This is a genomic window from Hylemonella gracilis str. Niagara R (assembly GCF_000600295.1).
In the GTDB taxonomy this organism is placed as follows: Bacteria; Pseudomonadota; Gammaproteobacteria; order Burkholderiales; family Burkholderiaceae_C; genus Hylemonella; species Hylemonella gracilis_A.
This window is the reverse complement of record NZ_JEMG01000001.1, coordinates 3,750,331-3,806,547: the sequence shown is the minus strand read 5'-3', so window position 1 is coordinate 3,806,547 and position 56,217 is coordinate 3,750,331. Positions and strand designations below refer to the sequence as shown.

General features: G+C 66.4%; 50 protein-coding genes and 1 pseudogene (2 of these 51 cut by a window edge). 28 read left to right on the top strand and 23 right to left on the bottom strand.

Going from position 1 to position 56,217, the window contains the following annotated elements; all coding sequences use genetic code 11:
* Window positions 1-1,894: the 3' portion of a methyl-accepting chemotaxis protein gene (locus AZ34_RS18970; protein WP_081767275.1), read on the top strand. It extends 191 nt beyond the left edge of the window; the window shows 1,894 of its 2,085 coding nt (coding positions 192-2,085); the start codon falls outside the window, past its left edge; the stop codon is at window positions 1,892-1,894.
* Window positions 1,895-1,991: 97 nt separating this feature from the next.
* Here AZ34_RS18970 and AZ34_RS17370 read toward each other — a convergent pair whose 3' ends face one another.
* The 4 genes from AZ34_RS17370 to AZ34_RS17355 form a co-directional block, all read right to left on the bottom strand.
* Window positions 1,992-2,717 carry an LrgB family protein gene (locus AZ34_RS17370; RefSeq protein WP_035610449.1) on the bottom strand — a complete coding sequence of 242 codons (726 nt, stop codon included), beginning with the start codon at window positions 2,715-2,717 and terminating at the stop codon, window positions 1,992-1,994.
* Window positions 2,710-3,114, bottom strand: coding sequence for a CidA/LrgA family protein (locus AZ34_RS17365; protein WP_051510003.1), 405 nt, complete (start codon window positions 3,112-3,114; stop codon window positions 2,710-2,712). Before AZ34_RS17365 ends, AZ34_RS17370 begins: the two co-directional genes overlap by 8 nt.
* 27 nt (window positions 3,115-3,141) lie before the next feature.
* Window positions 3,142-4,641: an FAD-linked oxidase C-terminal domain-containing protein gene (locus AZ34_RS17360; protein ID WP_035610447.1), complete on the bottom strand. Its 1,500-nt coding sequence runs from the start codon at window positions 4,639-4,641 to the stop codon at window positions 3,142-3,144.
* 64 nt (window positions 4,642-4,705) lie between these two features.
* Window positions 4,706-6,016: an NAD(P)/FAD-dependent oxidoreductase gene (locus tag AZ34_RS17355; RefSeq protein WP_035610443.1), complete on the bottom strand. Its 1,311-nt coding sequence runs from the start codon at window positions 6,014-6,016 to the stop codon at window positions 4,706-4,708.
* 108 nt (window positions 6,017-6,124) lie between these two features.
* Here AZ34_RS17355 and asd point away from each other — a divergent pair, with 108 nt between their 5' ends.
* The 3 genes from asd to AZ34_RS17340 all read left to right on the top strand — a co-directional run bounded on the left by asd (window position 6,125) and on the right by AZ34_RS17340 (window position 9,518).
* Entirely contained in the window at window positions 6,125-7,009 is an 885-nt protein-coding gene (asd, locus tag AZ34_RS17350) for an archaetidylserine decarboxylase (RefSeq protein WP_035610440.1), read from the top strand.
* A gap of 40 nt (window positions 7,010-7,049) precedes the next feature.
* A complete protein-coding gene (locus tag AZ34_RS17345; protein ID WP_035610437.1) occupies window positions 7,050-8,204 on the top strand; it encodes an aminotransferase class V-fold PLP-dependent enzyme in 1,155 nt (384 codons plus the stop codon).
* A 132-nt stretch (window positions 8,205-8,336) separates the two neighbouring features.
* A complete protein-coding gene (locus AZ34_RS17340; RefSeq protein WP_035610432.1) occupies window positions 8,337-9,518 on the top strand; it encodes an AAA family ATPase in 1,182 nt (393 codons plus the stop codon).
* A gap of 70 nt (window positions 9,519-9,588) precedes the next feature.
* On the opposite strand, the gene purU is transcribed toward AZ34_RS17340, so the two are convergent.
* From purU to AZ34_RS17325, 3 genes are all read right to left on the bottom strand, one after another.
* Window positions 9,589-10,437: a formyltetrahydrofolate deformylase gene (gene purU / locus AZ34_RS17335; RefSeq protein WP_035610430.1), complete on the bottom strand. Its 849-nt coding sequence runs from the start codon at window positions 10,435-10,437 to the stop codon at window positions 9,589-9,591.
* Between the two features lie 151 nt (window positions 10,438-10,588).
* A complete protein-coding gene (locus AZ34_RS17330) occupies window positions 10,589-10,906 on the bottom strand; it encodes a DUF3567 domain-containing protein (protein ID WP_035610428.1) in 318 nt (105 codons plus the stop codon).
* A 99-nt stretch (window positions 10,907-11,005) separates the two neighbouring features.
* The gene (locus AZ34_RS17325; RefSeq protein ID WP_035610427.1) at window positions 11,006-11,797 is read right to left on the bottom strand and encodes a DUF3108 domain-containing protein; all 792 of its coding nucleotides are present in this window, start codon (window positions 11,795-11,797) and stop codon (window positions 11,006-11,008) included.
* A 70-nt stretch (window positions 11,798-11,867) separates the two neighbouring features.
* Here AZ34_RS17325 and AZ34_RS17320 point away from each other — a divergent pair, with 70 nt between their 5' ends.
* The 6 genes and pseudogenes from AZ34_RS17320 to AZ34_RS17295 form a co-directional block, all read left to right on the top strand.
* On the top strand, window positions 11,868-12,890 hold the full coding sequence (locus AZ34_RS17320) for a fumarylacetoacetate hydrolase family protein (RefSeq protein WP_035610426.1): 1,023 nt from the start codon (window positions 11,868-11,870) through the stop codon (window positions 12,888-12,890).
* Window positions 12,891-12,923: 33 nt separating this feature from the next.
* Window positions 12,924-13,280: a DUF2946 family protein gene (locus AZ34_RS17315; protein WP_035610425.1), complete on the top strand. Its 357-nt coding sequence runs from the start codon at window positions 12,924-12,926 to the stop codon at window positions 13,278-13,280.
* A gap of 195 nt (window positions 13,281-13,475) precedes the next feature.
* Window positions 13,476-13,958 (top strand): copper chaperone PCu(A)C, encoded by a 483-nt coding sequence (locus AZ34_RS17310; RefSeq protein WP_035612107.1) that lies wholly within the window; start codon window positions 13,476-13,478, stop codon window positions 13,956-13,958.
* 114 nt (window positions 13,959-14,072) lie between these two features.
* A complete protein-coding gene (locus AZ34_RS17305; RefSeq protein WP_051510002.1) occupies window positions 14,073-14,768 on the top strand; it encodes a PhaM family polyhydroxyalkanoate granule multifunctional regulatory protein in 696 nt (231 codons plus the stop codon).
* Between the two features lie 7 nt (window positions 14,769-14,775).
* Window positions 14,776-16,188: an FIST signal transduction protein gene (locus AZ34_RS17300; RefSeq protein WP_035610424.1), complete on the top strand. Its 1,413-nt coding sequence runs from the start codon at window positions 14,776-14,778 to the stop codon at window positions 16,186-16,188.
* A gap of 8 nt (window positions 16,189-16,196) precedes the next feature.
* Window positions 16,197-17,576 (top strand): annotated as a pseudogene (locus AZ34_RS17295) (MFS transporter); the annotation flags it as partial.
* Between the two features lie 51 nt (window positions 17,577-17,627).
* Here the strand turns inward: AZ34_RS17295 and AZ34_RS17290 are convergent.
* The 12 genes from AZ34_RS17290 to AZ34_RS17235 form a co-directional block, all read right to left on the bottom strand.
* Window positions 17,628-19,328: a methyl-accepting chemotaxis protein gene (locus AZ34_RS17290; RefSeq protein ID WP_035610423.1), complete on the bottom strand. Its 1,701-nt coding sequence runs from the start codon at window positions 19,326-19,328 to the stop codon at window positions 17,628-17,630.
* A gap of 258 nt (window positions 19,329-19,586) precedes the next feature.
* Complete coding sequence (locus AZ34_RS17285; protein ID WP_081767273.1) at window positions 19,587-21,353, bottom strand: methyl-accepting chemotaxis protein; 1,767 nt, start codon at window positions 21,351-21,353, stop codon at window positions 19,587-19,589.
* Window positions 21,354-21,382: 29 nt separating this feature from the next.
* Window positions 21,383-21,886 (bottom strand): chemotaxis protein CheW, encoded by a 504-nt coding sequence (locus AZ34_RS17280; protein ID WP_035610421.1) that lies wholly within the window; start codon window positions 21,884-21,886, stop codon window positions 21,383-21,385.
* Between the two features lie 92 nt (window positions 21,887-21,978).
* Entirely contained in the window at window positions 21,979-23,724 is a 1,746-nt protein-coding gene (locus AZ34_RS17275) for a methyl-accepting chemotaxis protein (protein ID WP_051509998.1), read from the bottom strand.
* Window positions 23,725-23,761: 37 nt separating this feature from the next.
* Entirely contained in the window at window positions 23,762-24,247 is a 486-nt protein-coding gene (locus AZ34_RS17270) for a chemotaxis protein CheW (protein WP_051509997.1), read from the bottom strand.
* Window positions 24,244-24,627, bottom strand: a complete 384-nt coding sequence (locus AZ34_RS17265) for a response regulator (protein WP_051509995.1) — start codon at window positions 24,625-24,627, stop codon at window positions 24,244-24,246. The genes AZ34_RS17270 and AZ34_RS17265 overlap by 4 nt, the downstream gene beginning before the upstream one ends.
* Window positions 24,628-24,931: 304 nt before the next feature.
* Window positions 24,932-26,539 carry a methyl-accepting chemotaxis protein gene (locus AZ34_RS18965; protein WP_035610415.1) on the bottom strand — a complete coding sequence of 536 codons (1,608 nt, stop codon included), beginning with the start codon at window positions 26,537-26,539 and terminating at the stop codon, window positions 24,932-24,934.
* Between the two features lie 47 nt (window positions 26,540-26,586).
* Window positions 26,587-26,970 (bottom strand): response regulator, encoded by a 384-nt coding sequence (locus AZ34_RS17255; protein ID WP_035610412.1) that lies wholly within the window; start codon window positions 26,968-26,970, stop codon window positions 26,587-26,589.
* Between the two features lie 117 nt (window positions 26,971-27,087).
* Complete coding sequence (locus AZ34_RS17250) at window positions 27,088-27,717, bottom strand: response regulator transcription factor (RefSeq protein WP_035610409.1); 630 nt, start codon at window positions 27,715-27,717, stop codon at window positions 27,088-27,090.
* Entirely contained in the window at window positions 27,714-29,231 is a 1,518-nt protein-coding gene (locus AZ34_RS17770) for a response regulator (RefSeq protein WP_051509993.1), read from the bottom strand. Before AZ34_RS17770 ends, AZ34_RS17250 begins: the two co-directional genes overlap by 4 nt.
* Window positions 29,232-29,241: 10 nt before the next feature.
* Window positions 29,242-31,683: an ATP-binding protein gene (locus AZ34_RS17765; RefSeq protein ID WP_051509992.1), complete on the bottom strand. Its 2,442-nt coding sequence runs from the start codon at window positions 31,681-31,683 to the stop codon at window positions 29,242-29,244.
* An 8-nt stretch (window positions 31,684-31,691) separates the two neighbouring features.
* On the bottom strand, window positions 31,692-32,552 hold the full coding sequence (locus AZ34_RS17235; protein WP_081767272.1) for a phosphate/phosphite/phosphonate ABC transporter substrate-binding protein: 861 nt from the start codon (window positions 32,550-32,552) through the stop codon (window positions 31,692-31,694).
* A 125-nt stretch (window positions 32,553-32,677) separates the two neighbouring features.
* Between AZ34_RS17235 and AZ34_RS17230 the strand changes: the two genes are divergently transcribed.
* From AZ34_RS17230 to AZ34_RS17175, 12 genes are all read left to right on the top strand, one after another.
* Window positions 32,678-35,665, top strand: coding sequence for a monovalent cation/H+ antiporter subunit A (locus AZ34_RS17230; protein ID WP_035610406.1), 2,988 nt, complete (start codon window positions 32,678-32,680; stop codon window positions 35,663-35,665).
* A gap of 1 nt (window position 35,666) precedes the next feature.
* A complete protein-coding gene (locus AZ34_RS17225; protein ID WP_035610402.1) occupies window positions 35,667-36,011 on the top strand; it encodes a Na+/H+ antiporter subunit C in 345 nt (114 codons plus the stop codon).
* A 20-nt stretch (window positions 36,012-36,031) separates the two neighbouring features.
* Window positions 36,032-37,687 (top strand): monovalent cation/H+ antiporter subunit D, encoded by a 1,656-nt coding sequence (locus tag AZ34_RS17220; RefSeq protein ID WP_035610393.1) that lies wholly within the window; start codon window positions 36,032-36,034, stop codon window positions 37,685-37,687.
* Window positions 37,684-38,175, top strand: coding sequence for a Na+/H+ antiporter subunit E (locus AZ34_RS17215; protein WP_035610388.1), 492 nt, complete (start codon window positions 37,684-37,686; stop codon window positions 38,173-38,175). Before AZ34_RS17220 ends, AZ34_RS17215 begins: the two co-directional genes overlap by 4 nt.
* Window positions 38,176-38,180: 5 nt before the next feature.
* Window positions 38,181-38,459, top strand: a complete 279-nt coding sequence (locus tag AZ34_RS17210) for a K+/H+ antiporter subunit F (protein ID WP_035612087.1) — start codon at window positions 38,181-38,183, stop codon at window positions 38,457-38,459.
* The gene (mnhG, locus tag AZ34_RS17205) at window positions 38,456-38,812 is read left to right on the top strand and encodes a monovalent cation/H(+) antiporter subunit G (protein WP_035610386.1); all 357 of its coding nucleotides are present in this window, start codon (window positions 38,456-38,458) and stop codon (window positions 38,810-38,812) included. Before AZ34_RS17210 ends, mnhG begins: the two co-directional genes overlap by 4 nt.
* 156 nt (window positions 38,813-38,968) lie before the next feature.
* The gene (gene ybaL / locus AZ34_RS17200) at window positions 38,969-40,705 is read left to right on the top strand and encodes a YbaL family putative K(+) efflux transporter (protein WP_035610383.1); all 1,737 of its coding nucleotides are present in this window, start codon (window positions 38,969-38,971) and stop codon (window positions 40,703-40,705) included.
* Window positions 40,706-40,791: 86 nt separating this feature from the next.
* Complete coding sequence (locus AZ34_RS17195; protein ID WP_035610380.1) at window positions 40,792-42,363, top strand: ABC transporter substrate-binding protein; 1,572 nt, start codon at window positions 40,792-40,794, stop codon at window positions 42,361-42,363.
* Window positions 42,364-42,381: 18 nt separating this feature from the next.
* Window positions 42,382-43,362, top strand: coding sequence for an ABC transporter permease (locus tag AZ34_RS17190; RefSeq protein ID WP_035610378.1), 981 nt, complete (start codon window positions 42,382-42,384; stop codon window positions 43,360-43,362).
* 14 nt (window positions 43,363-43,376) lie between these two features.
* Window positions 43,377-44,288 carry an ABC transporter permease gene (locus tag AZ34_RS17185; protein ID WP_035610374.1) on the top strand — a complete coding sequence of 304 codons (912 nt, stop codon included), beginning with the start codon at window positions 43,377-43,379 and terminating at the stop codon, window positions 44,286-44,288.
* Between the two features lie 7 nt (window positions 44,289-44,295).
* Complete coding sequence (locus AZ34_RS17180) at window positions 44,296-45,285, top strand: ABC transporter ATP-binding protein (RefSeq protein WP_035610371.1); 990 nt, start codon at window positions 44,296-44,298, stop codon at window positions 45,283-45,285.
* Window positions 45,282-46,289, top strand: a complete 1,008-nt coding sequence (locus AZ34_RS17175; RefSeq protein ID WP_035610369.1) for an ABC transporter ATP-binding protein — start codon at window positions 45,282-45,284, stop codon at window positions 46,287-46,289. Before AZ34_RS17180 ends, AZ34_RS17175 begins: the two co-directional genes overlap by 4 nt.
* A 78-nt stretch (window positions 46,290-46,367) precedes the next feature.
* Here the strand turns inward: AZ34_RS17175 and AZ34_RS17170 are convergent, their stop codons facing one another.
* Window positions 46,368-47,732: an FAD-dependent oxidoreductase gene (locus AZ34_RS17170; RefSeq protein WP_051509990.1), complete on the bottom strand. Its 1,365-nt coding sequence runs from the start codon at window positions 47,730-47,732 to the stop codon at window positions 46,368-46,370.
* Between the two features lie 127 nt (window positions 47,733-47,859).
* Between AZ34_RS17170 and AZ34_RS17165 the strand changes: the two genes are divergently transcribed.
* The 4 genes from AZ34_RS17165 (at window position 47,860) to AZ34_RS17150 (ending at window position 52,353) form a co-directional block, all read left to right on the top strand.
* The gene (locus tag AZ34_RS17165) at window positions 47,860-49,419 is read left to right on the top strand and encodes a winged helix-turn-helix domain-containing tetratricopeptide repeat protein (RefSeq protein WP_035610364.1); all 1,560 of its coding nucleotides are present in this window, start codon (window positions 47,860-47,862) and stop codon (window positions 49,417-49,419) included.
* 98 nt (window positions 49,420-49,517) lie between these two features.
* A complete protein-coding gene (locus AZ34_RS17160) occupies window positions 49,518-50,522 on the top strand; it encodes a TRAP transporter substrate-binding protein (protein ID WP_035610362.1) in 1,005 nt (334 codons plus the stop codon).
* On the top strand, window positions 50,519-51,085 hold the full coding sequence (locus AZ34_RS17155; RefSeq protein WP_035610359.1) for a TRAP transporter small permease: 567 nt from the start codon (window positions 50,519-50,521) through the stop codon (window positions 51,083-51,085). The genes AZ34_RS17160 and AZ34_RS17155 overlap by 4 nt, the downstream gene beginning before the upstream one ends.
* Complete coding sequence (locus AZ34_RS17150) at window positions 51,082-52,353, top strand: TRAP transporter large permease (RefSeq protein WP_051509988.1); 1,272 nt, start codon at window positions 51,082-51,084, stop codon at window positions 52,351-52,353. The genes AZ34_RS17155 and AZ34_RS17150 overlap by 4 nt, the downstream gene beginning before the upstream one ends.
* Window positions 52,354-52,384: 31 nt before the next feature.
* Here the strand turns inward: AZ34_RS17150 and tgt are convergent, their stop codons facing one another.
* The 3 genes from tgt to AZ34_RS17135 all read right to left on the bottom strand — a co-directional run bounded on the left by tgt (window position 52,385) and on the right by AZ34_RS17135 (window position 54,668).
* Window positions 52,385-53,575, bottom strand: a complete 1,191-nt coding sequence (gene tgt, locus AZ34_RS17145) for a tRNA guanosine(34) transglycosylase Tgt (RefSeq protein ID WP_035610357.1) — start codon at window positions 53,573-53,575, stop codon at window positions 52,385-52,387.
* A 35-nt stretch (window positions 53,576-53,610) separates the two neighbouring features.
* Window positions 53,611-53,964, bottom strand: a complete 354-nt coding sequence (locus AZ34_RS17140) for a hypothetical protein (RefSeq protein WP_155831853.1) — start codon at window positions 53,962-53,964, stop codon at window positions 53,611-53,613.
* A gap of 92 nt (window positions 53,965-54,056) precedes the next feature.
* Window positions 54,057-54,668 carry a hypothetical protein gene (locus AZ34_RS17135; protein WP_035610352.1) on the bottom strand — a complete coding sequence of 204 codons (612 nt, stop codon included), beginning with the start codon at window positions 54,666-54,668 and terminating at the stop codon, window positions 54,057-54,059.
* Window positions 54,669-54,960: 292 nt separating this feature from the next.
* Between AZ34_RS17135 and fghA the strand changes: the two genes are divergently transcribed.
* Together fghA and AZ34_RS17125 are read left to right on the top strand one after the other, a co-directional pair.
* The gene (fghA, locus tag AZ34_RS17130; protein ID WP_035610349.1) at window positions 54,961-55,791 is read left to right on the top strand and encodes an S-formylglutathione hydrolase; all 831 of its coding nucleotides are present in this window, start codon (window positions 54,961-54,963) and stop codon (window positions 55,789-55,791) included.
* Window positions 55,792-55,956: 165 nt separating this feature from the next.
* Window positions 55,957-56,217: the 5' end (the start) of a putative bifunctional diguanylate cyclase/phosphodiesterase gene (locus AZ34_RS17125; protein WP_035610346.1), read on the top strand. The gene runs 1,770 nt beyond the window's last position; the window shows 261 of its 2,031 coding nt (coding positions 1-261); the start codon lies at window positions 55,957-55,959; its stop codon lies off the right edge, out of view.

Sequence of the window (56,217 nt, the reverse complement as noted above, 5' to 3'; positions counted from 1 at the left end):
TTTGATCGACGCCTCGGACAAGGACCTGCGTCAGCGGGCTGCGGCCCTGGCCAAGGCCTTCCAGAACCGATTGGCCGGACAGTTCACCCTGGATGCTGCCACGATCACCGAGGTGGCCGGCAAACCCGCCCCCACGCTGCGCCTGGATGGTCGGGTGCTCAACATGAATTTCGAGGTGGCGGACGGCTTCACCGCCGGCACGGGCGCCGTGGCCACGGTGTTCGCCAAGACTGGCGAGGATTTCATCCGCGTTACCACCTCGCTCAAGAATGCCGAGGGTGCGCGTGCCATCGGCACCTTGCTGGACCGCAACCACCCGGGTTACAAGGCCACGCTGGCGGGGCAGACCTATTCTGGACCGGCGGTCTTGTTCGGCAAGCCCTACATCACCCAATACGACCCGATCCGCGATGCGCAAGGTCAGATCATCGGCCTGAGTTTCATCGGGCTGGACTACAGCAATTACCTTGAACAGCTGAGGACCACCATCCGCAGCCTCAAGATCGGCGAGACGGGGTACTTCTACGTGCTGGATTCACGTCCCGGAGCGAACTACGGCAAGCTGGTCATCCATCCGGCGGCTGAAGGCCGCGTCGTGCTCGACAGCAAGGACGCCGAGGGGCGCGAATTCATCAAGGAGATGCTGGAGCGCAAGAACGGCACCACCCATTACCCCTGGATCAACGAAGAGCGTGGTGAAACCAGCGCGCGCGACAAGCTCGCCGCTTTCGCCTACTTTCCTGGTTGGGAATGGGTTGTGGCTGGCAGCACCTATGTGGACGAAGTTACCGCCGACGTGCGCGGTCAGCGCCTGCTCTACGGCGTGATCGGCGTCGTCATGGTGCTGCTGGTGTCCAGCGTCCTGTACCTGCTGATTCGCCGCACCGTCATCATGCCCTTGACCCAGGCCCGTACCCTGGCCGATGCGCTGGCCCGAGGTGACTTGAGCGTGCGCATGCACAGCCCGCGCCAGGACGAACTGGGGCAGTTGATGGGCGCCATGAACCGCATCGGCAGCGGCTTGGCTGAAGTCGTGCACACCGTGCGCGAAGGCAGCGAATCGGTCTCCACCGCGAGCGCGGAAATCGCCGACGGCAACCAGGACCTGAGTGCCCGCACCGAGAACCAGGCCAGCGCGCTGGCGCAGACCGCCGCATCGATGGAAGAGCTGGGCAGCACCGTCAAGCAGAACGCGGCCAACGCCCAGCAGGCCAACCAACTCGCGCAAAGTGCCTCGACCGTGGCCGTCCAGGGCGGCGAGGTCGTGGCCCAGGTGGTGGACACCATGAAGGGCATCAGCGACAGCAGCCGCCGCATCGCCGACATCATCAACGTGATCGACGGCATTGCATTCCAGACCAATATCCTGGCCCTGAACGCGGCGGTGGAAGCCGCGCGCGCGGGCGAGCAGGGCCGGGGTTTCGCGGTGGTCGCCGGCGAGGTGCGCGCGCTGGCCCAACGCAGCGCCGATGCCGCCAAGGAGATCAAGGGCCTGATCACCGACAGCGTGCAACGCGTGGAACAGGGTACCTCCCTGGCAGACAAGGCCGGCGGCACCATGACCGAGGTGGTCGCCAGCATCCAGCGGGTGAGCGCCATCATGGCCGAGATCAGCGCAGCCAGCAGCGAGCAGACTGCGGGTGTGACCCAGGTCGGTGAGGCCGTGACCAATATGGACCAGACCACGCAGCAGAACGCCGCGCTGGTAGAAGAGATGGCCGCCGCAGCCACCAACCTGCGCCAGCAGGCGCAGGAACTGGTGCGGGTGGTCAGCGTGTTCAAGTTGACGGGGCAGCCCGGGGGGGCGGATGGCACCATGGGCATGGACCATCAAGGGGCCGCAGCGCCCGGATTGTCCGGCCATGAACCCCCAAGGCTGACCACCGATCGCTGAGCCGCTGGCTGTGAGATGGTGGGCACCGTATCCGTGGTGACCGGGCGTTGCTGCGCCTGCATGGTGCGGGCCGTTAGCCTGATCGTCGTGTCGAAGCTCAGAACAGCTTGAACGCCAGAGGCATCAACAGCGCGGCCAGCACCACCTGCAGGCCGAGCGCCACGGCGGCGTAGGCCCCGGCTTCCTCGTCGACCTGCAGCGCGCGTGCCGCGCCGACCCCATGCGAAATCGTGCCCAGTGCAAAACCGCGCGCCGCCCAGCCCTCGGGCGTCGTGGGCACGCGCATCAGGGCGAACAGATAACGGCCCGACAGCGCGCCCACCAGCCCGGTGAGCACGGCGAACACGGCCGCCAGCGCGGGCACGCCGCCCAGCGCCTCGGCCACACCCATGGCCACCGGCGCGGTGACGGATTTGGGCGCCAGTGACAGCACGATGTCTTGCGGCAGGTCAAGCAGCGTCGCCAGGCCCACGGCACTCGCACAGGCCGCCGCGCCACCGGCCAGGGCGGCCGCCAGCAGGCGCCAGCCCTGGGCGCGCAGCGCGGCGCGGCGTTGCCACATGGGCCAGGCCAGGGCGACCACGGCGGGCCCGAGCAGGAAGTGGATGAACTGCGCGCCCGCGAAGTAGCTGGGGTAGGGCACTTGCGCGGCATGCAGCGCGAGCGCCAGCGTCACCACGCTCCAGAGAACCGGGTTGGCCCAGGGCGCTTGGTGCAGGCGCACGTAGAGCGCCGAGGCCAGCAGGTAGACGACCAGCGTCGCGCTCAGGCCGAACAGCGGCGAGGCCGACAGGTAGACCCAGAGCTGGACGAAATCAGGCATCGCGAGGCGGGGCCCGGGGAGCGGGTGGGGGCGGCGAGGAAGCCGAAGCCATGGTCCTGCTGCGCAGCGCGTACAACACGCCTGCCGTCACGGCCAGTCCAATCCAGGTGGACAGCACGATGACGACGGCCAGCCGTGCACCGTATTCGGCCAGGGCGCCGAAATAGGCCATCACGCCCACGCCCACGGGCACGAAGAGCAGTGACAGGTGGGCCAGCAGAAAGTTGGCGCTTTGCGCCACGGGCTCGCGCACACGGGGCAGGAACAGGGCGACGAACAGCAGCACCATGCCGATGACCGGCCCGGGGATGGGCAGGTGGAAGAAGCGCGACAAGACCTCGCCGATGGACTGGAAAACCAGCAGCCAGGCCAGACCCGTCAAGGCGCCGGTGTTCATGAAGCCGCCTTGCGCATGGGCTCGGGTTCAGAAGCGCGGCAGATCCGGGTGGCTGATCTTGCCGCCTCGCACCAGCATCTTGCCGTACTCGGCGCAGCGGTTCAGCGTCGGTATCACCTTGCCGGGGTTGAGCAGGCCGGCTGGGTCAAAGGCCTGCTTGACGCCCAGCATCTGCGCATGCTCCTCGGCGGTGAACTGCACGCACATGCTGTTGAGCTTTTCCACGCCCACGCCGTGTTCGCCCGTCACCGTGCCGCCCATGGCGACGCTGGTCTCCAGGATGTCCGCACCGAACAGTTCGCAGCGGTGCAGCTGGTCCGGGTCGTTGGCGTCGAACAGGATAAGCGGGTGCAGGTTGCCGTCGCCGGCGTGAAAAACATTGAGGCAGCGCAGCCCGTACTTGACTTCCATCTCCTGGATGGCCAGCAGGATGTCGGCCAGGCGGGCTCTGGGGATGGTCGAGTCCATGCACATGTAGTCCGGCGCCAGCCGGCCGCTGGCGGGGAAAGCGTTCTTGCGCCCGCTCCAGTAGCGCAGACGTTCTGCCTCGTCGCGACTGACCGCGATGGCCGTGGCCCCGGCGGCGCGCAGCACCTCGCTCATGCGGCCGATTTCCTCTTCCACTTCCTCCGGCGTGCCGTCGCTTTCGCACAGCAGGATGGCGGTGGCGGAGAGGTCATAACCGGCATGGACGAAATCCTCGACCGCGGCCGTCATGGGCTGGTCCATCATCTCCAGGCCTGCCGGGATGATGCCGGCGGCGATCACCGCAGCCACGGCATCACCCGCGCGCTTGACGTCAGCGAAGCTGGCCATGATGCAGCGTGCGAGCTGGGGCTTGGGCGTCAGTCGCACCGTGGCCTCCACGACCACGGCCAGCATGCCTTCGCTGCCCACCAGCACGGCCATCAGGTCGTAACCCGGTGCGTCCAAGGCCTCGCCGCCGAACTCCACGGCCTCGCCCTCGACCGTATAGCCACGGACCTTGAGCACGTTGTGCACGGTCAGACCGTATTTCAGGCAGTGCACGCCGCCCGAGTTTTCGGCCACGTTGCCGCCGATGGTGCAAGCGATCTGGCTGCTCGGGTCCGGCGCGTAATAAAGGCCGTGGGGCGCGGCCGCTTCGCTGATGGCGAGGTTGCGCACGCCGGCTTGCACGACGGCCGTGCGGCTGGCCGGGTCGATCTTTACGATCTTGTTGAACTTGGCGAGTGACAGCGTCACGCCCATCGCGTGCGGCATGGCTCCGCCGGACAGGCCGGTGCCTGCGCCGCGCGCCACCACGGGCACTTTCAGCGCATGGCAGGCGCGCAGCACGTCCGCGACCTGGTCCTCAGTTTCGGGCAGGGCCACGGCCAGCGGCCGCTGGCGGTAGGCCGTGAGGCCATCGCACTCATACGGTGTAGTGTCTTCCTCCTGCCAGAGCAGGGCATAGGCTGGCAAGACGGCTCGCAGCGCGTTCACGACTTGCGCTTGACGCGCCTTGCGCTCGGCGGTGCTGAAGGGGGGCTCTGCGGGGGCATTCATGGCGGGGTCATCATAAATAAACGCTGTGGCCGGGTCGAGATCGGGATTGACGTCACGACCGCGATCACGACCCAGACCGCGCGAGCCAGTCCACCACGCCTTGCGCCGCCACGCGTGCGCTCGCGAAGCTGGCCGTCAGCAGGTAGCCGCCCGTGGGCGCTTCCCAGTCCAGCATTTCACCGGCGCAAAACACGCCGGGCAGCGCGGTCAGCATCAGTTGGGCGGTCAGCCCGTCGAGGCGCACGCCGCCCGCCGTGGAGATGGCCTCGGCGACGGGACGCGGCGCGGTGAGCGTCAACGGCAGGCGCTTCAGCGCGGCGGCGAGCGTGGGCCCGTGCAGCATCTGCTCGCGCGTCAGCAACTCGTGCAGCAGGCCCAGCTTGAGCGGGCTGAGGTGCAGCCGGCTTTTCAGGTGCGAGGACAGCGAGCGGCTGCCGCGCGGGTGTTGAACCTCGGCGAGCACGCGCTCGGGCGTCAGTTGCGGCAACAGGTCGAGGTGCAGCGTGGCCGCGCCATCGCGCTCGATCTGGTCGCGCAGCGCGGCGCTGGCCGCGTAGACCAGCGAGCCTTCGATGCCGTGGGCCGTGATGACGAACTCGCCGGGCCGCGCCGGGAAGCCCTCGGCCGCCAGCGCGACGGGCTTGACCGGCTGGCCGGCGAACTCGGCCGCGAAGCGCTCGCTCCAGCCGGGTGATTGGGGGTCCGGGTGCGGGCGTGCAGCCGTCGAGCCCACATCGAAGCCGCAGTTGGCGGGGCGCAGCGGCGCGACGTCCACGCCGCGCTTTTGCAGCAAGGCCGCCCACGCGCCATCCGACCCGAGCTGCGGCCACGACGCGCCGCCCAGCGCCAACAGCGTGGCGCGCGGGCGCACGAGGCGCTCACCGTCGGGCGTGGCGAAGCGCAGCGCGCCGCCATCCGTTTGTTTTCCCTCTCGATCCGTCCAGCCCATCCAGCGGTGCCGCATCGCGAACGTGACACCCGCCGAGCGCAGCCGGTGCAGCCATGCGCGCAGCAGCGGCGCGGCTTTCAGGTCGCGTGGAAAGACACGGCCCGAGCTACCGACGAAAGTCTCCACGCCCAGGCCAGCGGCCCAGGCGCGCAGCGCGTCGGCGTCGAAGTCACGCAGCAGCGGTTCGATCTGCGGGGCGCGCGCGCCGTAGCGGGCGAGGAAGGGCGCGAACGGCTCCGAATGCGTCAGGTTCAGCCCGCCTTTGCCGGCGAGCAGGAACTTGCGGCCGACGCTGGGCTTGGCATCGAAGACGGTGACTTTGTGGCCGGCGGCGGCCAGCACTTCTGCGGCCATCAAGCCGGCGGGGCCGCCGCCGATGACGGCGACAGAATCCGGACCAGCAGAACTCGAATCAGGGGAACTCATGGCCCGGATTGTCTCGTGCCCAGACGCGTGCGCACGGCGACGTCGCTGGGCCGTGGCGGGATAATTGCCGGTTTATCCTCGCCGGTCCTCCCGAAGAAAGCCCCGCCCATGTCCGATCGTCTGGCCGTGTTGCCGCAGTACCTGTTCCCGAAAAGGGCCATCAACGTGTTTTCCGGCTGGGTGGCCGGTTCGGCCATGGGGGGGGTGACCACGGCCATCATTCGCCGCTTCATCCGTCGCTACGACGTGAACATGAGCGAGGCTGCCGAGCCCAACCCGGCGGCTTACGCCACCTTCAACGACTTCTTCACGCGCGCGCTGAAGGACGGTGTCCGCCCGCTGGCCGATGCCGACTGGATCTGCCCGGTGGATGGCGCCATCAGCCAGTTCGGCGACATCCAGCGCGACCAGATTTTCCAGGCCAAGGGCCACCACTACAGCACCACGGCCTTGCTGGGCGGTGACGCCGCGCTGGCCTCCCAGTTCGAAAACGGCCACTACGCCACGCTCTACCTGAGCCCGCGTGATTACCACCGCATCCACATGCCCTGCGCGGGCACGCTGCGGCGCATGGTCTACGTGCCGGGGGATTTGTTTTCCGTCAACCCGACTACCGCGCGTGGCGTGCCAGGCCTGTTCGCGCGCAATGAGCGCGTGGTCTGCATCTTCGATACCGCACACGGCCCGCTGGCCCTGGTCCTTGTGGGCGCGACCATCGTGGGCAGCATGACCACGGTCTGGCATGGCCAGGTCAACCCGCCGCGCCGCCCCACGGTGATGGAGTGGCTGTACGACGGCGCGGCCGACGGCACTGGCGAAGGCCGCGAAATCACGCTCGCCCAGGGCGCGGAAATGGGGCGCTTCCTGCTGGGCAGCACCGTGGTGCTGCTCTGGCCCGGCAAGCCGGGGGCCTCCGGCCTGCAATTCAACCCGGCTTGGGCGCCTGGGCGCGCCATCCGCCTTGGTGAGAAAATGGCCGACTCGAAAGCCTGACCCCGGTTTCAGGGAAGTCAGGCACCTACAGGAGACTCCCATGCCCGCATTGCTGCCCAACGTCGATCCCGACGGCCTGCTTGAATTCTCGGTCGTCTACACCGACCGCGCCCTGAACCACATGTCCCAGCGTTTCCAGGGCGTGATGAAGGACATTTCCACCATCCTCAAGGACGTGTACAAGGCCAAGTCCGCGGCGCTGGTGCCCGGCAGCGGTACCTTCGGCATGGAAGCCGTGGCGCGGCAGTTCGCCACGGGCAAGAAGACCTTGGTGATCCGCAACGGCTGGTTCAGCTACCGCTGGACCCAGATCTTCGAGATGGGCAACATCCCCGCCAGTTCCACCGTGCTCAAGGCCCGGCGCATCGGCACCGGCCCGCAGGCCCCGTGGATGCCCTGCCCGGTGGACGAGGTGGTGGCGACCATCAAGGCCGAGAAGCCCGACGTGGTCTTCGCTCCGCACGTGGAAACCGCGGCCGGCATGATCCTGCCCGACGACTACCTGAAGAAAGTGACGGACGCCGTGCACGAAGTGGGCGGTCTCTTCGTTTTGGACTGCATCGCGTCGGGTTGCCTCTGGGTGGACATGCAGGCCACCGGCGTGGACGTGCTGGTCAGCGCGCCGCAGAAGGGCTGGAGCGGCTCGCCCGCATGCGCCATGGTGATGCTCAGCGAGCGCGCCCGCCAGGCCATCGACGGCACCACCAGCACCAGCTTCGCGGCCGACCTCAAGAAGTGGCTGCAGATCATGGAGGCCTACGAGAACGGCGGCCACATGTACCACACCACCATGCCCACCGACGCCCTGGCCCGTCTGGACCAGGTGATGCGCGAGACGCGTGACTACGGCTTCGACAAGGTGCGCCAGGAACAACTGGCCCTGGGTGCCAAGGTGCGCGCCCTGCTGGAAAGCCGCGGCTTTGTCAGCGTGGCGGCCGAGGGTTTCAAGGCCGCGGGAGTGGTGGTCAGCTACACCACCGACACCGACATCCAGAACAGCAAGAAGTTCCTGGCCCTGGGCCTGCAGACCGCCGCCGGCGTGCCCCTGCAGTGCGACGAGCCCAAGGATTTCAGCACCTTCCGCATCGGTCTCTTCGGCCTGGACAAGCTGCACAACCCCGACCGCAGCGTGGCGCAACTGGCTGCGGCGCTGGACAAGCTGGGGTATGGGGAGAAGGTGGCGAAGGCGGCTTGATTTTTCCCCCGATCATTCACAAACGCCCCGTGACTTGGTAGTCACGGGGCGTTTTTTGTTCCAAGGTCCTTTGAGTTTATTGAAGTTATCTAAAGTTATCGCATTCAGATAATTTGGGGTAAGCTTGCTTGCATGGACCCCAGAACCAATCCTTATGCACCCAGCGCCGGCGCACCTCCGCCCGAGCTGGCAGGACGAGATCGGGTGATCGAGACCGCCGCAATCGCTCTGGATCGCATGCGCCATGGGCTGGTCGCTCGCAGCGTCATGCTCGTGGGTTTGCGGGGTGTGGGCAAAACGGTGCTGCTGAACCGATTGCACCGGGAGGCTGAGCAGAAGGGGTTTGCCACCGTGCTGCTGGAGGCGCCTGAGAAACGGTCCTTGCCCGCCTTGCTGGTGCCGGCCATGCGGGCGGCCTTGCTCAAGCTGGACCGGCTGGCCGCCAGCGGCGATCTGGCCAAGCGTGCCTTGCGTGCGCTTGGCGGCTTTGTGCAGGCCATGAAGCTGAAGTACAACGACATCGAATTCGGCGTCGATCTGGGGTTGGAGCCGGGCGTGGCGGACACGGGTGATCTGGATGCCGACTTGATCTCCCTTTTTCAGGCCGTGGGCGAGGCGGCCCAGGAGCGGCAGACCGTGGTGGTGCTGTTCATCGACGAACTGCAGTACGTGCCGGAAGAACAGTTGGCGGCGTTGATCACCGCTTTACACCGCTGCGCTCAGATGCAACTGCCCGTCACCATGGTGGGCGCGGGTCTGCCGCAATTGGTCGGGCAGATGGGACGTGCCAAGTCTTATGCCGAGCGTCTGTTCGAATTTGTGCAACTCGGTCCTTTGTCGGAGGCCGATGCCCGGCAAGCCATCACGGCGCCGGCGCAGCGCTTTGGTGTGCGCTATGAAGAAGCGGCGCTGCAGGAGATCGTTCTCCAGACCCAAGGCTATCCCTATTTCCTGCAGGAATGGGGCAAGCACAGCTGGACCTGCGCCGAGCGCTCCCCCATCAGCGGTGCTGACGTGCAGGCCGCCACGCAGCAAGCGCTGGCGGAACTGGATGCCAGCTTTTTCCGCGTCCGTCTGGATCGCCTCACGCCCTCAGAAAAGCGGTACCTGCGCGCCATGGCGGAACTCGGGCCCGGCCCCCATCGCTCGGGCGACATCGCGCACATCCTGGGGCGAGAAGTGCGAACGGTAGCGCCCACGCGGGCCAAGCTGATCGACAAAGGCATGATCTACAGCCCAGCGCATGGTGATACTGGGTTCACCGTTCCCTTGTTCGACGCGTACATGCGGCGTGTGATGCCTGAATTTCCCTGAATTCCTTGCGCAAGAAAAAGCCCCGAGTCGCCAGACGTCGGGGCTTTGTGTTTTTGGTGACTGAGCGGGCTTACTTGAAGATCACCGTCTTGTGCCCGTTCAGGATCACACGGTGCTCGCTGTGCCACTTGACTGCGCGCGCCAGCACCTGACTTTCGGTGTCGCGGCCGATGGCCGTGAAGTCTTCCACGGTCTTGCTGTGGTCCACGCGGGCCACGTCCTGCTCGATGATGGGGCCTTCGTCCAGGTCGGCCGTCACGTAGTGGGCGGTCGCGCCGATCAGCTTCACGCCGCGCTCATGCGCCTGGTAGTAGGGTTTGGCGCCCTTGAAGCTGGGCAGGAAGCTGTGGTGGATGTTGATGGCCTTGCCCGAGAGCTTGCGGCAGAGGTCATCGCTCAGCACCTGCATGTAGCGCGCGAGCACGACAAGATCCGCGTTCTCGGCCTGCACGATCTCGAACTGCTTGGCCTCGGCTTCGGGTTTGGTCGCCGCCGTGACGGGGATGTGGTGGAAGGGGATGTTGTAGCTGGCCGCGAGCTGGTAGAAGTCGCGGTGGTTGGAGACGATGGCGCGGATGTCAATGGGCAGCAGGCCGATCTTCCAGCGGAACAGCAGGTCGTTCAGGCAGTGGCCTTCCTTGCTGACGAAGATGAGGGTGCGCACCTTGGTCTCGGCGGGGTTCAGCTGCCACTGCATCTGGAAGGGCTCGGCGAAGGTCTTCAACTGCGCCTTCAGGTCCGCGGGGCCGACCTGTTCGCAGGAGAAACGCACCCGCATGAAGAAGAGGCCTGTGTCCGGATCGTTGTACTGCGCGGCTTCCTCGATGTTGCCGCCGCGTTCCAGCAGGAAACCCGAGACGGCATGGACCAGGCCCAGGCGGTCCGGGCAGGAGAAGGTGAGGATGTAGGCGGCGCTCATGGCTGGGACGGTAGGGCGGTGAGGGTATGCGGATGAAGCCGCCATTGTCGCAAAAGCCGGCGCCAGGGCCAGGTGCCGGTTCCTCAGTCCTGAGGGCTGGCTTGAAAGCCGGCAGCGCCCCGCGCCGGGACGCATGGTTCCGGCGAAGGCTTCAGTGGACGTGCAGGGGCAGGGTCGCCAGTTCGGCGTACTGCGCCAGGGTGTTTTCCACTTCGTCCTGCGTCGGGCGGTTGCGTTGCCATTCACTCAGGCGTTGCTGGAAGAGTTCAGCCCAGGCGCCGTCCAGGAACAATTCCTTGCCCGAGCGCTTGTCCACGATCTCGAACCCGTGGCGCATCAGCGTGGGGCGATCGGCCATGTATTCGTCGTCCGGGTCGCTGACCGTGACACGCCCCTGCTCATCCTGGTGGATGGGGCTGGCCAACAGGTGGGTGACGATGAAAGACTCCGAGTCGTACAAGGTGTGCATGGTGTCAGTCTATAGGCAGTTGGTGGAAACCGGTGCGCGGCGATGTGACAGCCGCAAGTTTCATGCAGGAATTGCAGCTTGGGTTGCACATGGCGAATTTCAAGAGGCGGCAGTGGCTGGCGCGGCCGCGATGGATTGGCTCCAGAGCAGATCAACGTCGCTGCTACGGCCTTCGCGCAGCCGGATGCGCGCGGGCATCCAGTTCAAGGCGGGCGCCAGCCAAAGTTCCGCGCCCAGGTTGTCCGGCGGCTCGGGCAGGCGCAGCAGCTTGCGCGTGCGCAGTGTGCCGCCCGGCAGATTCAGGGTCTCCTCGCCCTGAACCAACAGCCGCCAGTGTTCCACGGCCTTGCCGTTGCCCAGCACGGGCAGCGGCAGCGAGCCGTCCTCGGTCTTGAGCGTCGGGGACATGGCTTGCGTGGCGAACAGGCAAGCCAGCTGGATGTACAGGCTGACCAGGTCTTGCGTGCCTGGGGCCAGGGCAGTGATGCCCCCCCGGCCCAGTCGCGCCTCGGCACGGGGCCAGTCGAATTCCGTGTCGCGTTCGTTGCGGGCCCGGTCGGTGTAGCGCAGAGGCTGCAAGCCGGTGGCGGTGATCACGCCCGCGCTGATGCGTTCGCGTGTGCCCAGCCAGCCTGCGTCCAGCCGCAGCCGGGCCAGATAGTTGCCCTCGCTGTGTTGCCAGAACAGATCACCGTCGGCATACAAAGGCAGGAAGGCGACGGTGCCGCGCACCCGGTAGCGCAACTGCAGGGGTGCGGGCACGGCGGCGGGGGTGATACGCGGCGGCATGTCCGCAGCCTGGGCTCCAGGGCTCATGGCCCAGCCCGGCAGCAGGGCCAGGCCAGCCCGTGCTAGCCAGGCGCGGCGCTGCATGCGCTCAAAATCGCTCATGGTGTAATCACAGTTTGCCTCCGGGCAAGATGGACGGCACACAGACGCCGATGGAAACGATTGCATCCCGATGAAACTTGCCACCTACAAGGACGGTTCGCGCGACGGCCAGTTGTTGGTCGTCTCGCGTGATCTGAGTCAGGCCCATTATGCGACCGGCATCGCACAGCGCATGCAGCAGGTGCTGGACGACTGGAACTTCCTCGCGCCCCAATTGGAAGACCTCTACGCCACACTGAACCAAGGCAAGGCGCGGCATGCCTTCCCCTTCGATGCAGCACAGTGCATGGCGCCGCTGCCGCGCGCCTTTCAGTACGCCAGCGGCCTGGGTACCGCCAACCATGTCGATTTGCTGTACCCGGAACGGGCGGGCGCCAGTGACGCCGATGCCCTCGTGCTTTACCAGGGCTGTGGCCATCTGCAAGGGGCTTGCGACAAGGCCTTGTTCGCCGACGATGGGGCTTCGGGCAACTCGGAGATGGACCCCGGCATTGATTTCGAGGCGGGCCTGGCCGTGATCACCGGTGACGTTCCTGCGGGCGCGCCGCCCGAGCAGGCGCTGGACGGCGTGCGTCTGCTGATGCTGGCCAATGGCTGGACGCTGCGCCAAGCTTGGGCCGAGGAGCGTGCGAGGGGCTTTGGCTTTCTGCAGAGCAAACCTGCAGTGGCCTTCAGCCCCGTGGCCATCACGCCGGATGAACTCGGTGACGCCTGGTCCGAGGGGCGCGTCCACCTGACCTTGCAAACAGCTTGGAATGGGCGCACCGTGGGCTTGTGCGAAGCGGGTGAGGCCATGGAGCACAACTTCGGCCAGCTCGTCGCTGCCCTGGCGGCGACGCGGCGCGTGCGTGTCGGCAGCATCGTCGCCAGCGGCGCGCTCAGCAACCGCGCCGTGGAGGCCGATGGGCGTTGGGACTGGCCCAAGGGCTACGGCTGCATCGCCGAGAAGCGCGCGATGGAAACCCGCCTGGACGGGCAAGCCGCCACGGCCTACATGAAGTTCGGAGACCGTCTGCGCATCGAGATGAAAGGCCGCGACGGCCTGTCCGTCTTCGGCCCCATCGAGCAGCAGGTCGCCTCGCGGGCAGGCTGAGCGGTGGCACCCCGCGTCGCATAATTCAAGTCGATGCAGACCCTGCGCCGCGCCCGTTTCCTTGCCCGCCTCGTGCTGACGGGGTTCGCGCTCGCGCTGGGCGCGGCCATTGCTTCGCCCATCGTGCAGCCCAAGGCGATGGAGTTGGTTTGCGCCGCCGATGGTGTGATGAAGTGGGTTGCACAGGAAGACGGGGATGCTGTCGCCAGCCATGCGCACAGCCTGGACTGCCCCCTGTGTGTGCAGGTGCTTACACCGCCAGCAGGGTCGTTCACCGACCTCGCCCATGCCGCGCCGCAGTCTATTGCGCCGCGTCGGCAAGGCGTGGCGCGCATGGCCCAGCGCGCGGCCGCACCCCTGCCGCCGCGCGGCCCGCCTGCATCGCCCTGAGCCCCACCCACGCCGCGCAGACCCAAATGGAATGCGCTGGCTGTGGCGGCCATGCCTGCCCTGCGTGTCTGTGTGGGCACGCACATGCACGAACCCTTCAGAACGGGCACGAAGGAGCCCCTGGCGCGGGGCGTCGTGCCCATGCCATCAACCATCCGCCGGGCAACCGGCATCCCTTGCCAGAGAACTTACACCATGAACATCAAACACCTGATCACGCTGTTCGCCTTCACCGCCGCAGGCGCGCTGCAAGCCCAGACCGTCGACGTCAAGGATGCCTGGGCGCGTGCCACCGTGCAGGGCCAGAAGGCCAGCGGCGCCTTCATGAAGCTCACCGCCAAGCAGGCCACACGCCTGGTCAGCGTGAGCTCGCCCGTCGCGGGCATCGTCGAAGTGCATGAAATGAAGATGGAGGGCGATGTCATGAAAATGCGCGCCATCACCGGCCTGGACCTGCCCCCCGGCCAGACGGTGGAGCTCAAGCCGGGCGGCTACCACGTCATGCTCTTGGACTTGAAGACCGCCTTGCGCGCCGACCAGACCATCCCGGTGACCCTGCTGTTCAAGAACGCCCAGGGTCAGGAAAGCCGGCAGGAACTGCTGGTGCCGGTGCGCGCCATGGGCGCGGCGCAGGGTGGCCATCAAGGCGGCCACCAGGGGCACGGCAGCAAACACTGAGCCTTGTGACCGGCCCGCGACAGGCCGCTCGGGTCTGGGGTTTCTTTGCGCAGGCCGGTGTCTCGCGCGGCCGGTTCGGGGTAAGCTGCACGCTCCGAACGCAGCCGCGCACCCATGAATCCCAAGGCAAATCCACCAGGTTTCGGCGCCGATTTCGGTGCCTACGTGCCGGGTTTTGACTTTCTGCAGAAGCTGGCCCAGGGCGACCCGCAGGCTCTGTACGCCAACTGGATCGCGCCGACGCTGGACCCGAAGGTGCTGGACCAGCGCATCACCGAACTCAAGGCCGTGTTGTTCTGGCTGGAGCAGAACAGTGCCGCCCTCAAGGCCACCTTGCAGGCCCTGGAAGTCCAGAAAATGACCTTGGCTGCCTTGCGCAGCATGGGTGGAATGAGCGGCATGGGTGGGCCCATGCCCGGGGCGCAGCCCGGCGCTGAGGGCCGTGCCGCGCCGTCGAGTGCACCGGGCACCCCAGGGCCTTCCACCGCGTCTGCTCAAGCGGCCGCTGGCGCGGACCCGGCGGCTGCGCCCTTCATGGCCGACGCCATGCAGTATTGGAGCGCGTTGACCCAGCAATTCCAGACCATCGCCACCCAGGCCCTGCAAGACGTGGCAGCACGTGGCGCTGCGGCGGCCGCGCCATCGTCCGCCTCGACCGCAACCGGATCGGTCAGGACGGAAAGCTCTGCCACGGGAACGACCGAGGCGGACTCCACCGCTGCTCCAACCCCGCACCCCAGCACCACGCCGCGCAAGGCGGCGCGTCCTTCCCCCCCAGCATCGAAAACGAGTCGTGGCCCCAAGCCCTGAGCGCTCCATGAACCTTTACCTTGTTGCCCACGCCACCCATCCGCAATGGCGCATGGCTGCTACCCTGGTGCTCGCGCAATTGCGCGCGCAGCTCGCGCGCCGCGCCGCCGCGTCAGCGCGCGCGGCCCAAGGTGCGGGCTTGTTGTCGCCCAGCCTGGCGCTGCTCTACATCACCGACCATTACGCGAACGAGGCCGAGGCCATCCTCGCGCACCTGAGCGCTGAGCTGCCCGAAGTGACGGACTGGTCTGGCACGGTGGGCGTGGGCATCGCGGCCACGGGGGTCGAGTACTTCGATGAACCCGCGCTGGCGGTGATGCTGTGCGACATCCCGGCCGACCAGTACCGCGTCTTTTCCGGTGTGACGCCCCTGGCCCCCGGCTTCACCGCGCACACGGCATTGGTCCACGCGGACGGTCATGCACCGGAGCTGGGCGAACTGATCGAGGAGATGGCGGCGCGCACGACCTCGGGGTATCTCTTTGGCGGCTTGGCTGCCAGCCGCCAGCAAAGCGTGCAGTTCGCCCAGAGCGGCGACGGCTACCTGCGTGGGCAGGGCCGCAGCAGCGGCGTGTTCCATGGCGGCCTGTCCGGCGTGGCGTTTGGCCCCGAAGTCGCTTTGCTGTCGCGTGTCACGCAAGGTTGCGCGCCGCTGACGTCGGTGGGCGGTGACCATGTGGTGACCGAGGCCGAGCGCCATGTGGTCTACCAACTTGACGGACAGCCCGCACTGGACGTGCTGCTCAAAGAGCTCGGAGTAACACTGGACCAGCCGCAGCAGGCCTTGGAAGCGGTGCGCGCCACGTTGGCAGGTCTGGTCGACCCCAAGGCGCTGGATGAGCGGCACAAGCGTCACGCGGCAGACGACCATGCAAACGCACGCGCCACCTCGACAGGTCGCGTGATCGGCCGAGGCGGTCTGTTCGGCCCGGACGTGCGCGTGCGCCACATCGTGGGGCTGGACCCGCAGCGCGGCGGCGTGGCCCTGGCCGAGCGCGTGACCGAGGGCATGCAACTCGCCTTCTGCCAGCGCAATGCGCAGGCCGCGCGCGCGGACCTCATCCGCATCTGCACCGAGATCCGCGCCGAGCTGGAACCGGACGATGTGCCGCTGTACAGCGCGGCCATGTCCACGCCGGGCGCGACTTCCGAGCTCGCGTCGGAACCCGCCGCGCCGGCCCTGGCCGCGCGATCAGGGGCCCCCGCGCGCACGATCGCGGGTGCCATTTATGTCAGCTGTTCCGGTCGCGGTGGCCCCCACTTCGGCGCGCCCAGCGCGGAGCTGCAACTGGTGCGCCATGCCCTGGGTGACGTGCCTTTGATCGGCTTTTTCGCGGGCGGCGAGATCGCCCACCGGCAACTGCATGGTTACACCGGCGTGCTGACTGTCTTCCTTGCGCCCGAGGGGGTGACCGCATGAGCACACCCATGCATCGCGACGAAGGGCAGGGCGGTCGGGCAGGCGAGTCGACGTCGCGGCCTGCTCATCAGTCCGCTCATGAGCCTCGACTTGAACCTGCCAGCGGCCAGTTCGCGCTCCTGCGCCAACGCCGCTTCGGGCCTTTCTTCTGGACCCAGTTCGCGGGCGCGGCCAACGACAACCTCTACAAGTTCGCCTTCACGGTGCTGGTGACCTACCAGCTGCAGGTGAGCTGGCTGCCGCCGGTGCAGGCGGGCTTGGTGATCGGCGCGCTCTTCATCCTGCCCTTCCTGCTGTTCTCCGCGACCAGCGGCCAGCTCTGCGATCGGCATGAGAAGAGCGCCATGATCCGCTTCGTCAAGAACCTGGAAGTGCTGATCATGCTGGCTGCGGCATGGGGCTTCCTCGCGCCCAACGTGCCCGTGCTGTTGCTTTGCATCTTCCTGATGGGCCTGCATTCCACGCTCTTCGGTCCGGTCAAGCACGCCTATTTGCCGGTCATGCTGCACGCGCGCGAACTCACGGGCGGCAACGGCATGGTGCAGATGGGCACCTTCGTTGCCATCCTGCTGGGCAATATGGTGGGCGGCCTGCTGATGACGCTGCCTGCGTCCAGCCCGGTGGCGGGTGCGCAGGCCGCGGCGCTGGCCTGCGTGGTGGTGGCCCTGCTGGGCCGCTTGGCCGCCGCGCGCGTGCCGCCATCGCCGGCGACCGATCCGGGCTTGCGCATCAACTGGAACCCTTTCAGCGAAACCTGGCGCAACCTCCAACTGGCGCGGCGCGATGCCAAGGTTTTTCACTCCCTGCTGGGCATCAGCTGGATGTGGTTCTTCGGCGCGGTCTTTCTGTCGCTGTTTCCCGTCTACGCCAAGGAAGTGTTGCGTGGCAATGAGCAGGTGGCCTCCCTGCTGCTGGTGCTGTTCTCGATCGGCGTGGGCCTGGGGGCCTTGTTGTGCGAGGTGTTGGAACGACGCGCCGAGTCGGTCCACCGTTTTCTCTCGCCCTTGGGCGCCGTCGGCATGAGCCTGTTCGCGATCGAACTGTACTTCGCCTCGCGCGGCCTGCCGCCGGTGGAACTGATGGACCTGTCGACCTTCCTGTTGCAGCCTGCCCACTGGCGCGTGATGGCCGATCTGCTGCTGCTCAGCCTCTTCGTGGGCCTGTACAGCGTGCCCATGTATGTGCTGATCCAGCGGCGCAGCCCGCCCACGCACCGCGCGCGCATCATCGCGGCCAACAACATCCTGAACGCGCTCTACATGGTCGTCAGCGCCCTGCTGGCCGGGGCCTTGCTGGGCGCGGGCGCGACGATTCCTCAGGTTTTCCTCTGCATCGGTCTGGCCAACGCCGTGGTCACCTTCAGCGTGTTCCTGTTCGTGCCGGACTATTGGCGCGGGCAGTGAGCCGAAGGGCTGGTCCGCGCGAGACCACGGCGGGATTCAGAACATTCCCCAGTCGTCGGTGCCGGTTCTCGCCAGACGCACAGGCGCCGGGCGCACGGGCGTGGGCGGTTGCAGGCGTGTCACGTTGCTGTTGCGTTCCGGCGCGCGCTGTGAGTTGTTCACGAGGGTGTTGGCCGAGACAGGGGCGTTCGCGTCCAGTTTGAACACGGCCACGGCCTGCACCAGTTCCTGGGCCTGCCCCTTCAGGCTGCTGGCCGCAGCCGCCATTTCTTCCACCAGCGCGGCGTTCTGCTGCGTGGCCTGGTCCATCTGGGTCACGGCCTCGCCCACTTGCGACACGCCGGAGCTTTGTTCGACGCTGGCCGCGCTGATCTCGCCCATGATGTCGGTCACGCGGCGGATGCTGCTGACCACGTTGTCCATGGTGCTGCCCGCCTGGTCCACCAGCGCGCTGCCTTGCGTCACCCGGCTGACGCTGTCGGTGATCAGCGTCTTGATTTCCTTGGCGGCGTCCGCGCTGCGGCTGGCGAGGTTGCGCACCTCACCTGCGACCACCGCGAAACCACGGCCCTGTTCGCCCGCGCGGGCCGCTTCCACGGCCGCGTTAAGTGCCAGGATGTTGGTCTGGAAGGCGATGCCGTCGATCACGCTGATGATGTCGGCGATCTTCTTGCTGGAATCGTTGATGTCCTTCATGGTGCTGACCACTTGGGCCACCACCTCGCCGCCCTGCACGGCCACGGTGCTGGCGTTCTGGGCCAGCTGATTGGCCTGGCGGGCGTTGTCGGCGTTTTGCTTCACGGTCGACGACAGCTCCTCCATGCTGGCGGCGGTTTCTTCCAAGGCGCTGGCCTGGGTCTCTGTGCGGGCGGACAGATCCTGGTTGCCTTGCGCGATCTCGGCGCTGGCATTGGACACCGCCTCGCTGCTTTGACGCACATTGGAGACGATACGCGTCAAGGCCGTCTGCATCTGACCCAGCGCAGCCAGTAGTGGGCTGAATTCGTCATGTGCGTTGTCTTGCACAGGGCAGGTCAGGTCGCCATCACGCACGCGGTCGGCCACGGCGCGCGACAACTCGGTGCGCCGCTGCAGCAAGGCGGCGATGTACCAGGAGAGGGCGAGCATGCCGATGGCCACGACGATGGACAGCAGCACCAGTTCCAGGCGGATCGTCTTGGCTTGGCCTTCCACCTGATCAAGTTCCGTGTTCAGCTGCGTGCCTTGTCTTAATTTTTCGGCGTCCAGCACCTTGAGCAAGTCATTGCGGGCCGGGATGGTTTTCTGGACCAGGAAATCAAAGGCTTCGTCCTTACGACCTTCCTGGATCAGTTTGATGTTTTCGCCGCCCAATTGCCAGAAACGGTCCACCAGGGGCGTCATCTTGTTGTAGGCCTCGCGCCCGGCCGGGGTGAAGACGCCTGCCTCGAAGGCTTTCAGCGTCGCGTCGATCGTCGCACGCTTCTCGCCGATGTCGGCCAGCGTGGCAGCCAGGTCTGCGGGCGTGCGCACCAGCAGCGCATGCCGGATCTGCAGGGACACGCGGGTCACGTTCAGCTCCACCGTGGCGATCTGCGTCAGTTGGGGCACGCGCTGCGTGGCCGTCTTGTCGGCCAGATCCACCACATTGCTCAAGGTCAGCCAGGCCGTCAGGGCGACACCCGCCAGAGCCAGGATCAGGACGAGGGACGCCAGGTAAAGGCGTTTGGCGATGCCGAAGTTTGAAAAGATGTTCATGATGTTTCCTCTTGCCTATGTCAGATGTGCTTGCTGTAAGCCCTGGCGTACCGCCAGGCATGGAGCCTTGTGGTCCGGCCCGAAGGCCAGGTCTTGATTGGCGCCGATGCCTTGTGTTGGCGGGCGCCCGGTGATATTGAACGGAAGCTGGCGAGGTTCTCCTTCAGTCTTTCCGCCCTGGGTCTTGGTTCAGATCGTGGTGCTTCGGCCCGGCAGCGTGGTCCCTTGTGAGGCCGGAGAGTGTCTTGCTGAGCCTGTTCAGAAGCTTTCCCAGTTGTCGCCCTCGGGGCTGGATTTCTCAGCTCGGGGTTCGCTGGGCTTAGCGCTCGGGGCCGTCAGGGCTGCGGTGTTCTGGGGCTGAGGCGTCTTCGTTGTCTTGGTCGCCTTGAGGTTGGCCGTGCTGACTACCGTGAAGGGTTTTACGTTGCTCGTTTTCACGGGTGTTGCCTTGGGTGTTGCCGGCGTCTGGCCCGCATTCAGCTTGAAGACAGCCACGACCTGCACCAAGTCCTGTGCCTGGGTGTTCAGGCTGGACGCGGCGGCGGACATTTCTTCCACCAGCGCGGCGTTTTGTTGCGTGACCTGGTCCATGTTGGTCACGGCTTCACCCACCTGGCCCACGCCGGCGCTTTGCTCGACACTGGCCGCGCTGATCTCGCCCATGATGTCGGTCACGCGCTTGATGCTGGCCACCACTTCGTCCATGGTGCGGCCGGCTTCGTCCACCAGGGACGTGCCTTGCTCAACCCGTCCGACGCTTTCGGTGATGAGTTGCTTGATTTCCTTGGCCGCGTCCGCGCTGCGGCCTGCCAGGTTGCGCACCTCGCCTGCCACGACGGCGAAGCCTCGGCCTTGTTCGCCCGCGCGGGCTGCTTCCACCGCGGCATTGAGCGCCAGGATGTTGGTCTGGAAAGCGATGCCGTCGATCACGTTGATGATGTCGGCGATGCGGCGGCTTGAGTCGTTGATGCCTTGCATGGTGCTCACCACCTGGGCCACGACTTCGCCGCCCTTGATGGCCACCGTGCTGGCGCCTTGCGCGAGCTGGTTGGCCTGGCGGGAGTTGTCCGCGTTCTGCTTCACGGTGGAACCCAGTTCCTCCATCGACGCAGCGGTTTCCTCCAGCGAGCTGGCCTGGCTTTCGGTGCGGCTGGACAGATCGGCATTGCCCTGGGCGATTTCTGCGCTGGCGGTCGAAACGGCCTCGGCACCCTGTCGCACGCGCGAAACGACCTTCACCAGGCTGTCGCGCATGTCCCTCATGACGGCCAGCAGGCTGGCGGTGTCACCCGTCTTGACCTGCACGTCAACCATCAGGTTGCCTTCGGCGATCTGCTTGGCCACGTTGGCTGCGTAGTCCGGCTCGCCACCCAATTGGCCCGTGATGGCGCGCGTCACCCAAATGCCCAGTCCAGCAGCGATCAGCACCGCGAGCAAGGAACCGAAGATCACCACATTGCGGTTGAGGGACTGGTAGCGTGCCGCGGCCGCGTCACGCACGACCAGCAAATCCCGTTCGGCCTTGTCGAACTCCGCGTGCAGGCCGCGAAAGCTGTCCATGGCCGCTTTGTCTCTGCCTTGCTTGAATTCGGCCACGAAATCGGTGCTGCTGCGCTGGCCGCTGCTCACGTCGCGGCGGAACTGGATCATGGTCTTGCCCACCGCAGTGAATTCCTCGTACCGCTTCTTCATCTCGTCCAGGCGCTTTTGCTGCGTCGGGTTGTCGGACGTCAGGCCCTTGACTTCGGCCCAGGATTTTTCGAAAGCCTGATTGCCGCTGTTCCAAGGCTCGAGATAGCGGTCTTCGCTGGCGATCAGGAAACCGCGGGCGCCGGTTTCCATGTTGATCATGCTCTCGAGCATCTCGTCACCCAGTGCCAGAACTTTGTAGGTGTGGGTGTTCCACTTGTTGGCGTCGGCCAGCTGGGTTGCGCTGTACAGCGCAACGCCGCCCACCAGCATGAAAACGAGGATGATGGCGCCGAAGGCGGTCGTGAGTCGGCGAGCGACGGTGAAGGTGTTCATGGATAACTCCTGGGAAACGGAATCTTTGATCAGGCGGCCTGGGCGATCAACCCCGTGTCGGAATTGCCCATGACTTTTTCGATGTCCAGCAGGATCAGCATGCGGTCATTCACGGTGCCGAGGGCCAGCACGGCGCTCGAGTCGATGGTGCCGGCGATGTCGGGGGCCGGGCGCAACTGTTCGGGTGTCAGGGTGATCACGTCGGAAACGGCGTCGACCACCATGCCGACCACTTTTTCTCCGATGTTCAGCACGATGACCACGGTGAAGTCGTTGTACTTGACCTCACGCAGGCCGAACTGGATGCGCATGTCGATGATGGGCACGATCACGCCGCGCAGGTTCACCACCCCCAGGATGTGGTCCGGCGTGTTCACCATATGGGTGGGCTGCTCGTAGGAGCGGATTTCCTGCACGCGCAGGATGTCCACGCCGTACTCCTCATCACCCAGCTTGAAGGCCAGGAATTCGTTGGTTCCGATGGCGGCTTGCTGGGTGCTGGTCGGGGTGCGTTGGGCGTTGTTGAGGTTCATGGTTCAATCTTCCTGGTCTTGTTTCACATGGCTGCGTTTGGGCAGGGCCGTTGCGACGACGCCTCTGAGGGGCACCGCCGGGTCAATCAAAGTCAGAAGCTTTCCCAGCTTTCGACCGCTGCGCCGGTTTGCTCCGTGCGCGGCTCGCTAGATTTCGCGCGTGGTGCCGTCGGTGCCGTGAGCACTGCGGGACCCGCAGTTTTCCGTGTCGTGGGGTGCGCGATGCCGCTGGTCATCGGGAGGTTCGCGCCGATCGTTTTCGCGGGGGCCGAACTCTGCATGGTCAGTCCATGGTCTCCGCTCAGCTTGAAGACGGCGACGGACTGCACCAGTTCGCCGGCCTGAGTTTGCAGGCTGCTGGCCGCAGCTGCCATTTCTTCCACCAGCGCGGCGTTCTGTTGCGTGGCCTGATCCATTTGCGTCACGGCTTCACCCACTTGTGAGACACCGGAGCTTTGCTCGACGCTGGCCGCGCTGATCTCGCCCATGATGTCGGTCACGCGGCGGATGCTGCTGACCACGTTGTCCATGGTGTGTCCGGCTTGATCCGCGAGCGCGCTGCCCTGTGCCACGCGGTTGACGCTGGCGGTGATCAAGGTCTTGATCTCCTTGGCCGCGTCGGCGCTGCGGCTGGCCAGGGTGCGCACTTCGCCAGCCACCACCGCGAAACCGCGACCCTGTTCGCCCGCGCGGGCCGCTTCCACGGCGGCGTTGAGTGCCAGGATGTTGGTCTGGAAGGCGATGCCGTCGATCACGCTGATGATGTCGGCGATCTTCTTGCTGGAATCGTTGATGTCCTTCATGGTGCTGACCACTTGGGCCACCACCTCGCCGCCCTGCACGGCCACGGTGCTGGCGCTCTGGGCCAGTTGATTGGCCTGACGGGCGTTGTCGGCGTTTTGTTTCACGGTCGACGACAGCTCTTCCATGCTGGCGGCGGTTTCCTGGAGCGCGCTGGCCTGGCTTTCAGTGCGGGCCGAGAGGTCGTGATTGCCCTGCGCGATCTCGGCGCTCGCGGTGGAGACCGATTCGCTGCCCTGGCGGACACGGCTCACGATCTGCGACAGGCTGGATTGCATCTGCGCCAGCGCGCCGATCATTTGAGCCAATTCGTCGCGACCCTCGACGGCGATCTGTCGGTTCAGGTCACCCTGGGCTATGGCCTGGGCATTTTCAACAGCCTGACGCAGCGGGGGCACGATGGAGCGCGTCAGCAGCATGACCGCGATCAGACCCAGAACCAGCGCCCCAATGGCGGAGCCGATGATGATCCAGCGTCCCTGGGCCGCGTGCAGTTCCGCCAACTCCAGCTTCGCGTTGAACAATTCAATCTGCCGGTCCTCCAGCTTTTGCAAGGCCCCGAGGTAAGTTTCCGACAGCGGTTTCAACTGTTGCTCAACGAGGGCCGAGACATCCTCGCCGGCCAATTTGCGCTTCAAGATTTCGGCGCGTGGACCGCGGTAATTTTCGCGGGCCTTGTTCACCTCGGCGATCAGGGCCTTGCCCTCCTCGGTCGTGATTTTGGCGACTGCTTTCTTGCTGACTTCCGTCACCATGGCGGAGGTCTGGTCCATTTCGGTCTGCCAGGTCTTGATGCGATTCGTGTCGGTTTCGTTCAGGGCGGCGCGGGTGCGTATCCAGTTCAGCTCGATGGCGCTGCGCCAGGTCGCGACTTGACGCAGACGCTCGTTGTCCGTCGTGCCCATCTCGCGCGCCGTGTGCGCCAGCGCTTGCAGTCGCCACACGCCGATCGATGCGCTGATCGCAAGCAACAGCAGGATCAGACCGAAGGCGAAACCAAGACGCTTGGCGATGGAATAGTTGTTGACGAATTTCATGTTGTTTCTCCAGTTCTATCGGGGTCTGCGCGTGCCGTCACTGCACCGAGGAAGCGACCAGGACTCTTTCGATGTCCAGCAGGATGAGCATGCGGTCGTTCACCGTGCCCAGGGCGAGCACCGCGCTCGAATCAATGGCGCCCGAAATTTCCGGCGCCGCGCGCAGTTGCTCGGGCGTCAGGGTGATCACGTCGGAAACGGCGTCGACCACCATGCCGACCACCTTGTGGCCGATGTTGAGCACGATGACGGCGGTGAAGCTGTCGTAGGTGACGTCGTTCAAGCCAAACTGCATGCGCATGTCGATGATGGGCACGATCACGCCACGCAGGTTGACCACGCCCAGGATGTGCGCTGGCGCATTGACCATGCGGGTGGGCGCCTCGAAAGAGCGGATCTCCTGCACGCGCAGGATGTCCACGCCGTATTCCTCTTTGCCCAGCTTGAACGCCAGGAACTCACGGATGGGCGTGGGCGCCTCAGCGTGCTTGTCTTGCTGTGCGTGATTCAGGACGGTGCTCATGAGTTTCTCCGGGGAAAGGCGGGGTCAGACAATTGCCGCAGCTGCGCCAGCAACTGCTCGAATTCAGTGGACTTGTCGAAGAACCAGTCGGCGCCGGCCTGCAGGCAGCGGCGGCGGTTGTAGTCCGTGGCGTCGTTGGTCAGAACGGCGACCTTGAGCTGCGGGTGATCGAGCTTGAATTGCGGGATCAGTCGCACGGGATCGCCATCGGGCAGAAGCAGGTCCAGCACCACCAACGCAGGTTGCAGGCTAGCCATCAGGTGCTGCGCCAGCATGCAACCCGAAGCCGTCAGCACCCGCTCCACGCCCGGGAGGGCCGCGATCTGGCGGACCAGGCGCAGGCGAATCAGTTCGGAATCATCGACGACCAGAATTTTCATGACCGTCATGGTGCCGACCCAGAGCGCGACGCACCATCGGACACGCCCGGTTCGCGTGTCGGAATCGGATGGGATGGGTAGGACAATTCCTAGCCTGGTGGCGCGACTGGACTCAAGGTGCGCAGCTGCGCTGAGGGGCTTGCCGCAGATGAACGGCAGCCCGGTGTTCGCGCCCTCGCTTGGTGACCGCCCGCGCAGAATGGATCAGGAGCCAGGGGCGCGCAGACAGAAATGAAGCATTCCCCGGGTTCGCTCGCGCGGCCGGGGTGGGTCTGCGTCGGTGTATCGACGGGAAAGTATCCGCTTAGCCTGCAAGGGCCAAGAATTTGCGGTGTGTCAACGCTTTGGGATTCGTGCCACCGGCACCCATCCTGAACACCGCCACGGCCTGCACGAGTTCCTGGGCCTGCCCCTTGAGACTACCGGCGGCTGCGGCCATTTCTTCCACCAGCGCGGCGTTTTGCTGGGTGGCCTGGTCCATTTGCGTCACGGCTTCACCCACTTGTGAGACACCGGAGCTTTGTTCGGCGCTGGCGGCGCTGATCTCCCCCATGATGTCCGTCACCCGGCGGATGCTGCTGACCACCTCACTCATGGTGCTACCAGCCTCATCCGCCAGCGCGTTGCCTTGTTCCACGCGGGCCACGCTGTCGGTGATCAAGGTCTTGATTTCCTTGGCCGCGTCCGCGCTGCGGCTGGCGAGGTTGCGCACCTCACCTGCGACCACCGCGAAACCACGGCCCTGTTCTCCCGCGCGGGCCGCTTCCACGGCCGCGTTCAGCGCCAGGATGTTGGTCTGGAAAGCGATGCCGTCGATGACGGAAATGATGTCGGCGATCTTCTTGCTCGAGTCATTGATGGCCCTCATGGTGCTGACCACTTGGGCCACCACCTCGCCGCCCTGCACGGCCACGGTGCTGGCGCTCTGGGCCAGCTGATTGGCCTGGCGGGCGTTGTCGGCGTTCTGCTTGACCGTCGACGACAGTTCCTCCATGGAGGCCGCCGTCTCTTCAAGCGCACTGGCTTGGTTTTCGGTGCGTGCCGACAGATTCTGGTTGCCTTGGGCGATCTCCGCGCTCGCGTTGGACACCGATTCACTGCTCAGGCGCACGGTGCTCACTACGCCAACGAGGTTGTCCTGCATCCGTTTGAGCTGGGCCATCAGGCTGGCCGTGTCACCCGCACGAAGTTCGATGTGCGTGCTCAGATCGCCGGCACCCACGCTCTGCGCCACCAAGGCCGCCTCGCCCGGCTCGGCGCCAAGCTGGCGGCTGATGGTGCGCGTCATCCGCCAGCCAAACAAGGCAGCCAGGAGAATGCCGCCTGCGGTGGCCGCCAAGGAGAGGGTGACGATCTGGGTGCGGCGTGCTTCTGCGGCCTCGTATTCCATCTTTGCCACGTCCATTTGCAGTTGCACCAAGGCATCGATGTCTTTCTTGACCGCCAGGTAGAGCGTGCGGATTTTCTGCTCCATCAGGTTTTGCGCCGTCGCCATGTCATTGGCGCGCAGTGCCGCCAACGCGGGGGCGAAAGACTCCTGGTCAAACTTCTTGCGGTCTTGCGCGAAGTTCTTCGCAAGAATTTTTTCCTCCTCGGTCAGGTACGTCAGCATGTAGGCGTCCCAGATCTTGCTGATTTCCGTCATGTTGGCTTCGATCGCCGTCACGTTGGTGGCGATGGCACTCGGGTCCGGCGTGCGCAGCGCCTCGGAAATGAGGAATTGATTGCTGATCAGTCTGGCTCCAATATCACCCAATTGACCCGCTGGAACGGTACGGTCTTCATAGACCGTTTTCAAGGCCACCTTGGTGGCATCGATGCCGAACAGGCCGATGCCTCCGATCACGATCAGCAGCAAGGCCTGGAGACCAATCAGCAGCGAAAGCCGCGTGGATATCTTCATGTCGGTCATGACGCTTCCTTGTTGGAGTGTGAGCGGCTCTTGCATTCCGTGGGCCGTCATGGGCTGACGTGGAAATGGTTGGGGGCGGACAGCAGCTGCAGTTGATTCAAGAACTGCTCAAACTGGGTGGATTTGTCGAAGAACCAGTCGGCGCCCGCTTGCTGGCAGCGCAGGCGCTGGCGGCCTGTGGCGTCATTGGTCAGCACGGCGACCTTGAGGTCCGTGTGCTCGCTCTTGAAAACCGGGATCAGGTGCACAAGGTCCCCCTCGGGCAGTTGGAGGTCCAGCACCAGCAGCGACGGTTTCATGCGCGTGAGCAACTTTTGCGCTTGGACGCCTGTCGAGGCGAGCCACACTTGCTCAAGGCCAGGGATGGCACCGACCTGCCAGCTCAGGCGCAAACGGATGTGCTCGGAATCATTGACGACCAGGATTTTCATGACCGTCATGGTGCAGACGCGGGGCGCGACGCACCATCGGACACGCCCGGTTCGCGTGTCGGAAAGGGACGAAACGGGTAGGGCGATTCCTAGCCGCGTCCGTGCAATGGAGTCAGTTCAGAGCAGGCCATGCTGCATGGCGTAGCGCACCAGCTCGGCGGTGCTGCCCAGGTTGAGCTTTTCCAGCAGCCGGGTTTTGTGCGTGCTGACCGTCTTGTTGCTGATGCACAGTTGCGCGGCGATCTCGTTGACGCCCAGGCCCGCCACCAGCAAGCGGAATACTTCCAATTCGCGATCTGACAAGTTTTGGTGTGGCGCTTGATCGCTGCTCAGCGACATGTCGAAGACCAGCTTTTCCGCCAACTCGGGCACGATGTATTTGCCGCCGCCCGCGACCTTGCGGATCGCGCCCAGCAGCACCTCCATCTCGCTGTCCTTGGTCACGTAGCCGCTGGCGCCGGCTTTCAGCACGCGCGCGGCCACCTGCCCCTCGTTGTGCATGCTCAGCACGAGGATGGGCAGGGTGGGCCAGTGCGACTTGACGCGCGTGATCAGGTCCGCCCCGCTCAGCCCGGGCATATTGACGTCCAGCAGCAGCAGGTCCGGCAGTTCCCGTCGCAGTCCTTCCAGTACCTGGGCTCCATCCACCGCTTCGGCCCGCACCTCGATGTCCGGCGCCAGCGACAGCAGCTGTCGCAGGCCGCTGCGCACGATGGCGTGGTCGTCGGCAATCATCAGACGAATCATGTCGTTTCCTGTGGCGTGTAGTCCGTCTGCAGCGGGACCCGGGCCGTCACGGTCGTGCCCTGGCCGATGGCGCTCTCCACGGTCAGTTCACCCTCCAGGGCCAGTGCCCGCTCCTGCATGCCCAGCAGGCCGAAGGAGCGCCCCTGAGCGCGGCTCGCGGCGTCGAAGCCCTGGCCGTCGTCGCGGATGCGCAGCACGAGCTGCCCGTTCTCCTGCCGCAGGCTGACCCGGACCGAGCGCGCCTGCGCGTATCGGCTCACGTTCGTGAGGGATTCCTGCACGATGCGAAAGAGGCCGATGGCGCGGTGCTCGGGCATGTCGATGGCGGGCGTCTCGATCTCCAGCGTGCAAGGTATGCCCGCGTGACGCTGGAATTCGCCGCTGAGCCATTCCAGTGCCGGCACCAGACCCATGTCCAGGGCCGAGGGTCGCAGATGGCTGGCCACGTTGCGCACGCCCTGGATGGCGCGGTCGACCAGGGCGCGCATGCCCTGTAAACGGTCCTTGAAACCACTGTCGCTGTTGCCGTAGGTCAGGTCGGCGTAGGTCAGATCCATGCGCAGGGCCGTCAGCACCTGGCCCAGCTCGTCGTGCACCTCGCGCGCGATGTTCTTGCGTTCGTATTCGCGCATGGCGTCGCCCCGCGCGGCCAGCTCGCGTAGGCGCTGGCGCGAGGCGATGACTTCCTGCTGAATGCGCTGGCTCTCGGTCACGTCGCGCACCACCGTCATCAGCAGGGGGCCGCGATTGGTGCGCAGCAGTCCGACGCTGAGGTCGCCGGTGAACTCGCTGCCGTCGCCGCGCATGCAATCCGTGCTCACGCCCAGTTGCAAGTCCCCAGGCCCCAGATCCGCGTACACCGAGCGGCGCTGCAGATGGTGCTCGCGCAGGCGCGGGGGAATCAGCATTTCCACCGGCTGGCCCATCAGCTGCTCGCGCCGGTAGCCGAACATGGCCAGGGTGCGCGCGTTCACCTGCACGATGCGCCACCGGGTGTCGGCCAGGATGATGGCGTCGGGCGCGTACTCCAGCGCGTCGCGGAACATGCCTTCCAGGCTGCGCCGCTGCGCGTTCAGGGCGACATGGGCGCGCACCCGTGCCAGCAGCACCGGCACGGACAGCGGCTTGGTGACGTAGTCCGCGCCTCCCGCCTTGAAGCCTTCCGTCTGGGCCTGCACGTCGTCCTGGGCGCTCATGAAGATGACGGGCACGTCGCGCAGGGTCTCGTCCTGCTTGAGGAGCTGGCAGATCTCGTAGCCGTCCATGCCCGGCAGCATCACGTCCAGCAGGATCAGGTCGGGCGTGATGGACTCGCGGGCAAAGGCCAGCCCTTCCTCGCCCGTGACCGCGCTCGTCACCACGTAGCCCTCGCGTTCCAGCAGCACGGTGGCCAGCAGCCGGATTTCGGGGCTGTCGTCGATGACGAGGATGTGGGCGCCGGAACGAGGTTGCTGGTTCATGGGTGAGGTGGGGTCGGCCTCAGGGGTGGACGAGTTGGCATGGTAGCGCGCCACGGTGTGCCTCTCAGGCCGGGGTCCTGGCCAGCCAAGTGTGCAGGGCCTGATCCAGGGCCTGTAGCGCCTCTTCCAAGTCCGACAGCAAGGGCGCGATCTGATCGACCGCGCCGTCGGCCCCCAGCGATTCGATGCGCCGTGTCAGGGTCACGGCTGGCGCAGCCGCGAAGTTGCCAAGCACGCCTCGCAAGGCGTGGGCACCGCGTTGCAGGGCCGCGGCATCGGCACGCTGCGCGGACTCTCGTAGCGCGTGCAGTTGCCCCGGCCAGTTTTCGCGAAAGGATGCGGCGATGATGCGCACCACCGTGGCGTCGGCGCCATCCAGGCCACGTTGGTAGTCGAAGGCCGACATGTCCTCGGGCGCAGGGGGCTGGCCGCGTGCGATGGCGACCGGGGGGGGAAGAATAGGCGCGCCGCCTTGCAACACCTGCCGCAATTCCTCGGGTTCGATGGGTTTGCCCAGATGGCCGTCCATGCCGGCCGCGAGGCAGCGCGCGCGGTCTTCCGGCAGCACGTTGGCGGTGAGGGCGACGATGCGTGCGTGGTAACCGCTGGATCTCTCGTGCTCGCGGATGCGGCGTGTGGCCTGCAGGCCATCCAGCACGGGCATCTGCATGTCCATCAGGATCAGGTCATACGGCGGGTCGGCCTGGATGGCCATGTCGGCAGCCTCTTCACCGTTGCAGGCCAGGGCCACCGCGTGGCCCTCTTGCCGCAGCAGGTGCAGCATGAGATGCTGGTTGATTTCGTTGTCCTCGGCCAGCAGGATGTTCAGCGCATGCATATGCGCGGGGCGGGTCTGCCTGGGCGGACTTGCCTGCATCGACTCGCTCTCGGTGCGACGCACGTCCACGCCGAAGACCGCAGTGAAGTGGAAGGTGCTGCCCTGACCAGGGCTGCTGCGCACCCCGATCTCGCCCTGCATGGCCTGGACCAGCTTGGTGCAGATGGCCAGGCCCAGGCCCGTGCCGCCGAAGCGGCGGGTGATGGAGGCGTCGGCCTGGGTGAAGGGCTGGAAGATCGTTTGCTGCTGGGCCTCTTCGATGCCGATGCCAGCGTCGATGACGTCGAAGTGCAGGGTCACCGGACCCGTGCGCTCGCCTTGCGCCTGCATGTGCACGCGGACCGTGACGGCACCGTCCTTGCTGAACTTGATGGCGTTGCCCACCAGGTTGACCAGCACCTGGCGCAGGCGCCCCGGGTCGCCTATCAGGTGCTCGGGCAGGTGCCTGGCCGGTTCGTAGACCAGCCGCAGACCCTGCTCACGCGCCTGGCTTTCCAGGCTGTTGAGCGTGCCTTGCACCAGTGCGTGAAGATGGAAGGGGCGGGGGTCGAGCGTGAACTGGCCGGCCTCGATCTTGGAAAAGTCGAGGATGTCGTTGATGATGGTCAGCAAGGTGTCGGCCGATCGACGCACCATGCCCAGGTAGTCGCGTTGTTCGGTGTTTAGCGTCGTGCCCAGGGCCAGGTTGGTCATGCCGATGATGCCGTTCATGGGGGTGCGGATTTCGTGGCTCATGACCGCGAGGAACTCGCTCTTGGCGCGGCTGGCCGCCTCGGCCGCCTGCTTGGCCTCCTGCAGCAGGGCACGTTCGGCCTCGCGCTCTCGCACCACCTGCAGTACCCGATCCGCCAGTGCCCCGAGATCCATGCCTTGGGTGAGGGGCGGCTGCGGCGCGTCGGGGAGCAAGCGGGCCAGCGCTTGGCGCAAGGCGGTGAGGGCCAGCTCGCGCTGTCGCAGCTCACGGTGCAGCTCTCGCGAGATGCGTTGCATCACGTCGAAGGTCGGGCGAAACTCCTCCGGCACGGCTTGCACCATCCGCGCGGTGATCTGCTCGAACTGCGGGCTGCCCGCGAGCAGTTCGCCGTCGACGTCAAACTGTTGGAAAGACTTGAGCCAGCGTTGCAAGGAATACCAGATGACCAGCAGCCCCCCCAGCAGGCTCGCGGCGATGAGCGCCAGCACGGTGAGCAGCAGCAGCCACAGCTCACGCACGACGGTATCGACGGCGAACTGCAGGCGCAGCACACCGTAGTCCTGTCCGCCGACCGTGATGGGGCGGTTGAGGTCGGGGAGCAGTTCGGCGACGCGGCTGCGCATCCATGCAGGGGCGTAAGCCTCGGTGTTGACGGATGGGTTGCTGCTGCGAACCACGCCACCGCCCAGGTCGATGAAGGCAGCGGAGGCGAAAGGCGAGCCGAACACATTGCTGGCCAGGGTGCGCTGGATGGTGTCGTAGTCGCCGATGACCGCGCTCTCGGTGATGGTCTGGGCCGTGGCTTCCATCAGGATGGTCGCCGTCTGCTGGATCTTTTGGATCTCTTCCCGGAATTCGTAGTTGTAGAACAGCCAGAGCCCGCTGCCGAAGAAGAGCAGCAGGGTGCCGATGTAGAGCGCGAAGACCCGCTTGACCAGCGAGTTCGGCAGCAGGTGGGGCAGCGGATTTCGCATGGCGCGGCTCACCGCAGTTGAGGGGGCGCGCTTTGGTAGAAGCGGCGGTAGGCCGTGTAGTCGGACAGGGTGGCGGGGATGAAGTGCGCGTCCATGGGCAGGCCCACCATCTCCGAGGTACGTCGCAGGACCTGGCGTCCCGCCGGGTCCTCGTGCATGGTCAGGAAAGCCTGGGCGACAGCCCGGGCGTCCTTCTCGGGCACCTTGCCCGAGACCATCAGGGCCAGGTCGTTGAAGGGCTCGGAACTCCAGAGCACGCGGAACTTCTTGCCTTCGCGCTTCGCATAGCCTTCGATGAGCTGCGAATTGCCGCCAGCGGCCATGGCCTTCCCAGCGAACAGTTGAGCCAGCGCGCCGTTCTGGTTGCCGCCAAAGACCACCTTGACGTCGATGCCGCTGTTGAGCAGGTGGGCATACGGGACCTTGTAGATCACGAAGGCCTCGGGGCCGGCGAAGGCCACTTCCTGTCCCTTGAGTTGTTCCAGCCGGGTGATGGGCGAATCCTCGGGCACGACGATCTGACCCATGATGGGTGGCACCTGGCGTCGACCGAAGACCTTCCAGCCCAGCTGCTCGCGCTCGGGGCTGAACAGGTGGTTGCTGAACACGAATTCCACCTCCTGGGTCAGCACGTAGGCGGTGGTGTCGGCCGAGGTGCGTGCGATCTTGAGCGTGAGCTTGACGCCGCTTTTGTCCGAGATGTACTGGATGATGGGGTTCCAGTAGGCCGCCATCAGCGGTATGTCGTACTGGTTGACGGGCGAGAAGCGGTAGCCAGCCTCTCCGGTCTGAGCGGACGCCAGCTTAAGGGGCGCCAGACTGAGTGGCAGCGAGGCCGCAAGGGCCAGCAGGGTGCGCAGCATCGTCATGGGTTGCGGTCGGGCAAGGCCCCAGGCGGTGGAGGGAAAACCAAGCTTACTCCAGTCCCCGGTGCCAGGGGGCGGCCGGCGTGCTCATCCGAAAAATTCGTGGACACAGGCTCTAGACTCGGGGGATGTCCTTGTTGCTCCTGTTGCTGCTGCCGTTCGCCGGCAGCGTCATCGCCGCGCTGCTGCCGACCAATGCGCGCAACCTCGAATCGCTCTGGGCCGCGGTGGTGGCCTTGGCGGTGGCCGTGCCGCTGGCCCTGCTGTACCCGCAGGTCAGTGCCGGCGCGGTGCTGAACGAGCGCCTGAGCTGGCTGCCCGGCCTGGGCGTGGACCTGGTGGTGCGGCTGGATGGTTTCGCCTGGATGTTCGCCATGCTGGTCAGCGCCATGGGGCTGCTGGTCATTGTCTATGCCCGTTATTACCTGGCGCCGGAGGATCCTGCCGCCCGTTTCTACTCGCTGCTGCTGGGTTTCATGGGCGCCATGCTGGGCGTGGTGGTCTCGGGCAACCTGATCCAGCTCGTGGTCTTCTGGGAACTGACCAGCGTCTTCTCCTTCCTGCTGATCGGTTACTGGTACCACCGCAAGGACGCGCGGCGCGGCGCGCGCATGGCCTTCACCGTGACGGCCACCGGCGGCCTGGCTCTGCTGGGCGGTGTGCTGGTGCTGGGCCATATCGTGGGCAGCTACGAGCTGGACGCCGTGTTGGCGGCGGGCGCGCAGGTGCGCGCGCATGCGCTGTATCCATTGGCCCTGGTGCTGGTGCTGCTGGGCGCGCTGACCAAGAGCGCGCAATTTCCTTTCCACTTCTGGCTGCCGCGCGCCATGGCCGCGCCCACGCCGGTTTCGGCCTACCTGCATTCCGCGACGATGGTGAAGGCAGGTGTCTTCCTGATGGCCCGCCTGTGGCCCGTGCTCGCGGGCACCGACGCCTGGTTCTGGATCGTGGGCGGCGCAGGTCTGGCCACGCTGCTGCTCGGCGCTTATGTCGCCATGTTCCAGAACGACCTCAAGGGCTTGCTGGCCTATTCGACGATCAGCCACCTTGGGCTCATCACCTTGCTGCTGGGCCTCAACAGCGAGATGGCGGCGGTGGCGGCGGTCTTCCACATGATGAACCACGCGACCTTCAAGGCCTCGCTCTTCATGTCGGTGGGCATCATCGACCACGAGACCGGCACGCGCGACATGCGTCGCCTGGGCGGGCTGTACCGCGCCATGCCCATCACGGGCACCTTGGCCATCGTGGCCTGCGCGGCCATGGCTGGCGTGCCGCTGCTCAACGGTTTCCTGTCGAAGGAGATGTTCTTCTCCGAGACCGTGTTCGTGAGCGGGCAACCTTGGCTGGAAGTCGGTTTGCCGCTGGCCGCCACCGTGGCTGGCGTGTTTGCCGTCGTGTATTCACTGCGATTCGGGCATGGTGTGTTTTTCGGCCCCGCCTCGGCCGACTGTCCGCGCCAACCCCACGAGCCCGTGCACTGGATGCGGGTGCCCGTGGAACTGCTGGTGCTGGCCTGCGTGGTGGTGGGCACGCTGCCGGACTGGTCGGTCGGGCTCTTGCTGGACACCGCCGCGCGGCCGGTGGTGGGCGGGGTGCTGCCGGAGTACAGCCTCGCGGTCTGGCACGGCTTCAACACTCCCCTGCTCATGAGCCTGGTCGCCACGGCCGGTGGTGTGCTGGCGTACCTCATCTTCCGGCGGGTCTTGAAGCGTCGCACCGCGCGCACGGCCCCGCTGCTGAACCTGGACGGTCAGCGCCTGTTCGAGGGCGCTCTGGCCGCCGTGAGCGCGGCCGCGGCCGCGCTACGCCGCTGGACGGGTTCGCCCCGCCTGCAGCCGCAGCTGTCTGCAATCCTGGTCGTGACCCTGGTGGTGGGCGCCGCGTCGGCCTTGATCGTGCCCTTGACCTGGGGCGACCGCGCGCGGGTGCCGGCCTCGCCTGCCTTCGTGCTGCTCTGGGTCGTGGGTGGGGCCTGCGCCCTGGGCGCGGCCTGGCAGGCCAAGTTCCACCGGTTGGCTGCGCTCATCATGCTGGGCGTCGTCGGCTTGGCGCTGTGCATCACCTTTGCCTGGTTCTCGGCGCCTGACCTCGCGCTGACCCAACTCGCTGTGGAGGTGGTGACCGTGGTGCTCTTCCTGCTGGGCCTGCGCTGGATGCCCAAGCGTGTTGAACAGGACGATCCGCGCATCGAGCGGCGCGTGTTCTGGCGCCGCCGGCGTGACTTGGTGATCGCGCTGGCGGTGGGTGTGGGCCTCTCGGCTTTGTCCTATGCCTTGCTGACGCGCCAGGCGCCCTTGTCCATCGCCCCCTTCTTCATCGAGCAGGCCCTGCCTGGTGGCGGGGGCAGCAACGTGGTCAATGTGATGCTGGTGGACTTTCGCGCCTTCGACACCCTGGGCGAGATCACGGTGCTGGGCATCGTGGGGCTCACGGTTTACGCGCTGCTGCGGCGCTTCCGCCCGCCGCAGGAGGCCATCGAGGTGCCTACACAGCAGCGCGTGGGCGCGATAGGGGCCGACTTGCGCGTGTCCTCGAGCGGCGATGGCCTGCCCGACTACATGGGTGTGCCGGCCGTGCTGGTGCGCTTGCTGCTGCCGGTGGCGTGGCTGTTCGCCGTCTACCTCTTCATGCGCGGGCACAACGAGCCCGGCGGTGGTTTCGTGGCCGGTCTGGTGGTGGCCATCGCCTTCCTGGCCCAGTACATGGTGGCAGGCACGCGCTGGGTCGAGGATCGGACGCGCCTGCTGCCGCCGCGCTGGATCGCCGTGGGGCTGCTGATCGCGCTGGCCACGGGGCTGGGGTCCTTGGTTCTGGGTTATCCCTTCCTGACCACGCACACCGCGCACCTCACCTTGCCCTGGCTGGGCGAAGTCCATGTGCCCTCGGCGTTTTTCTTCGACCTGGGCGTGTTCGCCGTGGTCGTGGGTGCCACCTTGCTGCTCCTGATCGCCATCGCGCACCAGTCGCTGCGCGCACACCGGCAGATTGAAACACCCCCCGAGACGCAGCGCGTCTCCCCCCTCCAGGGGGGCGCTCCCAGTGGCCTGGCGGAGCCAGCTCCACGGGAGCCCTGGCATGAAGGCCGTCCACTCGGCTTGGGGCGGGGGCACTGACATGGAAGTCGTGATCTCCATCGCCATCGGCATCATGGCCGGCTCCGGCGTCTGGCTGCTGCTGCGTCCGCGCACCTTCCAGGTGCTGATCGGTCTGTCCCTGCTGTCCTATGCCATCAACCTTTTCATCTTCAGCGTGGGCAGCCTGGCCATCGACAAGGAGCCCATCGTGGTGCCGGGCCTGGCCGCCACGCTCGAGAACTACACCGATCCGCTGCCGCAGTCCCTGGTGCTGACCGCCATCGTGATCGGTTTCGCGACCACGGCCCTGTTCCTGGTGGTGCTGCTCGCGCTGCGGGGACTCTCGGGCGGTGACCATGTGGATGGCCGGGAGGAGCGCCCGTGACAGACCTGCTTTCCTTGTCGATGGCCCCGCACCTCGTCGCCGCGCCGGTGCTGCTGCCGTTGGCGACGGCCGCGCTCATGCTGATGCTGGGCGAGGGGCAGCGACGGCTCAAGTCCGTGGTCAACCTCGTTTCTACACTGGGTGGACTGCTGCTGGCTGCGCATCTCCTGCTGCAGGTGCACGCGCGGGAGCTGCCCTTGGCCTTCGGCGTCTACCTGCCTGGCAACTGGCCCGTGCCTTTTGGCATCGTGCTGGTGGCGGACCGGCTCTCGGCCCTGATGCTGGTGCTCACCGGTTGCATCGGCCTGGCCTCCCTGCTCTATGCCTTGGCGCGCTGGCACCAGGCGGGCGTGTACTTCCACGTGCTGTTCCAGCTGCAGCTCATGGGTTTGTATGGTGCCTTCCTGACGGCCGATCTGTTCAACCTCTTCGTGTTCTTCGAGGTGCTGCTCGCGGCAAGCTACGGCCTGCTGCTGCACGGCGGGGGCGCACCGCGCGTGCGCGCGGGCCTGCATTACATCGTGGTCAATCTGGTGGCCTCGCTGCTGTTCCTGATCGGCGTTGCCGTGCTCTACGGCGTCACGGGCACGCTCAACATGGCCGACATCGCGGCCAAGCTGCCCCTGGTGCCCGTGGCCGACCGCGGCCTGTTGCACGCGGGCGCGGCCATCCTGGCCGTGGCCTTCCTGGCCAAGGCCGCGCTCTGGCCCTTGAACTTCTGGCTGCCGAGTGCCTATGGCGCGGCCAGTGCGCCGGTGGCGGCGTTGTTCGCCATCCTGACCAAGGTGGGTGTGTATGCGGTGCTGCGCCTGTGGACCCTGTGCTTTCCGGCCGAGGCCGGTGGTGGCGAGCCCTTCGGGGGCGCGGTCCTGGTCTGGGGCGGCGTGGCCACCCTGGCTTTTGCCGCCGTGGGCATGCTGGCCTCGCAGCAACTGGGGCGTTTCGCGGCCTACAGTGTGATCGCTTCCTCGGGCACGCTGCTGGCGGCCTTCGGCTTCGGTAGTTCGGCGCTGGCCGGGGGCGCGCTGTTCTACCTGGCCAGCTCCACGCTGGCCGCCGCCGCGCTCTTCCTGCTGGTGGAACTGCTGGAGCGCGCGCGCCAGGTTGAACTGGGTCCGGAAGAAATCGACGACGGCCAGGACACCCTGCCGGCCTTCATCGCGTCCGAGCCCTTGCCGGGCGTCAACCTCGACGACGACGAGGAGGTGCTGATCGGCCGCGCCATTCCGGCCGCCCTGGCTTTCCTGGGATTGACCTTCGCGGTCTGTGCACTGGTGGTCAGTGGCCTGCCGCCGCTGTCGGGTTTCGTGGCCAAGCTGGCCATGCTGACGGCCCTGCTCGAATTGCAGCGTCCGGCGGCCTGGGCGCTGTTCGCGCTGCTGCTGCTGTCGGGCCTGATGGCCGCCACGGCCCTGCTGCGCATCGGCATGCGACATTTCTGGACCGCCGAGGCGCGGCCCTCGCCGCGGCTGCGCGTGGCCGAGACCTTGCCCATTGGCCTGCTGCTGGCCGGGGGGCTGACCCTGGTGATGCAGGGCGGGCCGGCTCTGGACTACATGCGCAAGACGGCCGCGACCCTGCATGCGCCCGGCCACTACATCGGGGCAGTGATGTCGGCGCGGCCTCTGCCCTCGCCATCCATCGCCGCGCAACAGGGACAGGAGGTCCGGCCATGAAGCGTTGGTTTCCTGCGCCCTTGCTCTCGGCTGGTCTGCTGGCCTTGTGGCTCATGCTGAACCGCAGCCTCAGCCCCGGCAATCTCTTGCTGGGCTTGCTGTTGGCGCTGGTGTTGCCCGTGCTTGCCGCACCCTTGCGCCCGGCCGCTCCCCGGGTGCGCCGACCGCTGCTGCTGGTGCGCCTGATCCTGCGCGTCGGCGGCGACGTGGTGGGGTCCGGGCTTGACGTTGCGCGGGGCGTGCTGGGTGCGCGTCGTGCGCCCCCGATCAGCCGCTTTGTCGTGGTACCGCTGGACCTGCGCAACGACCACGCCCTGGCCGCGCTGGCCATGATCACTTCGGTGATTCCCGGCACGGTCTGGTGCGAGCTGGCCCCGGACCGCAGCCGACTGCTGCTGCATGTCTTTGACGTGGTCGGCGACGACGCCGCGTTCATTCACCACTACAAGACCCGCTACGAGCAACCCTTGCTGGAGATCCTGCCATGAGCGCCATGAGTCCGCTGCTCACTTACGCCATCGCCGCCACCTTGGTGCTCTACGTCCTGGCCATGGGGCTGGGCTTGTTGCGCCTCCTGCGGGGCCCCAGCGCCCAAGACCGGGTGCTGGCGCTGGATTTCATCTACGTCGTCGGCATGCTGGTCATGCTCGCGCTGGCCATACGCTACGACAGCAGCATGTACTTCGAGGGGGCCTTTCTGATGGTGCTGTTCGGCTTCGTGGGTTCTCTGGCGCTGGCCAAGTTCCTGCTGCGTGGTGAGGTGATCGAATGACGCCCTGGAGTGACTACCTGGTCGCCGCCTTGCTGTTGCTCAGCGGCGTGGTGGTGCTGGCCGCCGGCCTGGGTCTGTGGCGCCTGCCGGACTTCTTTACGCGCATGCACGCGCCCGCCCTGGCTTCCACGCTGGCCGCCTGGATCGTGACCCTGGCCTCCATCGTTCATTTCTCGGCGCGCGCGGGCGGGCTGTCCTTGCATGTCTGGCTGATCATCATCATCCTGTCCATCACCGCGCCGGTGACCACCATCGTGCTGGCGCGGGCCGCGCTGTTCCGCCGTCGTCGCGCGGGCGACGCCTTGCCGCCACCGCTGGGCAACGCCCGTGACGGCGAGGGCCTCCGCCCATAACCCTGGTTTCGGTCAGCCAAGATCGGGTCGCTTCGGCGGCGGCACACTTTTCGGTGGGGCGCCAAGGGCGGCGGGATCGCGTGGACGCGGGAAAAGTCGGTTATCTTTGGTCCTCATCCCCAATCACCGATTTGCTCCTTTTTTGAGAGCGCACGCATGCCCCACGACGTCAGTCTGATCGCCACCATCGCCTTCGGTTTCGGGATCGCCATGGTGCTGGGCCTTTTGGCCAGCAAGCTCCACATGCCGCCACTGGTGGGGTATCTGGTCGCCGGCATCGTGGTCGGGCCGAATTCACCGGGGTTCGTCGCCGACGTGGGCCTGGCCGGGCAGTTGGCCGAAATCGGCGTGATGCTGCTGATGTTCGGCGTGGGCCTGCACTTTTCCCTGAAGGATCTGATGGCGGTGCGCCGCATCGCCTTGCCGGGCGCCCTGGTGCAGATCGCGGTGGCCACCGCCCTGGGCATGGGGGTCTCCTGGTTCTGGGATTGGGGCTTGGGCGGTTCGCTGGTCTTCGGCCTCTGTCTCTCCGTGGCCAGCACTGTGGTTTTGCTGCGGGCGTTGGAAGCCAAGAACCTGCTCAAGTCCGTCAATGGCCAGATCGCCGTGGGCTGGCTGGTGGTCGAGGACTTGGTGATGGTGATGGTCCTGGTGCTGCTGCCTGCTGTGGCCGAGGTGCTGGCCCCCCCGACCCCGGGCGCGGCCCACGCCATTTCCGCGAGCGACATCTGGACCACGGTGGGCATCACCCTGGCCAAGGTGACGGCCTTCATCGTGCTGATGCTGGTGGTGGGGCGGCGCGTGCTGCCGCGCCTGCTCTGGTGGGTGTCGCGCACCGGTTCGCGCGAGTTGTTCACGCTCAGCGTCGTGGCCGTGGCGGTGGGCGTGGCTTTCTTCGCCGGCACGCTGTTCGACGTGTCCTTCGCGTTGGGCGCCTTCTTCGCCGGCATGATGATGCGTGAATCCGAGTTCAGCCATCGCGCGGCCGACGAGTCCCTGCCCCTGCGCGACGCCTTCGCCGTCCTCTTCTTCGTCTCGGTGGGCATGCTGTTCGACCCGGCCGTCGTCATCGAGCAACCCTTCAGGCTGCTGGCCGTGGTGGCCATCATCCTGGTCGGCAAGACGGTGGCCGCCGTGGCGCTCGTGTTGCTGTTCCGTTACCCCTTCAACACCGCGCTGACCGTGGGCGCCAGCCTGGCGCAGATCGGCGAGTTCTCCTTCATCCTGGCCGGCATGGGTGTGGCGCTCAACATGATGCCGCCCGAGGGGCAAAGCCTGGTGCTGGCCGGCGCCCTGATCTCGATCGCGCTCAACGCTTCGCTGTTCGCCGCGGTCGATCCGATCCGGCGCTGGCTGCTGGCGCGTTCCGAGTTCGCGCGTCGCCTGGAGTTGCGCGACGATCCGCTGTCCGAACTGCCCATGACGACCGACCCGCGCCTGCTGACCAAGCAGGTGGTGCTGGTGGGATACGGGCGCGTGGGCCGCCGCATCGCGCGCAGCCTGAGCGATAACCACATTCCTTATGTGGTGGCCGAGCAGAACCGTGAAATCGTGGATGCCTTGCGCAAGAAAGGCGTGCCGGCTGTCAGTGGCGACGCCCAGACGCCGGAGGTGTTGATCCAGGCCCATGTGACGCGCGCGGCCATGCTGGTCATCGCCATTCCCGATGTCGTGAACGTGCGCCAGATGGTCGACATCGCGCGCCAACTCAACCCCGAGATCCAGGTGGTGCTACGCACTCACAATGACGAAGAAGCCGAATTGCTACAGAAGGAAACGCAGGGCACGGTCTTCCTGGGTGAGCATGAACTGGCCCGCGGCATGACGGACCATGTGCTGCATCAGCTCCTGCACGGACGCGCGCGCGGGCATGGACCCAAGACCGGACTCTGAATCTTCGTACTCTCCGGTGAACTACCGATGCCGGTTTGGCGCGGTTATTGCATTGTCCGGGCTTCACAACTTCGAGGTGATCCGCGATGAAATTGAAACTGTTTGTTCTGTTGGCCGCATGCGTCATCGGTTCCACCGGGCTGCAAGCCAAGACCTTCAAGTGGTCCAGCGCGAGTGACATCGCGACCTGGGACATCCACTCTCAGAACAATGCGCTGCAAAGCGGCATCCATGCCGCCGTCTACGAAAGTCTGGTCTATTACAACAGCCGCACCTTCAAGGTCGAGCCCGTGCTGGCCACGGCCTGGACCCAGGTCACGCCGACCCAGTTGCGCGTGACCCTGCGCACGGGCGTCAAGTTCCACGACGGCTCGGCCTTCACGGCCGACGATGCCGTGTTCTCCCTGCAGCGCGCCATGGCGCCGACTTCCAACTTCACGCCCTTCATCCAGGGCATCGATCGCGTGGTCAAGGTCAATGCCAACACCATCGACGTGTTCACCAAGGCACCCAACCCAGTGCTGCTCAACCAGATGACCGAGCTGCGCATGATGAGCAAGGCCTGGGCCGAGAAGAACAACTCGGTGGCGCCCAAGGACATCAAGGTTCCGGAAGAGAACTTCGCCCACCGCAACGCCAATGGCACCGGTCCCTACATGCTCAAGGAATGGGTGCCAGACCAACGCATGGTCCTGAGCAAGAACCCGAACTGGTGGGGCACCGCGCCCACCAATGTGACCGAGATCGTCTACACCCCGGTGCGCGCCGTTGCCACCCGCATGGCCGCCCTGCTGTCGGGCGAGGTGGATTTCGTGCTTGACCCCAGCCCACAGGATTTGCCGCGTGTGCGCGGTCAGGCTGGTCTGAAGGTCCTGGACGGGGTGGAGAACCGCACCGTCTTCTTCGGCATGGACCAGCATCGCGACGAGCTGGTTGGCAGCAGCGTCAAGGGCAAGAACCCGCTCAAGGACCTGCGCGTGCGCAAGGCCCTCTACCAAGCCATCGACACCGCCGCCATCGCGCGCGTGACCATGCGCGGCCTGGGCGAGCCCACCGGCGCACTGGTGGCGCCGCAGGTGGCTGGCTGGACCGAGTCCGTGCACAAGCGTCACCCCTATGACGTGGCCGCAGCCCAGCGGCTGCTGGCCGAAGCCGGTTACAAGGACGGTTTCGAGGTGGACTTCGCCTGCCCGAACAACCGCTACATCAACGACGAAGCCATCTGCCAGGCCGTGACCGCCATGTGGGCGCGCATCGGCGTCAAGGCCAAGCTGCGCACCCTGCCGCTGGTGACGTACTTCCCGATGATCCAGCGCCACGAGGCCAGCATCTACATGCTGGGCTGGGGCGTGCCGACCTTCGACGCCATGTACTCCCTGCAGTCGCTGGTGCGCACGGTGGGTGAAGGCGGTGACGGCAACTACAACCTGGGCCGTTACAGCAACCCCAAGATGGACGCGCTGATCGACAAGGCCAAGGCCGAGATCGACCTGAACGCCCGCCTGCGCCTGCTGACCGAGGCCTTGCAGCTGCAGAACGACGAAGTGGCGCACATTCCGCTGCACAACCAGGTCATTCCCTGGGCGATGAAGAGCAACATCGAGGTCGTGCATCGCGCGGACAACCGCCTCGACTGGCGCCTCATCAAGGTCAATTGATCTCGTCGGGACTGTTGCGTGTTCGCGTACATCGTCAGACGCCTGGCCCAGGCGGGGGTGGTCATGGCCGCCGTCGCCTTCATCTCCTTCCTGCTGTTCCAGTATGTCGGCGACCCCATCGTCTACCTGCTGGGCCAGGACGCAACGCCCGAGCAGGTGCGTCGCCTGCGCGCCGAGCTGGGGCTGGACCAGCCGTTCTTCGTCCAGTTCTGGCATTTCCTGGCCCATGCGATCCAGGGTGAGTTTGGCGTGAGCCTGCGCCAGGGGGTGCAGGTCTCGGGCCTGATCGCCGAGCGCCTGCCCGCCACACTGGAACTGGTTTTTGTCGCCGGTCTGCTGTCCTTGCTGGTTGGCGTGCCCATGGGGGTGTATGCCGCGCTGCGGCGCGGCAGCTTCACCAGCCAGGTGTTCATGACGATCTCGCTGCTGGGCGTGTCGCTGCCCACCTTCCTGATCGGCATCCTGCTCATCCTGGTGTTCGCCGTTACGCTGGGCTGGTTGCCCAGCTTCGGGCGAGGCGAGGTGGTGCAATGGGGTTGGTGGAGCAGTGGCCTGATCACGGCCAAGGGCTGGCGTCATGTCATCCTGCCGGCCGTCACCCTGGCCATCTTCCAGCTCACGCTCATCATGCGCCTGGTGCGTGCCGAGATGCTGGAGGTGCTGCGCACCGACTACATCAAGTTCGCCCGCGCGCGTGGCCTCAGCAACCGCGTGGTGCATTTCGGCCACGCGCTCAAGAACACCCTGGTGCCCGTGATGACCATCACCGGCCTGCAACTGGGCGGCCTGATCGCCTTCGCCATCATCACCGAGACCGTGTTCCAGTGGCCGGGCATGGGCCTGCTCTTCATCCAGGCGGTCACCTTCGCCGACATCCCCGTCATGGCGGCTTACCTCTGCCTGACCGCGCTGATCTTCGTGATCATCAACCTGATCGTGGACCTGCTGTACTTCGCCGTGGACCCGCGTCTGCGCGTGGACAAGGCCGGTGGCCACTGAAAACGATTGTCCGCATGAAAGTTCTACTTCTGCGCTGGCTGGACAGCGATATCGCTTACAGCTTCCGCACCTCGCCCGTGGCCATCACGGCCGCGTTGATCGCCTTCGTGTGCCTGTTCTGCGCGGTTTTCGCGCCCTGGGTGGCGCCGCACAATCCCTTTGACCTGAGCACGCTGGAGCTGGGCAACGCGCGCCTGCCGCCAGCCTGGTTGGCCGACGGCAACGCGGCTTTCCCGCTGGGCACGGACGACCAGGGGCGAGACATCCTTTCCGCCCTGATGTACGGCGCTCGGATTTCACTCGCGGTCGGCCTGGCCTCGGTCGCGCTGTCGGTGTTGATAGGCGTGGCCCTGGGCCTGCTGGCCGGTTTCCTGGGCGGCTGGGTGGACGGCCTGTTGATGCGCCTGTGCGATGTGATGCTCTCCTTCCCCGCCATCCTCATCGCGCTGCTGATCGCCGGCGTCGGGCGCGCGCTGTTCCCCAACGCGCACGAAACGCTGGCCTTCGGTGTGCTCATCGTCTCGATCACGCTCACCGGCTGGGTGCAGTACGCGCGCACGGTACGTGGCTCCACGCTGGTGGAGCGCAACAAGGAATATGTGCAGGCCGCGCGCGTGACTGGCGTCGCGCCGCTGCGCATCATGCGCCGCCATGTGCTGCCGAATGTGATGGGGCCGGTGCTGGTGCTGGCGACCATCCAGGTGGCCACGTCCATCATCACCGAGGCCACGCTGAGCTTCCTGGGCGTGGGCGCGCCGCCCACCTCGCCCTCGCTGGGCACGCTGATCCGCGTGGGCAACGACTACCTGTTCTCGGGGGAATGGTGGATCACCATCTTTCCCGGCGCCATGCTGGTGCTGATCGCCCTGTCCGTCAACCTGCTGGGCGACTGGTTGCGTGACGCCCTCAACCCCCGACTGAGATGAATCGCGCATGAGCCTGTTGCAAATCAAAAACCTGGTCGTTGAATTTCCGACCCGGCGCGGCACCTTGCGCGCGCTGGACGACGTCTCCTTCGACATCGCGCCCGGTGAAATCCTGGGCGTGGTGGGAGAGTCCGGCGCGGGCAAGTCGCTGACCGGCGCCGCCATCATCGGATTGTTGGAGCCGCCCGGCCGCGTGGCTGGCGGGCAGATCCTGCTCGAAGGCCGACGCATCGACGACCTGCCGCCCAACGAGATGCGTAAGATCCGCGGCCGCCGGATCGGCGCGATCTTCCAGGACCCGCTGACCTCGCTGAATCCGCTGTATTCGGTTGGCCGGCAACTGATCGAGACCATCACCACCCACCTGCCTCTGAGTCGGGCCGAGGCGCGCCAACGTGCGATCCAGCTACTGAGCGACACCGGCATCCCCGCCGCCGAGCAGCGCATCGACCACTACCCACACCAGTTCTCCGGCGGCATGCGCCAGCGCGTGGTGATCGCGCTCGCGCTGGCCGCTGAACCTCAATTGATCGTGGCCGATGAACCGACCACCGCCTTGGATGTGTCCATCCAGGCGCAGATCATTTCGCTGCTCAAGACCATTTGCAAGCAGCGTGGCGCGGCCGTCATGCTGATCACGCACGACATGGGTGTGATCGCCGAGACCTGCGACCGCGTGGCGGTCATGTACGCGGGGCGGGTCGCCGAGATCGGTCCCGTGGACCAGGTCATCAACCATCCTGCCCATCCCTACACCGCGGGCCTCATGGCCTGCATTCCCGATATGAGCGTAGATCGCGAGCGCCTCAACCAGATCGATGGCGCCATGCCGCGCCTCAACGCCATCCCTCGGGGCTGCGCCTTCAATCCACGTTGTCCGCGCAAGATCGATCGCTGCACCGTGGATCGCCCTGACCTGATGGATGCCGGCGCCACGCGCGCGGCCTGCTGGTTGCACGCCGAGGCCGCGCAGTCCTTGGTGGGGGGCGCTGCATGAGCGAAGTGATTTCCCGACCCCTGGTCATCGCCTCCGATCTGGCGCGGACCTTCGATGTCTCGGCCCCCTGGCTCAACCGCGTGCTGGAGCGCAAACCCCGCCAACTGCTCAAGGCGGTGGACGGCGTGAGCTTCGAGATCGAAAAGGGCAAGACGCTGGCCCTGGTGGGTGAATCTGGCTGCGGCAAGAGCACGGTGGCGCGCCTGCTGGTGGGTCTGTACGCACCCACGCGCGGTGGTTTCGAGTTCGATGGACAGGACGCCCACGCCGCCTTCAAGACCGCCGAAGGCCGCCAGTTGCGCCGCCGCATCCAGATGATCTTCCAGGACCCCTACGCCAGCCTGAACCCGCGCTGGAAGGTGGAAGCCATCGTCGCCGAGCCGCTGCGCGAGCATGGCATCCTGAGTGACACCCAGGCCCTCAAGGAACGCGTGGAGGAACTGCTGCAATCCGTGGGCCTGAGCCCGCTGGACATGGTGAAGTACCCGCACCAGTTCTCGGGCGGACAGCGCCAGCGCATCTCGATCGCGCGGGCCCTGGCGACCGAGCCTGAATTCCTGGTCTGCGACGAACCGACTTCGGCGCTGGACGTTTCGGTGCAGGCGCAGGTGCTCAACATCATGAAGGACCTGCAGCGCGCGCGGGGCCTGACCTACCTGTTCATCAGCCACAACCTGGCCGTGGTGCGCCATGTGAGCGACCAGGTGGGCGTGATGTACCTGGGTCGCCTGGTGGAACTGGCCGACAAGGCCACGCTCTTCAGCCAGCCGCGCCACCCCTACACACGCATGCTGCTGGACGCCATTCCCGACATGCGCAAGACCGGCAAAGCCCGCACCCCGGTGTCCGGCGAGGTGCCCAACCCGCTGAATCCGCCCACAGGCTGCGCCTTCCACCCGCGCTGCCCCCACGCCAATGCGCGCTGCAGCAGCGAGCGCCCCGTGGTCCAGTCCATCGGTGGCGTGCGCGTGGCCTGCCACGCGGTGGAGGAAGGGCGTATCTGAGCGCGGCGCGGCGGCGGCTCAGACGCCGCGCCCGCTCCGCGTGGAAACGCGCGCTGTAGGAGGAGGGCCTGTCCGTGCTCAGTGAGGCGTTCCCGACACGCTTTGGAGGACGCGCGCGCGCAGGGCGGGGTCATCCAGCGCCGACAAGGGGCGGGTCAGGTTGAACACCTCGGCCAGCAGCAGGTGCAGTTGCGGATCTTCAGGGATCAGGGCTTCCAGCGCGGCGCCATAACGCGCCCGCTCCGCCAGATCGGGCGGGCGTTGGCCCCGGGTTTCGGGAAAGGCCAGATCCTGGCGGGCGGCGAGTGACCAGGCGCCGTCGATGATCTGGCTCGCATGCTGGAAGTACTCGGCCACCATTCCCTGGAGCGCAGGTGAGGGCGCGGCGGCGCGGGCCTGCAGCAGCGTCTGCAGGGCCTGTACCTGCAGGGCCGCGACGCTCATGCCCTGGCCGTACACGGGATTGAAGCTGCAAATGGCGTCACCCACGGCCAGCCAGTTGCGTGGCAGCGCAGGCAGGCGTTCGTAATGCCGGCGCAGGCTGACCGGCACGCGGTAGGTCTGGATCGCGCTGATGCGCTCGCCCTGCGACAGCAGCGCCCGCAACGCCGGCGTCGACAGTCCGCCGGCAAACGCCAGGAAGCCGGGTTCGTCGGCCGGCGGCACCTCGCCCAGACGCCCCACCAGGGTGACCAGCCATTGATCCCGCTCGATGCGCGCGAGCATGCCGGTGCGCCGGGTCTGTGGCACGGGTCCACGGTAGAGAACCTGAGGCACGCCCGGGGCCTGGTCCTGTGCCAGCCGCCAGCGCGCACTTGCATAAGCGATGTCGATGCCGAGGTCGGTCTGTTCGACCGCGGGCCAGCCCGCTTCCTGCAGCCACTGTGCTGACCGCGTGCCGCGGCCGCTCGCGTCCACCACCAGATCGGCCGGGTGCCGCAAGGTGTTTCCTTCGCGCTGGCTGAGCACATCGACCTGGTCAGGGTGCCGGCGCGACAGCCCGGTCACGGTGCCTGTTTCGAAGCGAACGTTGGGTGTCTGTTGCGTGTGCCTGCGCACGCAGTGCTCGATCAATTCCCGGCTGGCGCTGTAGACATCGAAACCCAGATCGCGCGCCTGCCGCATCGATCCACCGGGCGAATAAGCCGCGCCCCGCGGCAGTTGGTAGAGCACGTCGCGGCCGGCGCGCACCGCCACGGCCCCCGCGGCCCGCAGGCTGGCCGTGAACCCGGGATAGAGGCGGGACATCACCTGCTCGCCGGCCAGCAGCAGGCCATGCGCGTGTGCCCCCTGGGGGATGGCGGGGCGCGGGGCCGCAGTGGCTGGCAGCGTGTCGCGCTCGATGACCGTCACTTCCCCATAGTGGTCGGCGGCGACGCGGGCCGCCATCAGGCCGGCGATGCTGCCACCGATCACCACGGCCTGTCCGCCGAGCTGTTTCATGGATCGTCCTTGTCTGGGTGTTGCATCGGCTCGATGCGCGGGGACGAGTGTGGATAAACGATGGCGCCTTGTCCTGAAGCAAACCTAAAATGTCCTAAAGCGCGCGTCCAGGACAAGGAGACAGGGCATGCACACCACCGGCGCCGACCGGCACTACTGCTTTGACCGTTTCGAGCTGCGGGTCGGCGAGCGGCGGCTGTTGCGTGAGGGGCGGGTGGTCGGGCTTGGAGGGCGCGCCTTCGAATTGCTGTTGGCGCTGCTGGAGCAGGCGGGGCAGCTGCTCGGCAAGAGCGAATTGATGGATCGCGTCTGGCGCGGCCTGGTGGTGGAAGAAGCCAATCTGCATGTCCAGGTGTCGCAGCTGCGCCGGGTGATCGGACCCCACGCCATTGCCACCGTGCCGGGGCGTGGCTACAAGTTCACGCTGGCCGTGCAGGTCCGTGCCGATGCCCCGCGGCGACTTTCCGTGATGGTGCTGCCTTTCGCCGAGGAAGGCGTGTCCGACGCCGGGCCGCTGGCCGATGCCCTGGCCGATCAGATCACCGCCGGCCTGGCCCGGATGCAGACCAGCTACGTGGTCGACAGCGAGGCGGTACGCACCCAGTGGAGCGACGCCACGGATCTGCGTGCCCTGGCCCGTGGCCTGGGCCTGAGCTACGCGGTGCAGGCCCGCATAGCGCACATGAAGGATCACGTCGAGGTGGTGGTGCGCCTGACCGATGCTGGCACCGGCGGCGTGCTCTGGGCCGACACCCTGCGCGTGGCGATGGCGGAGCCCGGGGGGGCGCGTCGCGTGCTGGCGGCGCGCGTGCTCAATGCCCTCACGCTGGAGCTCCTCAAAGCCGAGGGACGGCGCGGCCCGGCCGTGTTGGGGGGCGAGGAAGGCCGCGGACTGGCCGGTGCGGGCGCGGAAGACCTCCTGCTGCGCGCGGGTGCCCGTGCCCGCACCGCCCGCAACGCGGATGACCTGCGGGCCGCCCTCGCTTTGATCGACCAGGCCAGCGCCCGGCAGCCGCAGGACCACAGCTTGCTGGCCTACCGCACCCGTGTGCTGGTCACGCTGATCGCGATGTGGCCGCCGGCCGACATCGACGCCCAGATCCTGCGCGCCGAACACGACATCAGCGCCGCGCTGGCGCAGGGCGTCACGAGCGCGCATGTCTATTGCACCTTGTCGCGGGTGCGCCAGCTGCAACTGCGCCTCGGGGCCGCGCTGACGGCGGTGGACCAGGCCCTGGAGCTGGAGCCGGACTTTGCCGAGGCGGTCGCCTGGCGTGGCACCCTGCTGGTTTTCACCGGTCAGTCCGAACAGGCCCTGGCCGTGCTGCGGCAAGCGCTGACGCTGGCGCCGCAGGACCCGCACCGCTGGGGCGTGTTGTTCTGGCTGGGCAAGGCCCATCTGATGCTGGGCCGTTACGAGGAGGCGGTGCCGTGGCTGGAACGCTCCGCGGCCGTCGCGCCGTTCTGGGCCACCCAGGCCTTCCTGGTCGCCGCCAATGCACACCTGGGGCGCCAGGCCGAGACCCAGGCCGCCCTGGCCGCGCTGCGGCAGCAGGGCGGTCTGCAGCAACCCGGCTGCGGTGCGCGCCTGAGCAGCGAGCCGACCTATTGCCGACAGCGTCGCGAGCATTACCTGTCCGGTCTGCTCAAGGCCGGTGTCATCCCGGATCTCGCGGCCGCGGCGTGAGTGCGGCGGTTTTAGAACTCTTTAGACCGTCTTCAGGACAGCGCGGGTGCCGGCTTGCACACTGCACGGGCCGATACACCCCTGAAGGAGACAAGCGTATGAAGACGATGCAATGGCACCGTGCCGCCCTGGCTGTCCTGCTGGTCGGACTGCTGGGGACGACGGCCGCCCAGCAGAGCCCGCCCGTGGAACTGCGCATGCAGGCCACGGCGCCGCCCGGCACGCCCTGGGCGCGTTACGTGACCGAGTGGGCGAAGAACCTCGAGACGCTCACGCAGGGCTCGGTGGTGCTCAAGGCCGGCCCCTATGGCAGCGAGCAGGACACCATCCAGCAGATGGCGCGTGGCCGCCTGGACATGGGGACCTGGTCCCTCAATGGCGCTGCCTTGCTGGTGCCCGAGCTGTCCCTGCTGCAACTGCCCTTCTATTTCAGTGGCCTGGACGAACTCCATTGCGTGCTCGACAAGAACCTCGACCAGACGGTGACCGAGTTGCTGGCCAGCAAGGGCGTGCGCCTGACCGGCTGGAACGCCGCCGGCGTGGTGCACATCATCGGCAAGAAAGCCTATGTGCAGCCCGCCGATCTGGCCGGACTCAAGTCCGGCACCTTCGGCACGCGTGCTTACGCGACCTTCTGGTCGGCCATGGGCACCAGCCCCAAGCCCGTGCCCACCACCGAAGTCGGGTCGGCATTCCAGACCGGCCTGATCGATGTGGCCGCCAACGTGCCCATGGTCTATGTGGCCGCCGGCATCGGCAAGGTGGCGCCGGTCATGACGCGTGTCTCCATCACGCCGGCGCCCCTGTTGTCCCTCATGAGCCAGCAGAGCTGGGAGCGGCTGACGCCGGCGCAGCGCGAGGCATTGGAACGGGCGCGCCCGGCCCTGGATCGCGACGTCGTACGCGGCTTCGAAGAAACGCTGCTGGAACGCCACAAGCAGGGGGGCGGCCAGGTGGTGGACCTCACGCCCGCGCAACGCGCCACCTGGCGCGCGGCGGCGGCGCCGCTGTGGCCGGACATGGTCAAGGAGCTCGGCCCCGAGGGCGAGCGTCTCTTCCAGCAGATGGAAGCGGGCCGCGCCGCCTGCCAGAAGCCCAATTGAACGACACGCATATCCATCCGCCGCCACCGGTTGCCGCGCGCCAATTGTTCGCGGCCTGGCACCGCTTGGAGTGCGGCATCGCGATGGTGGCCCTGGTCGCCATCGCCCTGCTGCTGATCGGTGACGTGGCGGGGCGCGAATTGCTGGCGCCCGTGCTGCGCCGGTGGGGCCTGCATGTCGGGTCTGGTGGCATCTTCGGCGCCCAGAAGATGGCGGTCTACCTTATGGTGTTGGTGGCCTATTGCGGCATCGGCATCGCGGTGGTGAGTGGAACGCATCTGGTGCCTCGGGTCGGATTTGCCTGGCTGCCGACGCGCTGGGCGCTGCGGGTGGCGCGCATCGGTGATGCCCTCAGCGGCATCGTCCTGCTGGTGGCTGGCGCTTATGCGCTGGAACTGGTTGACGCTACCCTGCGCACTGGGGTGCGCATGCCTTCGCTGGGGGGGCCGCTGTGGCCCATGCAGCTCATGGTGCCCCTCGGCCTGTGGTCCGCCGCGCTGCGTTATCTGGGCTACGCTTTCTGGCCCGGTCTGCGCTCGCCCACGCCGCAGGCCACCGCATGACGCTGTTGCTCGCCTTCGCCCTGGGGTTGCTCATCCTGTGCCTGCTGGCGTTGCGCCAGCCGCTGCTGATCATCCTGCTGCTGGTCTCGGCCTTCCTTCATTTGGCCTGGGGCCGAGGTCATCTGGAAGACATCCTGGAGGACATGTGGATCGGCCTCGACAAGGAGCTCATCCTGGCGATCCCCATGTTCCTGCTCTGCGGCGAGGTCATGACACGCGGGTCGTCGGCCCGGCGGCTGATGCGCATCATGGCCGCGCTCACGCGGCCACTGCCCGGTGGGCTGGCGGTGGCTTGCGTGCTGAGCTGCGCGGTGTTCGCCTCGATCTCAGGCTCGGCGGTGGTGACCATGCTGGCGGTGGGTTCGGTCATGGTGCCGTCCATGCTGGCGTCGGGGTATGGGCGGCGTTTCACGCTGGGCGCGGTGATGGCCGGTGGCACCTTGGGCATCATCATTCCGCCCTCGATTCCCTTGCTCCTCTACGGCATGGTCACGCAGACCTCGGTGACGGATCTGTTCCTCGTCGGTGTCGGCCCGGGGTTGCTGCTGACTTTCGTGCTCGCGGCTTACGCCGTCTGGGTGAACCGGCACATGGACACACAGTCCTGGGATGGCACGGAGGTTTTCGCCAGCCTGCGCGCGGGCGTCTGGGCGGCCCTGATGCCGGTGATCCTGCTGGGCGGCATCTACACCGGCTGGTTCACCGCCACCGAGTCCGCGACCGCAGCCCTGGCCTACGCCCTGCTGGTCGAGACCTTGATCCACCGCGAACTGCGCTGGCCGGCCTTGCGCGGACTGTTGCTGGACACGGCCCGCCTCTGCGGCGCCTTGCTGCCCCTGTTGGCGGTGGCGCTGGGCATTGGTCTTTTCCTGGCCGAGTACCAGCTGGCCCATGGGCTGGTCGGGTGGGCGCAGGGCTGGATCAGCAGTCCCTGGAGCTTTCTGCTTGCCGCCAACCTGTTGCTGTTGGGGGTGGGCTGCCTGATGGGAACGGTGGAGGCCATCCTGATCTTCGCGCCCCTGCTCGCGCCGATGGCGCAGGCCTACGGCGTGGACCCGGTTTTGTTCGGTCTGATCATGATCCTGAACCTGGAGATCGGTTACCTCACACCGCCCGTCGGCCTGAACCTGATCGTGGCGATGGGCGCGTTCAAGCAGCCCTTTGGCTTGCTGTGCCGGGCCGCCTTGCCCTTCATCCTGCTGCTGGCGGGCTGCCTGGCGCTGGTGATCTGGCAACCCTGGATCGCCATGGGGCTGTTGCAGCGCTGAGTGGCGAGGCAGCTGGGTGGACGCGCCGCGTTCACACCCCGCGCGAGCGCTCCGCGTGAAAGCGCGCGGTGAAAGCGGCAAACGCGCCCGCGTCCAGCGCCTCGCGCACCTCACGCATCAGGTTGAGGTAGTAGTGCAGGTTGTGGATGGTTGCCAGCATGGGGCCGAGCATTTCGCCGCAGCGGTCCAGGTGGTGCAGGTAGGCGCGGGAGAAGCCCTGCCATCCCTGGTTCGGGCCGCCTTGTTCCCAGCTGATGCCGGCGCTGCCCGCGCAGGCGTAGCAGGTGCAGCTCGGGTCCAGCGGCTGGTGATCGGCCTTGTGGCGCGCGTTGCGCAGCTTGAGGTCGCCGTAACGCGTGAAGATGGTGCCGTTGCGCGCGTTGCGCGTGGGCATCACGCAGTCGAACATGTCCACCCCACAGGCCACACCGTTGACCAGGTCCTCCGGCGTGCCCACGCCCATCAGGTAGCGCGGCTTGTGGGCGGGCAGACGGTGCGGCGTGTGCGCCATGATGCGGTTCATCTCGTCCTTGGGCTCGCCCACGCTCACGCCCCCCACCGCATAACCGGGGAAGTCCATGTCCACCAGGGCTTCGAGTGATTCCTGGCGCAGGTGCTCGAACATGCCGCCCTGCACGATGCCGAAGAGGGCGTTGGGGTTCTCCAGCCGCGCGAACTCGGCTTGCGAGCGTTTCGCCCAGCGCTGCGACAGTTCCATGGACACGCGGGCCTCGGCCTCGGTGGTGATGTGGCCGCTGCCCTTGTCGCCTTGCCAGTAAGGCGTGCATTCGTCGAGCTGCATCACGATGTCGGAGTTCAGCGTGGTCTGGATCTGCATCGAGACCTCGGGCGACATGAAGAGCTTGTCGCCGTTGACGGGCGAGGCAAAGTGCACGCCTTGCTCGGTGATCTTGCGCATCGCACCCAGTGACCAGACTTGGAAGCCGCCGCTGTCGGTCAGGATGGGCTTGTTCCATTGCTCGAAGCCGTGCAGGCCGCCGAAGCTCTGCATCACGTCCAGGCCCGGGCGCATCCAGAGGTGGAAGGTGTTGCCCAGGATGATCTGCGCGCCCATGTCGTGCAGGCTGCACGGCAGCACGCCCTTGACCGTGCCATAAGTGCCCACGGGCATGAAGATCGGCGTCTCGACGACGCCGTGGTTGAGGGTGAGGCGGCCCCGGCGGGCCTGGCCCTCGGTGCGCAGCAGTTCGAAGCGGAGCATGTCGATCAGAAAAACGAAACAGTCGGCGACATGGGTCAGCGGCCGACGGAGGGCTTGTTCGAGGAAGAGGGTTCGCCGGTGGGCAGGGTGAGGCCTTGGTCCGGACATCCGCCGTTGCGCGCGACTTCCATCGGGCATCCGCTGGGCGGTGGCAGCTTGTTGAAGATGGCGCCCAGGCCCGTGCGCTGTTCGGTCCCCGCCGCGTCCGTCGTCGAGGCGTCGGTGTCCGGCCGCGCGGGCACGATCACGACCCCCTGGTTGGTGCCTTTCTGGATCGCGCTGCGTCGCTCCATCAGGGTTTCGGCGTTCGCCGGAGCGAACGCCAGCGATAGGAGCAGTCCGCCCAGCAGGGCGGGCAGGGCGTGAACGCGGGAATGAAGGTGCGACATGCCCGCCATTGTCCCCGAAGCAGGGCAGTTCGGTCTGCGGCTGGGGCTTAGCCAGCCGTCTGCCCCCGCATGGGCAGCGCTGGAGACCAGCGTCAGGCCTTGGCCTTGAGCGAACCGGGGTAGGTCAGCGAACTGGAAGTCGCGGAAACCGAGAACACCACGCTGGTCGAGGCCGTCTGCTGCATCAGCGATTGGTACAGCGAAATCACGCCGTCGGGCGTCTTGGACGACTTGGCCGCCTGGGAAATCGCGGCGCTCTGCTGGATCTGATTCGACAGCGCCATCGCATCGCTGGCCTGGGTCGCGATGCGGTTCGCCAGGCTTGGATCGCTGGTGTCCGCTTTCAACACGGCCTGCACCGCGGCCTTGTCTTTTTCATTGCCCTTGACCTCGACCTCGCCCTTGCTGTTGACCGAGAACTGCACGGGCTCGGAAAGCTTGACGAGGGCCTTCTCCAAGGCCGCGCGCAGATCGGCGGCCAAGGCCACCTGGGCGGTTTCGAGGTTGCGGGCGACGGTTGCCGTCTTGAACATGCCCGCCGCGCGATCAAGAGAAGTCTGTGAAATCGTCTCCTTGCTGCTGGAGCTGGTGTCGGTGGATTCGGTCTTGTTGCCCGCGCTGGCGATGTTGCCGGCCGTGACGGGCGTAAGCAATCCCTGCGATGCCAGATAACCCAGCAGTGTGTTGTTGACGGTGGAGATCATCGAATACCCCTGAAACAGAACCTATCTGGGGCAGAATTTTTGCGGTCCTCGCGTAGGGACTAAGCCGCGTGTTGAGGGCTTTTCCCCCGGCATCTACAGGCTTTGGGGCGCATGCGCATGTGCTACCAAGTCAGCCCAGTCGCCCTTAAAACCACGGCACAGCCCTCAAGCGCTGGCGCCGGCCTCGATGCGGCGCCTTGCGGTGGGTCTTGGCGCACGTCGTTGCCGGGCGGGTCTCGGTGAAAATCCGGTCTTCACGCATGCACATGCCCATGAACAGGAGACACAGAACATGAACCGCGTCGAGCGCCACGCCTGCTTTGGTGGCCGTCAGGAAGTTTGGAAGCACCCGTCCGCCACCCTGGGCTGCGAGATGAGATTCGGCGTCTATCTGCCCCCGGCCGCCGTGGCTGGCGAGCGCTGCCCCGTGCTCTACTGGCTGGCCGGGTTGACCTGCAATGAACAGACCTTCATCACCAAGGCTGGCGCGCAGGAGCACGCGGCACGCCATGGCCTCATCCTCGTGGCGCCCGACACCAGCCCGCGTGGCGCGGGTGTGCCCAATGTGGACAGTTACGACCTGGGCGAGGGTGCGGGCTTTTATGTGAACGCCACGCAAGCGCCCTGGTCCCAGCACTACCGCATGCAGGACTACGTGGCGCAGGAACTGCCCGCGCTGGTGGAGCAGCAATTCCCCACGACCGAGGCGCGCGGCATCTTCGGCCACAGCATGGGTGGCCATGGTGCGCTCATCACCGCGCTGCGCAATCCGGGCCGTTACCGCAGCGTCTCGGCCTTCGCGCCCGTGGTCGCGCCCAGCCAGGTGCCCTGGGGCAGCAAGGCCTTTGCCGCCTACCTCGGCGAGGACCGCACGGCCTGGAGGGAATGGGACGCGGTGGAACTGATCGCCAACGCGAGCGAGCGCCTGCCTCTGCTGGTGGACCAGGGCGACAGCGACGAATTCTTGAGCAAGCAGTTGCGCCCCGAGCTGCTGGAACAGGCTTGCGCGGCAGCCGGCCACTCCCTGACCCTGCGTCGCCACCCCGGCTACGACCACAGCTACTACTTCATCGCCAGCTTCATCGGCGACCACCTGGCGCACCACGCGGCCTCGCTGCGCTGAGCGCGGCGCCGCGGCGTGGTGTGGCCGCGATCAGTTGCGGCGAGACGCCGGTCGCGGGCGGTGGCGCTCAAGGCGGCCTCGGATCGGTCGATAAGATGGGGATGAGTCGGAGTTCGCCGGCGAGGCTTCGTTTCGCCGCCCGTTGTCTTCAGTCAGGGGCCCTTGATGAACGATCCCGATGCCCAAAGCTCGCCTGCCAGCGATGCCGGCGCTGCCCCTGCCATGCCGCTGCGCCTGCTGTTGCGCTTCACCGACACGGCGTATGAACAGCGTTTCGTCAAGCATTACATTGCCTTTTACTTCCGTTACGTGCAGGCCAGCCTGGTGCTGGGCGTGGTGCTCATCCTTGGCGACTACCTGGTCGATCACATTGCTTACGGCAGTGTGGAATCCAATCTGCTGCGACTGACCCTGGCCTTCCCGGTG

Bases quoted from the DNA above. Each gene is read 5' to 3' on its own strand.
- AZ34_RS17305 (WP_051510002.1), top strand. From the start codon at position 14,073: ATGAATCCCAAGGCAAATCCACCAGGTTTCGGCGCCGATTTCGGTGCC.
- AZ34_RS17340 (WP_035610432.1), top strand. From the start codon at position 8,337: ATGGACCCCAGAACCAATCCTTATGCACCCAGCGCCGGCGCACCTCCG.
- AZ34_RS17280 (WP_035610421.1), bottom strand. From the start codon at position 21,886: ATGAACCTCAACAACGCCCAACGCACCCCGACCAGCACCCAGCAAGCC.
- AZ34_RS17195 (WP_035610380.1), top strand. From the start codon at position 40,792: ATGAAATTGAAACTGTTTGTTCTGTTGGCCGCATGCGTCATCGGTTCC.
- AZ34_RS17165 (WP_035610364.1), top strand. From the start codon at position 47,860: ATGCACACCACCGGCGCCGACCGGCACTACTGCTTTGACCGTTTCGAG.
- AZ34_RS17140 (WP_155831853.1), bottom strand. From the start codon at position 53,964: ATGTCGCACCTTCATTCCCGCGTTCACGCCCTGCCCGCCCTGCTGGGC.
- AZ34_RS17320 (WP_035610426.1), top strand. From the start codon at position 11,868: ATGAAACTTGCCACCTACAAGGACGGTTCGCGCGACGGCCAGTTGTTG.
- AZ34_RS17300 (WP_035610424.1), top strand. From the start codon at position 14,776: ATGAACCTTTACCTTGTTGCCCACGCCACCCATCCGCAATGGCGCATG.
- AZ34_RS17235 (WP_081767272.1), bottom strand. From the start codon at position 32,552: ATGACGATGCTGCGCACCCTGCTGGCCCTTGCGGCCTCGCTGCCACTC.
- AZ34_RS17175 (WP_035610369.1), top strand. From the start codon at position 45,282: ATGAGCGAAGTGATTTCCCGACCCCTGGTCATCGCCTCCGATCTGGCG.
- AZ34_RS17315 (WP_035610425.1), top strand. From the start codon at position 12,924: ATGCAGACCCTGCGCCGCGCCCGTTTCCTTGCCCGCCTCGTGCTGACG.
- AZ34_RS17210 (WP_035612087.1), top strand. From the start codon at position 38,181: ATGAGTCCGCTGCTCACTTACGCCATCGCCGCCACCTTGGTGCTCTAC.
- tgt (WP_035610357.1), bottom strand. From the start codon at position 53,575: ATGCTCCGCTTCGAACTGCTGCGCACCGAGGGCCAGGCCCGCCGGGGC.
- mnhG (WP_035610386.1), top strand. From the start codon at position 38,456: ATGACGCCCTGGAGTGACTACCTGGTCGCCGCCTTGCTGTTGCTCAGC.
- AZ34_RS17290 (WP_035610423.1), bottom strand. From the start codon at position 19,328: ATGAACATCTTTTCAAACTTCGGCATCGCCAAACGCCTTTACCTGGCG.
- AZ34_RS17135 (WP_035610352.1), bottom strand. From the start codon at position 54,668: ATGATCTCCACCGTCAACAACACACTGCTGGGTTATCTGGCATCGCAG.
- AZ34_RS17310 (WP_035612107.1), top strand. From the start codon at position 13,476: ATGAACATCAAACACCTGATCACGCTGTTCGCCTTCACCGCCGCAGGC.
- AZ34_RS17230 (WP_035610406.1), top strand. From the start codon at position 32,678: ATGTCCTTGTTGCTCCTGTTGCTGCTGCCGTTCGCCGGCAGCGTCATC.
- AZ34_RS17765 (WP_051509992.1), bottom strand. From the start codon at position 31,683: ATGCGAAATCCGCTGCCCCACCTGCTGCCGAACTCGCTGGTCAAGCGG.
- AZ34_RS17215 (WP_035610388.1), top strand. From the start codon at position 37,684: ATGAAGCGTTGGTTTCCTGCGCCCTTGCTCTCGGCTGGTCTGCTGGCC.
- AZ34_RS17185 (WP_035610374.1), top strand. From the start codon at position 43,377: ATGAAAGTTCTACTTCTGCGCTGGCTGGACAGCGATATCGCTTACAGC.
- AZ34_RS17345 (WP_035610437.1), top strand. From the start codon at position 7,050: ATGCCCGCATTGCTGCCCAACGTCGATCCCGACGGCCTGCTTGAATTC.
- fghA (WP_035610349.1), top strand. From the start codon at position 54,961: ATGAACCGCGTCGAGCGCCACGCCTGCTTTGGTGGCCGTCAGGAAGTT.
- AZ34_RS17275 (WP_051509998.1), bottom strand. From the start codon at position 23,724: ATGAAATTCGTCAACAACTATTCCATCGCCAAGCGTCTTGGTTTCGCC.
- AZ34_RS17270 (WP_051509997.1), bottom strand. From the start codon at position 24,247: ATGAGCACCGTCCTGAATCACGCACAGCAAGACAAGCACGCTGAGGCG.
- AZ34_RS17325 (WP_035610427.1), bottom strand. From the start codon at position 11,797: ATGAGCGATTTTGAGCGCATGCAGCGCCGCGCCTGGCTAGCACGGGCT.
- AZ34_RS17285 (WP_081767273.1), bottom strand. From the start codon at position 21,353: ATGAACACCTTCACCGTCGCTCGCCGACTCACGACCGCCTTCGGCGCC.
- AZ34_RS17265 (WP_051509995.1), bottom strand. From the start codon at position 24,627: ATGAAAATTCTGGTCGTCGATGATTCCGAACTGATTCGCCTGCGCCTG.
- AZ34_RS17255 (WP_035610412.1), bottom strand. From the start codon at position 26,970: ATGAAAATCCTGGTCGTCAATGATTCCGAGCACATCCGTTTGCGCCTG.
- AZ34_RS17160 (WP_035610362.1), top strand. From the start codon at position 49,518: ATGAAGACGATGCAATGGCACCGTGCCGCCCTGGCTGTCCTGCTGGTC.
- AZ34_RS17355 (WP_035610443.1), bottom strand. From the start codon at position 6,016: ATGAGTTCCCCTGATTCGAGTTCTGCTGGTCCGGATTCTGTCGCCGTC.
- ybaL (WP_035610383.1), top strand. From the start codon at position 38,969: ATGCCCCACGACGTCAGTCTGATCGCCACCATCGCCTTCGGTTTCGGG.
- AZ34_RS17365 (WP_051510003.1), bottom strand. From the start codon at position 3,114: ATGAACACCGGCGCCTTGACGGGTCTGGCCTGGCTGCTGGTTTTCCAG.
- AZ34_RS17330 (WP_035610428.1), bottom strand. From the start codon at position 10,906: ATGCACACCTTGTACGACTCGGAGTCTTTCATCGTCACCCACCTGTTG.
- AZ34_RS17360 (WP_035610447.1), bottom strand. From the start codon at position 4,641: ATGAATGCCCCCGCAGAGCCCCCCTTCAGCACCGCCGAGCGCAAGGCG.
- AZ34_RS17150 (WP_051509988.1), top strand. From the start codon at position 51,082: ATGACGCTGTTGCTCGCCTTCGCCCTGGGGTTGCTCATCCTGTGCCTG.
- AZ34_RS17170 (WP_051509990.1), bottom strand. From the start codon at position 47,732: ATGAAACAGCTCGGCGGACAGGCCGTGGTGATCGGTGGCAGCATCGCC.
- AZ34_RS17180 (WP_035610371.1), top strand. From the start codon at position 44,296: ATGAGCCTGTTGCAAATCAAAAACCTGGTCGTTGAATTTCCGACCCGG.
- AZ34_RS17225 (WP_035610402.1), top strand. From the start codon at position 35,667: ATGGAAGTCGTGATCTCCATCGCCATCGGCATCATGGCCGGCTCCGGC.
- AZ34_RS17250 (WP_035610409.1), bottom strand. From the start codon at position 27,717: ATGATTCGTCTGATGATTGCCGACGACCACGCCATCGTGCGCAGCGGC.
- asd (WP_035610440.1), top strand. From the start codon at position 6,125: ATGTCCGATCGTCTGGCCGTGTTGCCGCAGTACCTGTTCCCGAAAAGG.
- AZ34_RS17370 (WP_035610449.1), bottom strand. From the start codon at position 2,717: ATGCCTGATTTCGTCCAGCTCTGGGTCTACCTGTCGGCCTCGCCGCTG.
- purU (WP_035610430.1), bottom strand. From the start codon at position 10,437: ATGAGCGCCGCCTACATCCTCACCTTCTCCTGCCCGGACCGCCTGGGC.
- AZ34_RS17220 (WP_035610393.1), top strand. From the start codon at position 36,032: ATGGCCCCGCACCTCGTCGCCGCGCCGGTGCTGCTGCCGTTGGCGACG.
- AZ34_RS18965 (WP_035610415.1), bottom strand. From the start codon at position 26,539: ATGACCGACATGAAGATATCCACGCGGCTTTCGCTGCTGATTGGTCTC.